Origin of the sequence: Hydrogenobaculum sp. Y04AAS1, assembly GCF_000020785.1 — a bacterium.
GTDB lineage: Bacteria > Aquificota > Aquificia > Aquificales > Aquificaceae > Hydrogenobaculum.
Genome location: NC_011126.1, coordinates 1,366,474 through 1,422,211, shown reverse-complemented (window position 1 = coordinate 1,422,211; position 55,738 = coordinate 1,366,474). Strand labels below are relative to the sequence as shown.

Below are 55,738 nucleotides of genomic sequence, written 5' to 3'. Positions count from 1 at the left end.
AAAGAGCACTACGATCTACATGTGGTGATGTCAAAAACCGCCAAGTACGTAATGGGTTATGAAACAGGAGTTGGTGAGGAGTTTTTTAAAAAAGAAGCCCATGTTTACGATTATACAGATTTTGCAGCTCCTATATCAAGCGGGTCTTTTTTATGCAAGTTTAAAGGGGTTTTGGTGGTGCCTTGTTCTATGGGGACTTTGGGAGCTGTGGCAAGCGGTGTTGCCCAAAATCTCATTCACAGAGTATGCGATACAGCCCTAAAAGAGAGAGTACCTCTTGTTATGCTTGTAAGAGAGATGCCTTACAACAGTATACACCTTGAGAACATGCTAAAACTAACAAACGCCGGTGCCATCATAATGAGCGCAAGCCCTGGTTTTTATCATAAGCCAAAAACCTTAGAAGAAAGTATAGACTTTGTAGTAGGAAAAGTTTTAGATACCCTAAGAATAGATCACAACATCTACAAAAGGTGGAAATCCTCATGAGGATAGTATTTTGCGGTACCTCTTCTTTTGCGGTGCCCTCTTTGGAGCTTTTAGCCAGTGAGTTTGAAATAGCCCTTGTAATCACCCAACCAGATAAACCAGCCGGAAGAGGTCAAAAACTCACGCCTCCTCCTGTAAAGCAAAAAGCCCTAGAGCTAAATCTAAACATCTCTCAGCCAGAAAAAATCTCTTTTTTAAAAGAAGAGCTTTTAAATATAAAACCAGATATCATGATAGTGGTGGCTTACGGGCAGATAATACCAAAATCAATGCTTGAAATACCAACGTTTAAATCGCTAAACCTTCACGGGTCAGTGCTTCCAAAGTATAGAGGTGCAGCCCCCATCCAACGGGCTTTGATGCAAGGAGAAAAAGAAACGGGAAATACAGTCATTCTGATGTCTTCTAAGATGGATGAAGGAGATATTTTATCTGTAGAATCTATACCTATAGAACAAGAGGATAACTACGAGAAACTTTCTAACAAACTATCTATAAAAGGTGCAAAGCTTTTAAAAGATACTATTTTAAGCTGGGTAAGTGGCAGCATAAAACCCATTCCTCAAAACCATCAAGAAGCCACATACGCTATGCCTATTTTAAAAGAGGAGTTAAGGATATGTTTTAAAACAAGTGCTTTTAGTATACACAACAAAATAAGAGGTGTATATCCAAACGCCTACGGCGTTTCAGGCGATCGCAATATCAAAATCCTAAAAACAAACATTGTAGAAAAAGATCTAAACCTAAAACCCGGTGAACTTTTTTACGATGGGAAATCTCTTTTTGTAGGTACTGGAGATTTACCTTTGGAGATTTTAGAGATTATGTCTTTAAAAGGAAAAAGAGTAAGCGGAAAAGAGTTTGCAATGGGTTATCTAAATCAAGTTAAAAAGTTTTATTAAAAATGGTTTTTGAGCTTTTCAAAGAAAATATAGAACTTTTTAATCTAATAAACCATCATCACGATAAATTTTTTGATAGATTTTTTTATACATACACATCTCTTGGTTCTGGTTGGGTGCTTTTACCTTTTTTAGCTTACATATATACATTTAGAAGATACAAGTTAAAAGTTTATCTTGTGACACTTATCATAGAGACAATCCTTGTGACGGCCTTAAAAAATATTTTTGATCAGCCAAGACCAGCAAGTGTTTTAAAACATGTTCATCTTCTTTATAAACTCTATTGGGGATCTTTTCCCTCTGGGGACACTGCGATGGCTTTTGTGATAGCCATGGTGGGTTCTTACAACGAAAAACCTCTTGTGAAAGCATTTTTCTTTTCTTACGCTTTTTTAATAATGTATGAAAGATCTTACGTAGGGGTTCATTTTCCTCTTGATACCATCACGGGTGCTTTGATAGGAGTATTTAGTTTTTATGTGGCAAAGGCTTTGGTGGATAGTTCTTTTAAAAGCTCAATATAAGTGGGGTTTGTCTGCAAGGTAGGTACTCTTTTAAAGTGTTCTATACCAAGTTCTTTAGCCATGTTTTTATAAAGGTAGTCCATCTCGTAAAGGGTTTCTGAATGCTCTGATACAAAGCTTATAGGCACAAGGCAAAGTTTTTTTATACCTTGCTTTGCCAAATTTTCTATGGTTTTATCGGTGGGGGGCTCTAACCACTTCACTGGTCCTACTTTGCTTTGATAAGAGATCATATATTTGTTTTTAAAGTTTTTCATAATAAGCTCAACAGATTTTTCTATCTGATCTTTGTAAGGATCTTTTTTGTCTATTATCTTTTGAGGCAGGCTATGGGCTGAAAAGAGTATAAAATATTCATCGTCTATACCGCTGTTTTTAATATTTTCTGTCCAGGCTTTTATAAAAAGCGGATGATCGTGATAATCTCTTATCTCTTTTACAGGTGTATCTTTTAAACTTGATTTTTTAAAAAGCCTATAAAACTCTTTAAAAGAAGAGCCTGTGGTGGTAGAACTATAATGTGGATAAAGGGGTAAAAGCACTATCTTTGAAGGTTTTACCTTTTCTAAGTTTGATATAGCCTCAGCGGTAAAAGGATGCCAATATCTCATCGCTATTTCAACGATATAATCTTGACCTAAAGCTTGTTGAAGGGCGTTTTTTTGGAGTATGGTTTGCTCTTTCTGAGGGGATTTACCGCCCATAATTTTATAATAATACTCTGTTTTTTTGGCTCTAAATGTAGATATTAAAAAAGCCACTGGTTTTTGAATGGATCTTGGGATTTGTACTATATCGTGATCGGAAAATAAATTGTACAAAAAAGGGCGAATGGCGGACATGGAATCTGGTCCGCCCATATTTAAAAGCACTACCGCAGTTTTTGACATCAGATAAAATCTAGGCCTCTTTTCTTAGCTTTAAAGCCATTTCCATCATATTTTTTAAGGCTGGTTTTACCTCTTCCCATCTTCTGGTTTTAAGACCGCAATCAGGGTTTACCCATAAAAGGGATTTATCTAAAACCTTCATAGCTCTTTTCATCACAATTTCCATCTCTTCTACGCTTGGAATAGTCGGCGAGTGAATATCGTACACACCTATACCTATTTGCCTATCCCACTTTCCAAATCTCTCAAAAGCCTCTAAAATCTCACCTTTACTTCTTGAAGCCTCTATGGATATCACATCAAAATCCATATCGTATATTTTGTCTATGATATCGTTAAACTCTGAGTAGCACATATGAGTGTGTATTTGGGTTTTTGGGTTTGCTTTTGAGCTCAGTCTAAAAGATTTTATAGCCCAATCAAAATAATCTTCCCAGTCTTTTTTCTTTATGGGTGTACCTTCTCTAAAAGCCGGTTCGTCTATTTGGATTATCTTTATACCGCTTTTTTCTAAATCTTTTACCTCGTCTAATATAGCTAAGGCTATCTGATAAGCCACCTCTTTTTTTGGTATATCCTCTCTATAAAAGCTCCAATTTAGTATAGTAACAGGGCCTGTTAGCATGCCTTTTACAGGTTTTTGGGTTTTTGACTGAGCATAGAGTATTTCATTTAGGGTCATCGGCTCATCTCTGTAAACATCGCCGTATATAATTGGTGGTCTATAGCCTCTTGAACCGTAAGAGATGATCCAGCCGTGCTCTGTGGTGGCAACACCTTTTAGCTTTTCGGCAAAAAACTCCACCATATCTGTACGCTCAAACTCCCCATGCACAAGTACATCAAGCCCTATTTCCTCTTGGAAGGCTATGACGTTGTCTATCTGGCTTTTAATAAAAGCCTCATACTCTTGCTTTGAAATTTTGCCAGATCTAAAAGCGCTTCTGGTTTTACGCACCTCTTCGGTTTGAGGGAAAGACCCTATGGTGGTGGTGGGGAAAATAGGCAAGTTTAGTATGCTTTGCTGGAGTTTTATACGCTCTTTGTAAGGAAGTTCTCTTTGAAAATCACTATCTTTTAGAGCTTTTATACGATCTATCACAACTTGATTTTTACCAAAGCTTCCTTCAAAAAGTTTGGCTGAAGCCTCTACTTCTTTTAGACTTTCTTTGTCCCCTAAGAAGGCGTTTTTGAGGGTTTTTAGTTCTTCAAGCTTTTGCTTGGCAAAGCTAAGTCTATCTTTTAGGTCTTTGTCCATCTTTGTTTCAAGCTCAACATTTACTGGAAGATGAAAAAGAGGAGAAGAGTTTGAAATAGATAAATTTGGTGCTATTTTTGAAAGCTCATCTATTAGCTTTAACTTATCTCTTAGGTTTGCTCTCCATACTTGACGGCCGTTTATAATACCAGCTATAAGCTCTTTGTCCTTTGGAAAACCGTATTTTCTAAGGTTTTCAAGGTTTTCAGCGTTTGAGCAAAGATCAAGCCCTATACGTTTTACAGGTAAATCTATAATATCTTTATAAGCACTAACACTGTCGTAATACGTGATTAGCTCTATATCTGATACTTGACTTAACTCTTCGTATATTTTTTTGACAGCGTTTAATTCATAGTCTTTTAAATCAAACACGAGGCCTGGGTCTTGTAAAGAAACTATGTTTACACCTTCTGTTTTTAGGTTTTTAAGAATATCTTTATACACTTCCAAAAGAGGTTCTAAAAAGTAATAAAGGGTTTTCTCATTTTCTATTTTTGAGGTTTCCAAAACACTAAAACCATCTTTTGTGGTTTTTTTATAGGTTTTTGATAGTTTTAAAAATGTAAAGGGGGCTATGAGGTATGGTTTTGGGTTTTGGACTTTGTCTTTGGCGTTTAAATAGCATCTTTTGGGTTTATTTTCTAAAAGCTTAAAATTGTTTGATTCTAACTCCGGGACTATATAATGATAGTTTGTGTTGAAATACTTTGTCATCTCCATGGCAGATTTGCCACGAGCCATTTCAAAATAGGTTTCAAGCCCTTTGTACTCACCAAAGCGAGATGGTATCATACCCACCATAACAGCGGTATCTAACATAAAATCGTAAAAAGAAAGCTCTCCCACAGGGATTTCATCAACGCTCTCTGAATAAGCTCTTATTCTTTGGGCTTCGATGTTTCTCATTTGTTCATAAAACTGTTCTTCTGTTATAGCTTTTTTCCAAAAGCTTTCAAGGGCATTTTTAAACTCTCTTTTCTCACCTAATTTTGGATAACCATACGCCAGTGCTTTCATAAAACCTCCTAAATATTTAAATACATTATTATATCACATCAAAGGTTTTCCAACACCCTTTTGGCCTGTTCGTACTCTTCTTTTGATATTTCCCCTCTTAAATATTTGTCGTTTAGGGCTTTTAGCGTATTGGCTTTATGACTTCCAAACAATTTCCCCAATATCCCTAAAATCCCAAAAACAAGTATCACCAAAGACAAAAGCCATAATATCATTACAAGCATAATTTTATTATAATAAGTTTGATTGAACAATATATAATTTTAGTTTTCCAAAAGATTGGCACGAAGTTTGAGATCAGATTAATATGTTACTGCAAAATTGCAGTAAGTTGGATATCTTAAAATCGCTTAAAGAAGTTATAAATGACTTGTATTACTTGTAAGAGGATTTATTGGAAGTTAAATACTTATTTTTTGTCAAATCTTTAACCCAAGACAAAAGAAATATTCCCGATCTCTTGCTGGTGTTACAGCTAATTTAAGTTTTTTACTAACCTCTCCCAGATCTTTAAATTTTCGTGTGCATTAAAATCAAAATCACCACACACAAAATTTTTGCGTACCTTATAGCGTCCACAAACTGCTTTGTTTACGGTAAAACAATTATTAACGTAAGCAAAAAAATTTGTATACGTTAGACCGTACTCAAAAATTATCATATCTCAGCTTCTCCCACAATCTCCAATATTTTAATAAAAGCATACTTTGCAGGTTTATTCCCTTCCGCCATTTCATAAAGCTTTATTAATCCAGACTTTTCTAATATTTTTAAAATTTCATTAGAAGAGCTTTTTTTAGGAGCACCTATTGCCTCTTTAAATTTAGTAGTGGTAATTATTGGCTGTCTAAAAAATGCATCAAGGGCAGGAATAGCATATTGAGATTTAGTCGCTTGTATGAATCCATCTTTCATCTCATTGTAAAGATTCAAAAGCTTTTGAGCTTTATCAATATTTATTTTAGCCTGCTGGATGACTGCCGTCAAAAAGAAATCTATCCAACCGCTCCAATTATTATCTTTAGTTATCATTAGCAATCTATCATAATACTCAGTTCTATTTTTTTCCAAATACTCACTCAAATAAAAACTTGGCCTTGATATTAGGCTTTTCCAATACAAAAATAAAGGAATTATAAGACGCCCAACCCTACCATTACCATCTTCAAAAGGGTGAAGGATTTCAAACTGAGCATGCAATAAACCAAGCTGGACTATTTTATCAGGATAATCATCAGATTTTAAAAACTTTTCCCAGTATTCAAGATGCTCTGGCAAAATAATAGGGTCTGGTGGTACATATCTTGCATTTTCCATAGAGCTACCGGGAGAGCCAATCCAATTTTGAGATTTCCTAAACTCACCGAGCAATCTATACTTTCCTCTTACATCAGTTAATAAAATCTTTTGAAGTTCTTTAATTAAAGACAAAGTTAAATCTCTATACTCAATTGCCTGAGAGCCATATATTAAAGCCTTTTTATAATTTAAAACTTCTTTTAAATCTTCTCTTAAAGATTGAGAGATGTTTTTAGGAGTTATGCCAGCCTCTTCTTTTAAAACATCTTCAAAAGTTGTTTGAGTTCCTTCAATCTTGCTTGATAATACAGCTTCATTAGTAGCCAATGGAGCAAGTAAAATATCTGGATTTGGCAATGCTCTTAATATTCCATCAAAAAGAGCTATTCCTCTGTGTGCTTCTCCTATATTTTTTATAAATGGCTCTAATCGCAAATCTTTTGGTGGAAACTCTATAGGTATATATGACTTAACTCTACTCATTTTGCCATATTTCTGCAGGGGTGTCCATTCTGCCTCTTAATACATCAGCTGCTTTAAAAAGATGATCTTCAAGCTGTCTTAATGTGATTTTTTCACTAATGCTCATACCAATGAATTATAGCACACTTGCTTAAAAGGAGCATAAATCATCATATCTTCTCTAAGCTAATCATAGAAGTGTTATAATAAAACTATGGATATAAAAGATGCTAAAAAACTAATTGCCTTGGCAAGGGAAAGCATAAAGACGGAGTTTGAAAACAAAGAGCCCTTCGTAGAAGAGGATATAAAAACAAAGTTTTCAAAACCCCAAGGGGTTTTCACCACACTAAATACATACAAAGATCATCAGCTTAGAGGATGTATAGGTTTTGTAGAGGCAAGGTATCCGCTTTGGCTTGGAGTTATATACACAGCTAGGTTGGCAGCTTTTAAAGACCCAAGGTTTGAACCTTTAAAAAAAGAAGAACTTGAAAACATAGTGATAGAGCTTAGTATTTTAAGTACACCAAAGCGTATAATACCTGATCCAAAATATATATGCATAGGAAGAGATGGGCTTATAGTAAAATATGGCAACATATCAGGGCTTTTGCTACCTCAAGTTGCCACAGAATACAACATGAACTGGGAAACGTTTTTACAACACACGTGTTTAAAGGCTGGTCTTCCAAGAGATTGCTATAAAAACCCTCAGGTAGAAGTTTATTCTTTTTCTGCTGAAGTTTACAAAGAACTAAGCCCAGGTGGGGATGTGGTAAAAGAAGAATCTTTTTCATGTGGGACATAGAGTGCTGTAAGCACATTTTAGCTCTATATCTCACAAACAAAGTTCCCAAGAGGTAAGAAATGCTTTTAGAGCGTTTAAAAAAAGAGCAAATAGAATGCTCAAAAAAGATAATAAAAAAAGATGGTTTCAAGGATTTTAATACAATAGGTGGTATAGATTTAACGTTTATAAAAAATAAGGATAAAACTATAGGCATAGGGGCTTTGGTAATCCTTGATAAAGATAAAAATAAAATCTATGAACACATTTATAAAGATTATGTGGATTTTCCTTATATACCTGGGTTTCTTAGCTATAGAGAGTTTCCTATTATGGAAAAGCTTGTAAACACTTCAAAAGTATTGCCAGACATCTATATGATAGACGGCAACGGTATGCTTCATCCAAGATTTTGCGGACTTGCCTCACACTTTGGTGTAAAACTAGATAAAATCTCTTTTGGTGTAGCTAAAAAACTCCTTATAGGTGATATAGACAAAGAGAACAACATAATATTAAACAACATCATTGTAGGAAAAGCCCTAAAAACGAAGAAAAACGTAAAACCAATCTACGTATCAATAGGGCATAAAATATCCCTTGAAAGCGCTGTAAATATAACCCTTCACTTTTCAAAGTACAGGATACCAGAACCCACAAGACTTGCTCACAACCTTTTAAAAGAGATAAGAAAAGAGGTAGAGACTTGATTTTTAAAAACGCACTATTTTTTTCCGTTGCAGTTTTTATAAGTAGAATCCTTGGATATATAAGAGATGCTGTTTTTGCATATTATTTTGGTGTTTCTTATCTATCCGATGCTTTTTTTATAGCTTGGAGACTGCCAAATACATTGAGAAGGCTTTTAGGAGAAGGGGGTCTAAACGCCTCTTTTGTGCCTATATATGGAGAGCTTTACAAAAAAGACAAAGAACTTTCAAACAGATTTTTTTCAGGGGTGTTTTGGTATTTAGCTTTTATAAACATGATTATAATAACCTTTGTTATACTTTTTGCTCCTTATGTGGTAAAGATAATAGCCCCAGGTATCACAAATCCATTGGCTTTAGAAAAGGCCTCTTTGTTTATAAGGTTTTTGATAGTAAATCAGATGTTTTTTAGCATAAACGCCCTTTTGATGGGTGCTTTGAATGTAAAAGGTATATTTTTTAGAAGCGCTTTTACTCAAGCGATATTTAATATTAGTATGATATTTTTCATCATAATTCTTCAAGATAAAATTGGCATATTTTCAGCCATAATAGGTGCTTTGGTGGGAGGAGTATCCCAAGTGGTATTTTTATTTTCAAAAGCTCTAAAACTTGATATAAAACTAAGCTTTTGTTTTGAATGGAATGATCATATAAAAACGTTTTTTAAAAGACTAATACCTGCATTGCTGGGGTTTGGGGTAGCACAGCTTTCTTTTTTTGTGGATACGTTTTTGGCTTCTATGCTTGGAAAAGGGGTAATATCTTACATGTATTATGCCAACAGACTTTTTCAACTTCCTATAGGACTTATGTCAGTAGGACTTGCCAATGCTCTTTTATCATCTTTAAGTGTAGGTGAGGATAAAACCAAAAGAACATCAGAAGCCATAGCTGTGATAAGCCTTCTTACGATACCAGCCTCTTTTGGGCTTTTCGTATTATCAAAGGATATAATAAATACGCTTTATCATCATGGGCTTTTTAATGAAAAAGACGCTTTAAACACCGCTCATGTGCTTGCTATATTATCTCTTGGTATTACATTTTTCTCTTGGCAAAAGATACTTTCAAGCGCTTTTTTTGCCAACAAAGATACGATGTCTCCAAGCCTATCTACGCTTATAGGCGTTTTAGTAGAAGGTATATCTGGTTATACGTTTGCTTTTTTACTGCATTTTTCTTTTATAGGGCTTGCTATGGGTACTGTGTTATCTGGCCTTAGTTCGTTTTTATTTTTAATGTGGCGTTCAAAAGGTGAATTTATAGATTTAAAAATGCTAACAAGCTCTTGTTTAAAAGCTCTTGTTGGGGCTTTGTTTATGTGTGTTTTCATACTATATTTTAAAAGGTTTGTACCTTATCCTTGGCTAAAGATAGCCATATTCATACCAGCTGGTGCTTTGGTGTATTTGATGTCTCTTTTTCTTTTGAGAGAACCATTTTTTATCTCTATTTTTAAAAGCTTAAAAAAGAGAGCTATTATATGATAAATTAATAATATGGAAAATGTATCTGTTTTAGCAGCTTTTTTAGCAGGTGTTATAAGTTTTTTGTCTCCTTGCGTGTTGCCCATAGTCCCAGCTTACTTATCGTATCTTTCTGGAAATAGCAGTGTAAGGGCAGATAAAAATTTTGATATTGATATACTTATAGCGTCTATATTTTTTGTGCTTGGTTTTACCGTAGTGTTCAGTATAATGGGGTTATCTGCATCTTTTATAGGTGGGCTTTTTAGAGATTACTCTTCTTATATCAGTAAAATAGGTGGGGCTTTTGTAGTGTTTTTTGGGCTTCATTTTTCTGGTGTTTTGATCAAAAAAGATTTTCTTAAATACCTTGGAGCTTTTGAAGGGTTTTTGTTTAGTTTTTATGCTTTTCATATGATAAACCTAAAAACATTTTTAGAGTTATCGGCGGTGGTAAGCATAGTCTTCGCCCTTTACATGCTAAACCTTCACAACGTTTTGTACCAACAGTTTAAGCTTACAGACGATTCAAAAATAAACATGAACACAAGAAAAGGGTTTTTAAAGTACGTTTTTGCTTTTACGGTGGGTCTTAGCTTTGCCTTCGGGTGGACTCCTTGTATAGGACCAGTGCTTGGTTCGATATTATTTTACGCTTCACAAGAAAGCACCCTTTACAAAGGTGCTTACCTTCTTTTTATATACTCTATGGGGCTTGGAGTGCCTTTCATCGCATCTGGGGCTTTGTTTGGGGCTTTCATAGGATTTTTAAAGCGCTTTAAAAGAGCTTTCGAACTGGTGGAAGTTGTAGGCGGTATACTCCTGGTACTAATGGGGATATTCTTAGTGCTTGGTAAAATTACGATGATATCATCTTTGATATAAAATCTATATCATATTATATATTGCATAATGATATCTTATATCAGATAAAAATATAAGATATTGATATATAATATTTAGATGCTTGAGATTGTTACATTTCCCAATGAAATTTTAAAGCGCAAGACAAACCCAGTTAAATCTATTGATGCCGAGATAAAAGAAATCATAAAAGAGATGAAAGAAACCATGTATAAAAACGATGGTATAGGCTTAGCTGCCAATCAGGTAAATATACCACTTAGTATAATGGTTATAGATACCACTTCAAGAGAAGATGACCAAGAGAAATTCAAAGACGTACTTATAAATCCAACGGTTTTAGCAAAAGAAGGTGAGATAAAGTTTAAAGAAGGATGTCTTTCTTTTCCGGGTTTGCAAGTAGAAGTTATAAGAGCTAAAGAAATCACTATAAAAGCCATAAACGAGTGCGAAGAAGAAGTGATATTAAACTTAAGTGGACTTCCGGCAATAGTATTTCAACACGAGTTTGACCATCTTAACGGTATAACATTTTTGGATAGATTAAGCGGTATCAAAAAACGTCTTGCCCTTGAAAAGTATCAGAAGATGCTAAAAGAAAAAGTAAGTGCATGAACGTTTATATCGAAAAGTTTTATAGCTTTGAAGTAGATTATAGAAATTACAGAGTCTTAGGATACGTAGATGTAAAATTAGAAAACGCTGTTAGATTAAAGTATATAAAAGTATTACAAAACAAACTAGACAACAGCGTATTCTTACAAATGCCTACCTGCAAAGACTCCAAAAAACCTTTTTTTGAGCTTTTAGACTCAAATATAACAGAATATATAAAACAAAACGTAATAAAAATGCTGAGTGAGAGCCTATGAGAAAGTATATCACCAACACACTAGCGATACTTACAATAAGTTTGGTGTTATGGCTATCAGAAGCCGTATACGGTCTTTTTTATGATCATAGTAAAGGTCCTGTCTTCTATACAATATTTGGTATCACATCTTTTGTTTTTGGGTTTTCAATAATAAAGCTCCTTTACGATGAGTTAGTGGAGGTTGTAAAAGAACTACGATCTGGCAAAGGCCTTTTTGATGTAATATACGATCTTTTATCATCTTTAAAGCTTGCATTCTTTTTAATGATTGCAATAGCCATATTTTCTATGCTTGGTTCTACATACGTAGAACAAGAACAGCCCTTTAGTTTTTACGCTTCCAAATATGGAGTAAATGAAGCCCATCTTATAATGACTCTTCATTTAAACAACGTATTTCACTCTTGGTATTATAGAATATTGCTTTATCTTTTTGGTATAAACCTAATACTTTGCTCAATAAAAAGATTACCACCAGTATGGAAACATACCTTTGGAAGCGAACGTATATTAAAACTCGATGAAAAAGCAGAAAAACATTTAAAACCTATAAGTGTAAAATCTCAAAAAGACCCAATAGAAATAGCAAAGTTCTTGAAATCAGAGGGCTTTAGAGTTTTTTATGAAGAAGAAAAAGATAAAAAATATATATATGCCGAAAAAGGAAAATGGTCAAGGCTTGGTGTCTACATAGTACACATAGGGCTTATAATACTTCTTGCAGGGACACTTATAGATTCTTACTTTGGTATAAGGGGTATTATGCAGGTCCCAGAAGGTGAAAAATCAAACTTGCTTATGAGTTTAGATTTGGCTTCAAACAAAGTTTACAAACTTCCGTTTTATGTGTATGAAAAAAGGTTTAAGATAATAACCTACGGCAAATCATCTCCAGAGTTTGCTTCTGCGGTAAAATCCTATGAAAGCTACATATACATAATAAAAGACAACAAGATAGTAAGCCAAGGGTCTTTGGCGGTAAATAAACCCTATAGCTACGACGGATACAACATATATCAAGCGTCCTATGGGCTTACAGGGTTTCCAAAAGAAATGGAGCTTATCGCCATAGACAAGAAAAAAGCAGCCTCTGGCAATCCTCAAAAAGCTTTGGCTGGTACTGTAAGATTTGTAAATTCTAAATTTGCAATGTTTGATGGCATCAGTCTTGAGATTTTAAAAAGCACATTAAACATAGAAAACCCCCAAGCTGGAGCTAACGGCGATTTGAAGCCTGCTGTTATGCTAAAAGCTAAATACAACGGTAAAAGTTATTTGATTCCAGTTATATACAGCCCAAAACTAACGCTTGTAGCTTACAACGAGATACCCGGCACAAAAAATTTTCCATACGTATTTTTTATGGATAGCTTTGTGCCCCAATATTTTTCAGGATTTCAAATATCAAAAAACCCAGGCACAGATATAATATGGCTTGGTTCTATTGTTACAATACTTGGTATGGTGCTAGCTTTCTATAAGGTAAATAGGAAAGTGTGGATAAGGTTGCAAGGAGACGAGATGAAAATGGCTCTTTACTCTCACAAGTTTAAAGAAGAGTTTCAGAAAACCTTCCTACAAAAACTAAAAACTGTGATATAATAATAAGATAAGGCCCGGTAGCTCAGTTGGTAGAGCATACGGCTGAAAACCGTAGTGTCGGCGGTTCGATTCCGCCCTGGGCCACTTTATGGCTAAAAGTTTAAAAGTTTACAGCTTTCTTTTAATACTGGTATATTTAAGCATAGCATTCTCAATACTATCTATAAGTTTAGTTAGTTTTAGCCCTATATTTTTTATAGGTATTGCTTTGGTTGTTATAGGCATTTTTCAGGATTTTAAAAACAAATATTTACCAAGAATCGTTGTAAATACAATTGCAGTTTCATCTGTGATTTTGGTTTTTGCAGTAAGCTTCAACATAACTGCACTTTTTGATTTTGCTAAAAACATAATAATAACGTTCTTAGGCATCAAATCCTTAGAGAAAAAGCAACCAAGAGACATATACCAAATACTTATATTGGAAACCATGGGTATGGGTATAGTAGGGGTTGCCACCACAGATATAAAGTTTTTAGCGATGCTAATAATTTGGGTTTTCTTGAGCATTTTTATATTCTTAACCACAAATATTTTTAAAAGCCTAAAAGACGAAATCTTAACAAAATATCATATAAAACTTATCAGCTACGCTGTAGGGTTTATATCTATAAGCACCGTAGTTATAGGATTTTTCATATTTCTTGCTATGCCAAGGATACAATCGCCTCTTTTAAACATAGGAATAGGGGGTATTTCAAATACAGTAGGATTTTCTAATACACTTTCTCCATCAAACGCCACCAATGTACTAGAAAACACCTCCACAGTTTTCAGAATATTTAACATAAAAGGAGATATAAATTTAAAGGATGCTTACTTCATAGGAGAAACCTTAGATTATTTCAACGGCATAAGTTGGACTCACAAACATAGAGCAAAGGGACCAAAGATTCTAAAAGGTAACCTTGTATCTTGCGATATCATGATAGAGCCAAGCTACGACAATATTCTTTTTGGTATCTTGTTTCCATACATGGTTAAAATCTATAAAAACCCTATAAAAGTTTATATAACAAGCGATAATACGATAAGAACAAATAAACCCATCACAAATAGAACTGTTTATAGGGTGTGGTCTTACGTAACAGATTCCTATAGACAAAACCTTGTAAATATGAACAGATTTTTACAACTGCCTCAAAACATAGACCCATCAATAGTAAAACTTGCACAATTCCTAAAAGCCCAAAACAAAAATCCCATAGAGGCTGTAGAAAACTATTTTAAGCAGGAAAACTTCAAATATTCTCTAAGTAACAAAGCTTCAAATAACTTTCTATACGATTTTTTATTTAAGTATAAGGCTGGAAACTGTGAAGCCTACGCTTCTTCAACTGCTCTTTTGCTTAGATTGATGGGTGTACCTTCAAGAGTGATAGTGGGTTTTCATGGGGCTATTTACAACAAAGATGGGCACTACTTTTTTGTAACAAACTCCTCAGCTCATTCATGGGTAGAAGCATACTACAACGGTAAATGGCAAACCGTGGATACAACCCCAACAGACTACACACAGACAATACCAAAATTAAGTAAAGCAAGGATGTTTCTTGATTATATAAACTACCTATGGGATATAAATGTAATATACTATTCTACCGCAAGGCAAAAGTATCTACTGGAAAGCACCGCTAAAAATATAAAAGCTATAGCTACTCATTATACAAAATATTTAGTTTATGCAGTGGTTGTTTTGATGGTTTTTTATATGGCTTTTAATAAAATATTACTAATGTTTAGCATAGATGCCATGTATAAAGATATATGCAAAAGGTTGAAACAGTCTAATATGAAATATTGCACACCAGAGAATGCACCAAGCTTCATAAAAGAAAACGGTTTTAAAGTCTTTTTTGATATTTATATAAAAGCTAAGTATTCAAAATACGGCATAGATAAAAAAGAGAAAAAAATGGCAAAAATATATTATAATAATACTATAAAGGCTATAAAAGAGTTTAACAGTTCTATTAATAGACAACTTAGCAAAGATACATAAGAGATCTATCATAAAAAATAATAAATAATTCTATATCTTTATATATAGAGTCTTAGGCTTTAAAAATTTTGGTGAAAAGAGGTTTATATGTTTGAGAAATTTACTGAAAGGGCTAGACAGATTATATTACAAGCAAGAGAAGAAGCTTTAGAGTTTGGTCATGGTTACCTTGGTACAGAGCACTTACTTTTGGCTCTTTTAAAAGAAGACGATATACCAACACTCGTGTTAGCTAAGTTTAACATTACACCTGAGAAGGTAAAAAAAGCCATTACAAGCCAAATGTCAAGGGGAAACCACACAGGAGAAGTATTGTTTGCTCCAGATGCCAAAAGGGTATTAGAGTTTGCCGTTGAGGAAGCAAGGATATTACATCATCAATTTGTTGGTACAGAACACATATTCATAGGTGTTGTAAGAGAAAAAACAGGTCTTGGTGGCAGAGTATTAAGAGGTTTGGGCCTTGATGAATACGCCGTAAGAAGAGAAACGCTTCAAATACTAGGAGAACTACCAACTCAAGAAACCACAAAATATGTGGCGACACCTACATTAGATAGACACAGCAGAGACATAACGTCTCTTGCTGCAGAAGGTAAGTTAGATCCAGTGGTGGGAAGAGAAAAAGAAATAGAGAGAACTATTCAGATATTGGCAAGAAGAAGAAAAAACAACCCTGTTTTGATAGGAGATCCTGGAGTAGGAAAAACCGCTATAGTAGAGGGCTTAGCACAGAGAATAGTAGCCAAGAGCGTACCAGAATCTTTGATAAACAAAAGAGTGGTAGTGCTTGATATAGCGTCTATAGTAGCTGGTACAAAGTATAGAGGTCAGTTTGAAGAAAAGCTAAAAACTATTATAAAAGAGTTAGAAAAAGCGGTTAATGTAATTCTATTCATAGACGAGCTTCATATGATTATAGGAGCTGGAGCAGCAGAGGGTTCTGTGGATGCCTCTAACATGCTAAAACCAGCTTTAGCAAGAGGTGAGATTCAAATAATAGGAGCTACTACGCTTGATGAATATAGAAAATACATAGAAAAAGACGGCGCTTTAGAAAGAAGATTTCAACCAGTGTTGGTAGAACCACCTTCTGTAGAAGAAAGTATCGAGATTTTAAAAGGATTAGCTCCAAGGTTTGAAAGCTTTCACAACGTTAAATACGAAGAAGAAGCTCTGAAGAAGGCAGTGGAGCTCTCTAACAAATACATAAACGACAGATACCTACCAGATAAAGCTATAGATGTAATGGATGAGGCTGGAGCTTTGGTAAAAATAAGAGGCTCCGAAATGCCAGAAGACCTTCAAAAAATGCTGGAGCAAATAAAAGAAATAGAACAAGCTAAAGATCAAGCTGCCGCTGAACAAGATTATGAAAAAGCTGCAAACCTAAGAGACGAAGAGATGAGATTAAGAGCTAAGTTTGAAACTGCAAGACTAAAATGGAAACAAGAACAAACCATAAATAGATCTTTAGTGACCGTAAAAGATGTTGCCTCTGTAGTAGCAAAATGGACTGGAGTACCGGTAGATAAACTCTATGAAGATGACCTATCAAAACTAATGCACATAGAAGAAAAACTAAAAGAGAGAGTAATAGGTCAAGAAGAAGCTATAAAAGCTGTAGCAAAAGCTATAAGGCGCTCACATGTAGGTTTAAAAGGTAAACACAAACCAATAGGGGTATTTATGTTCTTAGGTCCTACTGGTGTAGGTAAAACTGAAACTGCAAAAGCTTTGGCAGAATATCTTTTTGATACAGAAGATGCTCTCATAAGGTTTGATATGTCTGAATATATGGAGAAACACACGGTATCAAAGCTAATAGGTTCACCTCCTGGATACGTAGGCTATGGAGAAGGTGGCCAACTTACTGAAAAAGTAAGAAGAAGACCGTACTCTGTAATACTCTTTGACGAGATAGAAAAAGCTCATCCAGATGTATTCAATATATTCTTACAAATATTCGATGACGGAAGATTAACAGATGGCAGTGGAAGAGTGGTAGATTTCTCCAACACCATAATCATAATGACTTCGAACCTCGGAGCAAAATCTATAATGCAGAACACAACCTTGGGATTTGAAAGCAAACAAAACGAACTTGATAAAAAGAGTATGAAGAAAAACATAATAGAACAGGTGAAAAAACACTTCAACCCAGAATTTATCAACAGGTTAGATGAAATGATAGTGTTCGAACCTTTAGACGAAAAAGACTTAGAAAAGATATTGTATCTCCAAACCAAAGAGATAAACAAAAACCTACAAGATATAGGTCTTAGTGTAGAAATTACAAAAGGGTTTGCAGATTGGATAATCTCCAAAGAGTATAAGAAAGAATACGGGGCTAGAAGCTTAAGGAGAGCTATACAAAGACACATAGAAGATATGTTAGCAGAAAAGCTCATAAACAAAGAACTAAAAGATGTGGTAAAAGTAGTAATAGATGTGAAAAACGATACACCTTACATAAAGAGCAAGAAAAAGAATACCAGAGACAAGAAAGAGGTTGTAACCACCAAATGAAGTATGAAGACGAAGCTTTTTGTCTTATTTTCATTTATAGCTATAGCGGTTTTTATGACTGAGCAAGCGCTAGCTTTCGAACTTTATAGTAAAGATTTTAAAAACGGCGGTTATATTCCGCCGTTATTTTCTTGCCTTGGAAAAGACATATCTCCAGAATTACAATGGAAAAACCCTCCAAAAGATACAAAAAGCTTTGTGCTTATAATGGAAGATTTAGATGCACCTGGCGGTGTGTTTTACCATTGGAGCGTATACGATATACCACAAAGCGTTCATGAGTTAAAAGAAGGCACAAAAGAATATCTTCAAGGCCTAAACGATTTTGGTAATATAGGTTATGGGGGACCGTGTCCACCACCTGGAAAACCGCATAGGTACTACTTTAACCTTTACGCTTTAAATATAAGCTCTTTAGGATTACCAAAAGGAGCCACAATAAAAGCCATTCAAGAAAAGATAAGATCCCATATATTAGGAAGCGCTTTTCTTTTTGGGCTTTTCAAAAGATGAATCTAACGTAAGCTGTCTACAAGGCTTTTGATTTTTATAATATCTTCTCTAAAATTTTTAAGTTCGTTTGGGTTCCTAAGAAGATAGGAAGGATGGTAAGTAACAAATATTTTTGTCCCCGGTGCTAAAACAGGACTTTTTAAGTTTGCCGATATGAAACTCCCTCTTACCTTGGTGGGAGATATCTGTTTTATACCAGAAAGCCCAACTGCCGCAGTTCTTCCAAGGGCTATTACAAGCTTTGGTTTTATAAGCTTCATCTCTTCTTTTAGTATATAAGAGCACGTTATCATCTCTTGTTCTTCTGGGGTTCTATTGCCTGGGGGTCTACATTTCACAACATTTGTTATATAATAATCCCTTTGTCTTAAAAGCCCCACTCTTTCAAGTTCCTGAGTTAAAAGTTTGCCAGCTTTTCCAACAAACGGTTTACCTTCAACATCTTCATCAGCCCCAGGTCCTTCTCCCACAAACATTATACCAGTATCAGGGTTTCCATCACCAAATACTACTTGAGTCCTTTGCTCTGATAGTTTGCATTTCTTACAATCTTTACAAGTCTCATAAAAAGCTTTTAACTGCCGTAGCAGTTCTGACGTGGTAGACTTATGACTACCTAAAGTTTCTTGGATTTTATTGTAAACGTTTTTACCTACATCATTTTTTACACTTTTGCTTAATTTTTTATCAATATAAATTTTGCCAAAACCTATACTTTCATATATAAAAGCGCTGTTCACGTAGGTTTTAACCTCTCTATAAGTTTTGACCAGAAACCTTGTTTAGACTGTACATTTATGTCTAGAGGAATGTTTTTTAAGCTTTGGGTAAGCTCATCTGTCAGAGTCTTATCAAAAGGTTTTTGGTCTACTATTTTTCTTATAATATTTTTGTTGTAGGTTATATAACCTAAATATTTTAAATTTATATCTAAAAAGCGCTGAGACACGGTGTTTATACTGTTAAATATTTTTAAACCTTCTTCCTTTGAACTACATTTGTTTATCAAAATGTAAAAATCTTTTAACATCATAGATGTGTTTAACACCTTTATAAGAGCATACGCATCTGCTACAGCAGTAGGCTCTGGTGTAGATATAACAATCGGTATATCAGAAGACGATGTAATAATAAGCGTTTCGTTGTGAAGGCCTGGCGGTGTATCAAAAATAATGATATCAAAGTTATTCTCAGCATATTCGTGAATTCTATCAAGAATTTCTGTTATATCTTTTGAAGATAAGTTTACAAGCTCTTGAATACCGTTTCCACTGGATATAAAAGATACGTTGTTGTTTATTTTAAAAACTATCTCATCTATACTTGCTTTACCGTTTATAAAATCAGATAGGTTTTTCTCTGGAGTGAGCCCGAGCATAATATGTACGTTTGAAAGACCAAAATCTCCATCTATGATAAGCACCCTTTTACCAATGTTTCTTATTATCATAGCAAGATTTATGCTTATAAGAGTTTTGCCGACACCACCTTTGCCGCTTGCTACAGCTATATATCTTGTATTTGAACCTTTGTCTATAGCCCTTTTCAGGTGCGATAGTTGTCCTTCCATCATATCGTACCTCTTAATAAAATATTAGCTATATTGTCGTAGGTGGCAACCTCTATATCGTTTGGTACTTTCTGACCGAACGTCAAAAAAGATATGGGAAGATTCGTTTTAAAAGCTGCATTTACTATACATCCAGGATAAACTGTCTCATCAAGTTTTGTAAATATAATACTTTTTATGCCAAGCTCTCCAAACCTTTTAGCGCTGTCTAATATTATTCTTTCATCGGTAGTGGTACTAACCGTAAGAGCTATCTCCAAGGAAGGGACATTTTCCAAATAATGCTTTAGCTCTTTTAATCTTATAGAATCGTATTGACTTCTTCCAGCCGTATCTATAAATATAATGTCAAGGCTCGATAGCTCACCTATACATTCTCTAAGCTTTTGAGGCGTATCTGCCACTCTAAGAGGCATTTCTAAAAGATTTACATAAGACTGAAGCTGTTGCACAGCGCCTGTTCTATAACTATCAAGTGTTATAACACCAGTTTTAAAACCCTGCGTCTTATACATATATGCAAGCTTTGCTATGGTAGTGGTTTTACCAACGCCAGTAGGACCTACCAAAGCCAATATACTTAAAATGCTTTTACTAAAGTCTAAGGTTTTTAAAGAAATATTTTTAGATAAACCTTCTTTTAAAGATTCGTAATCATCTTCATATTTTAAATCAAGCCTATTTATATTTATATCAAAACCACAAGAATCTTCAAGGATTTTTTTAGCTATATCTTGCTCAACACCCATGCTTATGAGCCTAGTAGCAAGATTCATAGCCCTTAGTGAAAAGTCATCGTTTGATTGATATTGTGGCTTAGGAGTTTGCATTTGTTGAGGAGGCTCTTGTTTTACATTCTTAACAACATTTACCACGTCCTTTAAAGTAGTTTTTATTTGCTCTATCTCTGTATATAATTCTTTTTCTTTGTTAAAATGTGATTGGAAATCCTCGTCATCGGCTATGCCTATTGTAACCTCTAATTTGTTTGTAGAAAAAAATAACCATTTCTTGGTTTTTACTACTTTTGTGGACATAATGGTAGCTTTATCTCCATACATCGTTTTCGTTAGCTCTATAGCCTCTTGGAGTGAGTCTACCAAAATCTTTTTAATTTTCATCTACCACACCAAGCACCTTCATATTTACCTGTTTATCTATTTCATTATAAGCTATAATGTTTAATTGTGGCAAGTATCCTTCTAAAGCTTTTCTCACAAACCTTCTTATGTTAGGTGACGTAATAAGCACAGGTTGAGCCTGAAACTCTGCAAACTTTTTCATATTCTCTGATATATTTCTTTGAAGTCTGTTTATCAAAAGATCTAAAAATTCCTCCTCTTTGTTTTCTCTTATATAAGAGTTTAGTTTAGTTTCAACCCTAGGAGAAAACGCAATCACGTAAAGAGTGTTATCTTTCATAAAACGCTTTGTTATATGCTTTGAAAGCTTTTGCCTTACAAACTCTACTAAAAGCTCAATATCGTTAACTCTATCTATATAATCACCCACAGTTTCTATTATAGTTACCATGTCGTTGACCGGTACGTTTTCTTTTAAAAGGCTCTGGACAACCCTATGAAGCACAGAGTAAGATACTTTCTCAGGTATTATATCTTTTATAACCTTTTGATACTTTTGAGAAAGTTTTTCCACCAAATCTATAATCTCTGCTCTTCCTATTATTATGTAAAGGTTTCGTTTGATTACCTCAGAAAGATGCGTTATTATTACGGTGGATATGTCCACTACCATATACCCAAGCTTTGTAGCTTTTGTCTTTTGCTCTTGTGTTATCCAAAAAGCTGGAAGATGGAAAGAAGGATCTTTTGTGGGTTTTCCCTCTGTGAGTTTTTCTTTTACATTGCCAAGATCTATAGCCAACAAAAACCCCGGCATCACCTCGTAGGAATCTTCTTCCACACCCCTTACAAGTATTCTATATTGGTTCGGTGAAAGCTTCATATTGTCTCTTATATGCACCAGCGGTATAATTACACCGTACTCAGCAGCTATTTGCCTTCTTATAGTTTTAATACGAGAGGTTAGGTCTCCTCCTTGGGATTCATCCACAAATGGTATAAGCCCATAGCCTACTTCCAACGTTATTGGATCTGGTTGTGGTAAAAAGTCTTCTTCTCTTTGAGCTTGAGGAGCCATTTTTTGCGCTTTCTCTTGCTCTAAAGCCCTTTGTATTTCAACAGCTTTTTGAGTTTTAAGATTTTGTTGAATATAAAAATAAAGACCTCCAAGGATTATGGCCATTATAAAAAATGGTATTTTTGGTAAACCTGGCATTACACCTATAACAGCCAATGCTATAGCACCAAACAAAAGGACTTTTGGATCCTTGGTAAACTGCATATATATAGCGCTACTTAGCTCTTCTTCCTTTGTGGAGGATTTTGTAGTAAGTATACCAGCAGAAACAGATAGTATTAAAGCTGGCATCTGGGATACAAGACCTTCGCCTACAGTGAGTAGCGTATAATTTTTTATTGCTTCCTGAAAATCCATACCCTTTATCACTATACCTACTACTAAACCGCCAATTATACTTAAAAAGAGTATGATAATGGCCGCCATCACATCGCCTCTTATAAATTTAGAAGCACCGTCCATAGCACCATAAAATGCCGCTTCTTTTTCTAAGTCTTTTCTGCGTTGTTTTGCTTCTTGTTCGTTTATAAGCCCTGCGTTTAAGTCTGCATCTATACTCATCTGTTTACCGGGCATGGCATCTAGTGTAAACCTCGCTGCCACCTCCGATACTCTCTCAGCACCCTTTGTAATAACCACAAAGTTTATAACAATAAAAATAAGAAATATAATAAGTCCTACAACCACGTCGCCCCCCACTACAAACCTTCCAAAAGCTTCTATAATATGTCCCGCAGCAGAAGGACCTTCGTTTCCGTAAAGAAGTATTCTACGAGCTGCAGCTATGTTTAAAGATAGCCTAAGCAACGTCCCTATCAAAAGTATGGAAGGAAACGAAGAAAGCTCTAAAGGAGATCTTATATTTAGCACCAAAATAAGCACTACCAACGAAAAGCCTATGGCAAAAGCAAGGAGAATATCAAGCAAAAAAGCTGGCAGAGGTATAAGTATAGCAGCTAAGATAATACCAAAAAATACTATGACAAAACTTTGTTGCATTAGCCTATTTTAAACCCCACCACCAAACCTACCAAAAACACTACCATATTCAAATTCTTAAAATCTATAAACTTATGCAAAGAACTTTGTTCAAAAAACTCTGATTTGTGGTTTATTATCTGGCTTTTGGCAAAATCAAAAAAATTTTCTAAAATATGATAAAAAACGTTAGAATGAGCGCCGGGTAAAAAATATCCTACTATTATAAAAACTATAAGAATAAGGGCAAAAAGCGATGTAATCTTGTTTATTAGATATCCTATCACTACTCCCATTAGAAAAACACCTATAAGCGTTGTCATTTTATCTTACCAAAGCTTTCGCAGATATCTTTTAATACACATTCTTGGCATTTTGGATTTTTTGCAGTACAAACTTCTTTTGCATGCCTTAACAAAAGAAGATAAAACGTTGTCCAAAGCTCCTTATCTACAATAGATTTTAAATGCTCTGTGGTTTTATCTGGGTCTTTGTTTTTATCAAGACCAAGCCTTTGAACTATCCTATGCACATGTCTATCTACAGCTATAGCAGGTTTTTTAAAAGCGTTTGCTAGCACCATATTGGCGGTTTTTTTACCAACACCTGGAAGTTTTACAAGCTCATCTTCTTCGTCTGGGACCTTAGAATTGTATTTATCTACTAAAATAGTGGCTATTTCTTTTATAGCGATGGCTTTTTTGTTGTAAAAGCTTATAGATTTTATCGCTTCTTTTATCTCTTCCAACGGGGCTTCTTTCATAGCTTTTGGGTCTTTAAACTTAGAAAAGAAAGACTTTCTTATGCTATTTACCTTCTCGTCTTTTTCTTGAGCTGCTAATACTGTCTCTATTAAAAGCTCAAAAGGGCTATCAAACTCAAGGTCTATTTTGGGGTTTTTATATATTTTTGAAAGCCTCTGGTAAACCTCTTTTGCTAACGTTTTCTCATCCATATAAATTATTATACAGCGTTTATATGCTAAGTGTTATTTTTATACTTTAGCACCTCTTCTTTATCACTAAAATGATATTTCACACCTTTTATCTCCTGGTAATCCTCATGTCCTTTACCAGCTATTACCACCACATCACCATCAAGGGCTATATCAAGAGCCAAAGCTATGGCTTTTTTGCGGTCCTCTTCCACCATAGGCCCTTTAGATGGGTCTATACCCTCAAGTATATCTTTGATAATATCCATCGACTCTTCAAACCTTGGATTATCGGAGGTTATTATTGATATGTCAGAAAGTTCTGAAGCTATTTTGCCCATCTTTGGTCTTTTGGTTTTATCACGGTTTCCACCTGCACCAAAGACACATATAAGACGGTTTTTGGTTATTGCTTTTGCGGTTTTTAAAAGCTTTTCAAGGGCATCTGGTGTATGAGCATAATCTATTACCACCTTAACACCGTTTAACTCTATCGTTTCAAACCTTCCTGGTATTGAGCTTAAAGAAAGAATACCTCTTTGAATCTCCTCTATATCAAACCCCATATAAAAGCCAAGAAGTATACTTGCTCCCATGTTGTAAGCTTGAAAATCCCCTTTTAGGTTTGTCTTAATCTCATAATGTTTATTTTTATAGTAAAAGCCAAAAACCTTGTTTTCTTGATCAAAATAATCTATCTTTAGATGGGCGTTTTCCGAATACCCATAAGTTATAGCTTTGTCTTTAAACTCCTCATAAAGCATGCTACCGTAATCATCGTCTATATTTAAAACACAAACCTCATACTCATAATCTTTAAAAAGCCTTCTTTTGGCGTTGAAATAGTTTTCCATGGTCTTATGATAATCAAGATGATCTTGGGTAAGATTTGTAAAGACAGTGGCAAAAAACTTTGTAGGATAAACCCTGAGTTGATCCAAAGCGTGAGAAGATACTTCTGCCGCCACAAAATCAAGCCCTTTTTCTTTGGCTTTTGATAAAAGGCTAAACCACGTTTTCACACCTGGGGTCGTGTTTGGGGCCTCTATAACCTCATTTCCCAATTTATAATACATGGTACCAATGATACCACCTTTATATTTTTGAGACAAAATAGCGTGTATTATATGTGTGGTGCTTGTTTTGCCGTTGGTCCCTGTGACACCTATGACCTTCAGATGTTCATCTGGGTTGTCAAAATGAGCTTTTACACACTCTCCAAAAGCTTTTTTAGAATCTTCTACTACTATTATATTTTTAAAATCCTTAAAAGGTTTTTCTGCTACAACGTAAGGAGCTCCTTTTTCAATGGCTTCTTCTATAAAATCATGACCGTCTTTTGAAACTCCTCTTATAGCAAAAAATACCGTATTTTTATCTACCTCTTTAGAGTTGTCTGTAATATTATACTTCTTGCAGTCTAAATTCATTGTAAACATCAAAGCTTTTGGAAATGTGTTTTTGAGGTATAGGATAATCTACTTTTACAAAGTAAAGGCAATTTGTAGTGCACTTGGTTACACAAGAGGGTAAAAGCCCTTTTTCAAGTCTGTTTATACAAAAATCACACTTTACCACTTTTTCAGTTTCTGGGTTAAAGCTTATAGCCCCGTAAGGACAGGCTATTATACAAGCTTTACAGCCTATACAAAGGTTATCCCTCACAAACACAAGACCGTCATCTCTTTTTGTCATAGCTGAAGTGGGACAAGCGTATACACAAGGGGCTACATCGCAGTGAAAACAGTTCATAGGCATAAAGTAAGAAATCTGTTCTTCTTCGTAATGTTCAAATCTAAGTACCTTCATGGGTCTTGGTCCTTCTTGGAAAAGGCCCTTTTCTTGCTTGCAGGCCACTTCGCAAGACATACATCCTATACATCTATCTATATCCATAAGCATTACGTATTTTTCCATAGGAGATTATATTATAGCATCTTTTAAATAAAACAAGACTATTCATCAAATATTCATATATGTGTGCTTAAATTCTAAATAGGAGGTTTTAAACATGAAAAATCTTTTAAAAGCAGGTTTAATAGTGGGTATTTGGCTTTTAGGATTTAATACTTCATATGCTGATGATGGTATAATGCTAAACCAAGAAAAAGCCTATCTTTTGGAGGTTATACACGATAAAATAGACATGCTACAAAATATGGAGATATGTGTAGATCAAGCCCAGTCTTGGAAAGATTTAAAAGGCTGCAACCTATACGAGCTTTGGGGAGGATATATGCCACCAGCTTGTCCCTATCCAAATCCTTACTACTGCGGGCCGATGCCTTGGATGTTTGAAAGAAAGCATAAATAGTTAAGATATGGCGGAGAGGACAGGATTCGAACCTGCGGTACGGCTTTAACCGTACAACGCCTTAGCAGGGCGCCGCCTTCGACCACTCGGCCACCTCTCCTTACCTAAACATTATATCATAACAATCTAGTTAAGAGATTTCAATTTACAAGCTTTTTTATAGAATAAGCGCTAAAAACCAACAAAACAATGCTGTAGGAAGAAAGCACCAAAAGAGGTATACTTATATCAAGGCTGTTTTTATAAAGTAAAAGCCTTAAACCCTCTACAGAATAAGTAAGGGGATTTAACAGCGCCACCACTTTTAACCATCTTGGCATCAAAGATATAGGGTATAAAGCACTGCTGGAGAAAAAAATAGGCATCGTTATTATTTGAATTACGCTCATAAACCTCTCAACATTTTTAAATATCGAGGCTATTAGCATAGAAAAACTGGCAAAACATATACCAGATAGCATGATAACAACAATTGAAAGCAAAATTGTATAAATGTTTATATAGATGTTAACGTTTATGGCTTTTGAGAGTATCATTATTAAAAAAGCTTGCACTAAAGATCTAACACCAGAGAAAATAGCTTTGCCAGTGGTAATAGAAGAATAAGGTATAGGAGCACTTAAAAATCTCGTTATCTGACCTTGATCTTTGTCCCATATTAAAGATATACCATAAAAAAATGAAACAAACATCACAGATTGAGCCAAAATACCCGGTGTCATAAAAGAAAGGTAATCGCCTTTTATGGGAATGCTCTTTATATTTTTAAACACATTGCCAAAAAGCAGTATCCAAATAAGTGGTTGAAAAGCCCTCGTTATTATATCTACTTTTTGACGTATCATCTTTCTTAGTTCTATTTCAAGTATTACAAAGCTTCCTCTTATAAAAGCCAAAAACCACATCTAACTAAGCCTTTTGACTATATTCCTTGTTTTTCTTATAGATTTTATATCTTGGGTATCTTCTTCGATATTCTCACCGGTAAGCTGAATAAAGATCTCTTCCAAAGAGGCATTTTTGTCGCCAATGAGTTCTCTTAGCTCTTCTAATGTACCTTTTGCCACTATTTGCCCTTTTTTCATGATTGCTATTCTATCGCATATACGTTCAGCTTCGTTCATATCGTGGGTAGTGATTAAAACTGCCATATCTTGTTTTTTTGATTTTAAAAAACTCCATATACTAAGCTTAGAGTTTGGATCAAGACCTACGCTTGGCTCATCTAAAAGAAGCAGTTTTGGACTGTGCAAAAGCGCCATAGCAATCTCTAACTTCCTTATCATACCACCAGAAAACGTTTGAACCATAGAATCTTTTCTATCCCATAGATTAACGGCTTTTAGCATCTTTTCTACACTATCTTTAGAAACGCCGTAAAGCTTTCCTATAAGCCTTAGATTTTCGTAAGCGCTTAGGTTAGGTATTATAGAAATGTCTTGAGGCACATAGCCAATTTGGCTTTTTATCTTGATGGGATTTTCTTTTATAGATTTTCCTTGAATTTTTACTTCACCAGAAGTGGATGGTATTATACCGGCTATTATTTTTATAGTGGTGGTCTTCCCAGCACCGTTTGTACCAAGAAGACCAAAAATCTCGCCTTTTTTTACTTCAAAACTTATGCCTTTTAAAGCCTCAAGACCGTTGTAATTTTTCTTTAGGTCTTTTACTTCTAAAAAATACTCTTCCAAACGCTTTAGTCTTTAGCTGCTAAAGGTACCACCAATCCTGCCCAAATACCGTTTATAACAGCAGCCACCACCATGAGAAAACCAAATGTAACCGTAGAGTGTTCTTGCCCATGCCACAAAATAGCACCAGCCACTTCAGCCACTACTAAAACCAGCGTTGTGAGCCACAAAAGAGCAACTCCTTTCATGATGCAAACCTCCTATCCGTTTAAACTCTATTATAACTCAATTTAGCTTTTTGTAAAAAGTTTTTTAGTATATCAAACCCGTGCTCAGAAACTATGGACTCTGGATGAAACTGCACACCAAAAATAGGAAGGGTTTTATGTCTTATGCCCATTATATCACCATCTTCAGCCATAGCATCTACAACAAACTCATCTGTCAACGTACTTTTATCTATCACCAACGAATGATATCTTACCGCTTTAAAGGGATTTGGTAAACCTTTGTAAAGACCCTCGTTATCATGAGATATCATAGAGGTTTTTCCATGCATAAGTCTTTTGGCTTTTATTATATTAGCTCCAAAAGCATATCCTATACTTTGATGTCCCAAGCAAACCCCCAATATGGGAAATATATCTTTGTACATTTTTATCACACCTACAGATATACCCGCCTCTTTCGGAGAGCAAGGTCCTGGAGATATCACTATAGCGTCTATGTCCATATCTTTTATATCTTCTGGTTTTATCTCGTCGTTTTTCACAACTTCTACATCTTGACCCAATATATTAAAATACTGCACCAAGTTGTAAGTAAAAGAGTCATAATTATCTATCATCAAAAGCTTCATACTTAAAATATAGAATCTCTTACAAAGTTTTCAAGCTTAAAACAACATACCAAGTTTTATGCCAAGCCTATAGTTATCAGGGTTTATACCAGTGTTTTTGTACTCGGTGGCAAACTGATACTTTGCTTGAGCTCCTATGTATATATTTGGAGATATCTTAACATCAAGCTCTCCAGAGCCTTGCATAGTACCTACCATACCAGCGGACATCCCTTGGAGTTTTACATCTGCTGCTCCTATACCAGCACCAAAACCAGCAAAAAGATTTTGACCTATAGGATATAGGTATCTCATGTTAAGTTCTATATTTGAAAAATCAAGATGAGAACCATCTCCGTAAGCTCTACCTGTACCAAGCTGTAAAGAGGGTTTTAACTGTCCGTAAGCCACTTTAAAAAGCCTACAGTTCCAATCTATACCAACACCAAGATAAGGCCCATCAAAACTACTTATATGAGAACCCGTAAAATGCATATAATCAAGCTTCATATACGATGTAAAATCACCAAGATTCTGAGTGCTAACGTTATCACCATAATAAGGCTGTGCTATAGCCATACCGCCAAAAACCAACAAACCCATCAAGAACTTTCTCATAAAACACCTCCTATAAAAATTATATCGCTAGTTAAACGAAAAATTATAAAAGATTTAATTCTAATATATTGATATATAAATATAATTATAAAAAATTAACGTTATTAGAACAACTTAACACAAAAAAAAGAAAAAAACTTAATATTATTTGAAGTTTAGCTATAGGAGGATCTATGAGAAAAGCCAAAATACTTTTATCAGCCGTTTTTGCTACCAGTATAGCACACGGAGCATGGATATTTCCTCTTTTACCCACAGAGGGTATAGTATTAAAGCAATCAAAAACATCTTTCATAAGTTTAAACTTTTTGACACAAATATGGACACAATCTGATGGTCAAGTTTCTCAAAATACTAAAAGCGCCACAAACTTCTCTGTAAGGGATGCAAGAATTGGTATAGAAGGCCAAGTAAATAAGTATATTCAATTTGGTGCATTTTTTGATTTTGCAGACAACAACGCTTTGGGATTTGACGGTAGCGCAAGACCTCATCAAGGAACCGTACAAAGCTCTGTTTTACAAGATGCTTACATAGGCTTTACACCATCAAACGCTTTTAATATAACTTTTGGAGAGTTTAGAGATCCATTTTCAAGAATATCATTATCTGGTCTTTATACGCTTGTTATACCAAGTTATTACGGATACGGTATAGGACCTATAGATGATGTCATAAATCAAGACAACCCTAAAACTCCAGCACTTTCTTTCATAAACCCGTTCTTCCCACTTGGTTATGGTTCTTTACCTGGTATAAAAGGAGAGCCCGGTGTTACTTCAGCTTTTAGGGATATGGGAGTGTCAATCTGGGGTAATTTGGCAAAAGGTATGTTCAAGTACTATGCAATGGTAGGTCAAGGCAAATACGATTATCAAACGTCTTTGTCAAATCCTGGCAACGCTTATCAAACAGATAATCCCAATTTAAAATATTCTTTTAGATTTGTGTTTGTACCTACGTTTTTGGGCTTTTCGTCAGACCCAACATACATGATGAGAGATACTTATTTAGGGCATAAGAAAACCTTGCAAATAGGTATAGGTTATGAAACACAAAAAAGGGAGTGCAACGGTTTGCCTACTTCAAACTGCCAAGTGCCAAATCCTAATAACCCTTCTCAAAATATAATAATACCTGCTTCATCTGTCACATCAAAAGCTTACGATATTGATATATTTTATGAAAATAAATTTGGTAATTTTGCGCCGCAGTTTCAAGCCGGTTATATAGTAAATAAAGACTTAGGTTTTGGGGATAAATACGGTAACAAACCTGAATCAGATGGATATTATTTACAAACCCAGTGGCTTTACGATAGATTTGTAGGCATTGGTAAACCAGCATTGGCTCTGAGATATGAATCTTACACCAACAAAAATGTATATGCGGTTTCCTCAAGCGGTACGGTATCTCCTAATCCAAACAATATATTAAAAGCCCCAAACGGTTCTTATCAAGACGGCAAAATAGACAACCTATCTATATATTTAAACTATTATATAGCAAATCAATCTGCAAAAGTATCCTTAGGAGCCGACTTTGTAAATCCAAATACCGTGGTCAAAACAGCTGAATGTGTAGGAGGAAGCCCAATGAGCGGTGGATGTGGCAAAAGCTTTGTAGATTATACGTTACAACTTCAATTAGTCTATTGAGTTCATGGAAACTTCATTATTTTATAATATACTCAAATTTTAAGGAGGTTTTATGTTAAAGAAAGGTATTGTAGCTTTTATGATGATGAGCGCATTAGCTTTGGCAAATCCAGTGAAGATAGTGTTTGATGTGCATACTGGGAATGATGCAAAGTTTCAGTTTATCATGAACAACCTCAGAAATCTTACTCACAACACCGGCAACAATCCCAAAAATCTCCAGCTTTACCTTGTTTTTTATGGACCTGCTATAAAATACATGCTAAATAGCCTTGATAATACGCCTTTTGCTAAAGATACAAACCTGGCTAACAATCTCATTGATATGCAGATGCAACTTCAAGCCTATCAACAAGAAGGTGTAGTACATTTTAGAGTGTGTCATGAATCTTTAAACGCTTATCACATATCACCAAAAGATGTAGTAAGTTTTGCAAAAGTAATACCCGCTGGCATACTTGAGATCGCAAAGTTAGAACACGAAGGATACGCTTACATAAGACCATGAGAAAGGTTATACTGCTTTTAGCCATAATACCTTATATAGCTTTGGGTGCTTGGTACAATTTTAAAGAGGGTTTTAATATAGCAAAAGCCCAAGATAAACCCCTCATGGTTTATTTTTATCAAGATAACTGCGAGGACTGTAAGCACCTGGAGATGTTTACGCTGTCAAATCAAAATGTGTCAAAGTTTATGGACAATCACTTCATAGTATCAAGTGTAGACTTAAATTCAAACTTTGGCAAAGCCCTTGGTAGGAAATTGGGGGTCTTTGGAACCCCAACTTCTATATTCATAAATCCGAAGTCAAACACCATTATCTTTAAAACCTTTGGAGATATGAACCCAAAAGCATTTTTAAAAACCTTAAACTACATATGTTTAAATGCTAAAAAAGGAGGCCTTTCATGTTAAACAGAAGAGAGCTATTTAAACTTGGCACCGGTGCGTGGCTTGGACTAACATTTGCCCCGCTTCTTGAAGTACCTGTTTTATCTCTTGGTGCCCCAGCAACACCCCAAGAGGATAAAAAGGGTTTAGAGAAGATAGAGAAATCCCTTCAAAAGGTTTTTGGTAAAAGCCTAAAAGATGTAAAGCAAGACCCTAAGGTAAAATTGAGCGCTCCTACTATAGCAGAAAATGGACTTCATGTGCCAGTGTCTGTAGAAGCAGATTATCCCATAGAGGATATAAAATCTCTTCATATATTTGTAGATGAAAACCCAGATCCACATATATCTCATATAGAACTTACTCCTCTTAGTGGAAAAGCATTCTTTCAAGTACCCATAAGAATGGCTCAGAGTTCGTATGTAAGAGGTATTGCGCTTTTAAAAGACGGATCTTTGATAGGAGATTTTAAATTTACCAAAGTAACAGTAGGCGGCTGTGGATAGAAGGTCTTTTATAAAGCTTATAGCCATTGGATTTATCCCTTTTATCTCAAAAGCTTATAAATTAAGCACTTTAGAACCAAAGTCCGCTGTGAAATATCAATATCATCCCCACGATGGAGAGATGTGTTGTATGTGTAAATTTTTTATCCCGCCAGGTCATAATAATCCGCATCCTTGCCATATGGATATGATGGGAAGTATGGGTATGATGGGTGGTGGTATGATGAATGGAAGGTGTGAAGTGGTGGCTGGCAGAATAAGCCCAATGGGTTGGTGTGTCCTTTTTCAAAGAGCTTAATTAAAAAGGAGGTTTTATGAGCGTACCAGTTATAGTAAGAGTTATACCAAACAAGCCTAAAAAAGGTGATGTGGCAAAGTTGATGTTTTTAGTAAAGCATCCAATGGACCCAGGTACCATAAAAGATCCAAAAACTGGTAAACTTATACCAGCAAACTATATAACTACGATAGATATATCTTTAAATGGCCAAAAGATAGCTACTATAAAAAACGGTCCCGGTGTATCTTCAAATCCAATATTTGGTCTTGATTTTAAAGCTATTGAAGCTGGCACTGTAAAGATGGTATTTACCGATAACCACGGTAAAAGTTTTGAGCATGATTTTAATTTAGAGCTTTCTTGAAGGAGTTTATATGAACCTTACTAGAAGAGATTTTTTAGAACTTCTTAGTGTAGTAGGTGTAGGAATAGCTACAGACCCTATAAGTGCTGTAGCAAAAGTAAACAAGTTAACATACGATGATCTAATGAGCTTTAGGCCAGTTGGTAAAGCAAGTATTGTATTTACCACAGATACCCATGGTCATATGAAACCCCTTTATTTTAGAGAACCTGCAAACTTAGTAGGTCCTAAAAACTTAGCGGGTACTCCTGGGTTTATAGCAGGTTATGAGTTTCTAAAGTTTTACGGCTTAAAGCCAGATACGTTAGATTGTTATTTTGATACAAATGTACACTTTATAGAGCTTGCCCACAAATACGGCATAATGGGCGGGGTTTCTCATATAGCCCGTATAATAAAAGATATAGTCCATGAAAGAGGCAGAGAAAACACTCTTATATTGGACAACGGCGATACTCTTGCTACATCCGCTATTACACTTTTTACCAAAGGAAAATCCATGTTAGATTGGATGAATTTAGTGGGTTATGATCTTTTTGTAGGGCACTGGGACTTTACCCTTGGAAAAGAAGAGTTTCTAAAACGTATAAAAGAATTTAAAGGAGAGTTTATATCTCAAAACATACAAGATGAGTTTGGAGAGCTTCCTTTCAAACCATATGTAGTAAAAGAAATAGGTGGTGTTAAAATAGGCATAGTAGGAAACTCTTTCCCATATACCCCCATATCAAACCCAGCTAAGTTTGTAGAGGGTTGGACTTTTGGTATAAACATGGATTCTATGCAAAAATATGTAAATGAGTTAAGAGACAAACACAAAGTAGATGTAGTGATACTCCAATCTCACGACGGATTACCTCTTGATATAGCCCTTACCAAGTATGTACATGGTATAGACATTATAATAAGCGGACATACTCACGATATAACACCAAAAGTCCTAAGATACAACAACACGTATATAGTGGTGGCTGGATCTCACGGCAAGTTTGTAGGTAGGATTGACCTAAAAGCCTCAAAAGGAAAACTTCAAGATATATCCTTTAAACTTATACCAGTGGCTACAAATATTATAAAACCAGACGAAGATTCTGAAAAGCTCTTAAAAGAGGTATTTGCTCCATATGATGAAAAACTAAATACAAAAATAGGCACCACATCTTCACTGATATACAAAAGAGATACATTTTACAGTACTTTTGATGAGCTTGCCAACGATGCTATAATGGATTATTATCATGGTATTGACATAGTATTTTCACCGGGGTATAGATGGGGAGCTACGCTATTACCTGGTCAAGATATAACCATAAACGATGTATACGATTTTACCGCTATTACATATCCAAACGTTTATGTATTTAAATTAAAAGGCTCTCAAATAAAATCTCTCTTAGAGGATATGGCAGATAACGTATTCAATCCAAATCCCATATACCAACAAGGTGGAGATATGCCAAGACTATCAAAAAATGTATATTACGAGATAAAGATAAATGAACCTGAAGGCAAGAGATTTCAAGTGATCAAAATAAACGGCAAAGACTTAGAGCCAAACAAAGAGTATGTAGCTGCTACATACGGGGGTGAGCTTTACAAAATAGGTACTTTAGTTCAAGATGCAAAGCCAATACCTGCATATGAGCTTTTGATAAATTATATAAAATCCAAAAGACATATAGAGATAAACACAAACCCAAGAAATCTTTTCAAAGTATTAGACGAACCTTACAACTACACCACCACATAGGAGTGCTTATGAAAAAAATATTGTTTGGTGTTGGGCTCCTTATTGGCGTAGGATTAGCTTATGCAAACCCAATATACTTCAAAGAAGAGGCTCCGGCCTCTTATGTAAAAAATCTCAACAAAGATTTTAAGCTTTTGTATATTTTTGATATACAAAAAACGATGGAAGCCTACGATAAAAACTTCATACCATACAAAGTATATATCTACAATACGAAATATACAGACAAGCTGTTAGAAAAAAATCCCCTAATTGGTAATGCGTTGCCTTTTAGCGTGTTAACCTACAAAGAAAATGGCAAATCTTACATAGTAGTCCCAAATATTTATTATGTTGGGCTTTTAATAGGTTATGATACTAAAAGCCTAAAAACTTTGAAAGATATACAAAATAAGATATTAAAAGATCTAAAGTTTAACATATCAAAAACTTCTTCATATCAGAGCTTAGCGCTTTTTGTAAATATGCCCTACAATATGGATTTTAACGATGCTAAAACATTTATAAAAAGCTCTTTAGAATCAAACGATATGACAGTACCTCATCAATATCAAACAAAAAATGTAGATATACTATACTCTTGCAACGCCAAATGGGGAAGATATATATTGAGCGATTTCAAAGATATAGGAGCTTTTGCCCCTTGTAGGATCGTGATATACCAAAAAGAAGGCAAAACTTTTGTGTCTTATTTTAACCCCGAAGTCGTAAGCTCTCTTGATAAGAACTTAAAACCTTCTACACTAAAAGCTATAGATAAGTTAAACGGTATTTTAAAATCTTCTTTATCTGGGTTTTAAAAATGAAAGTATAGTATAACCCCGTCGTACAACACAAGAGCTATAGCACTAAGAAGTATAAGCTTATCGTTTAAAAGCTCTTCTGAGGGCTCTCCACTTTTTAAGTTATGGGTTATATGGTAATACCTAAATATGCCAAAAGTGGCTATTATAACGCTGTAAAAAAATATTTTACTAGGTATACTTAGAGTATACATAGTATATATGCCAAGGCCCAAAGTGGCCGATATTACCATGAGCTGGTCAAGATAATAAACGCTGTAATACTTTAAAACCTCTTTAAAGTCCTCGCTTTTTTCTTCCATTGTAAATAACTCATACCTTCTTTTACCAAAACCAAGGTAAAGGCTTATAAAAAACATATCTAAAAACAGATAAGGAGACACATCCACATATGCCGCAAAAGCACCTATGTATATCCTTATTAAAAATCCAAAGGCTATAAAAAACACATCAAAAAGCTGTTTTTTCTTAAAATAAAAGCTGTAAACAAAGCTATTTAATACATACACCATAGACATGGCAAAGGCAAGCATTGAGATTCTAATCACAAATATAGATCCTGTTATAAACAAAGATATTCCTATAAAAGATGCAAGCTTGATAGATATATCGCCCTTTGCTATGGGCCTATTTTTTTTCTTAGGGTGAAGCCTGTCTTTTGGCGCATCTATTATATCATTTAATATATATGTGGAAGATGCTATAAGGCAAAATCCTATAAAGACAAGGCTTGTATTTAAGAACAAAGTTTTATTAAACACTTCCCTTGCAAAGACGATAGGGATAAAAAGCATTAGATTTTTTGTATATTGTTTTACCCTTAAAAGCCTAAAAAATATCTTTAGTTTATTGTAATCCATTTAACCAAGATTGAAGATATTGTACCTCTTTATCTGCATGTATTTGATTGAGATATTCTATAGCTCCTTGGATATAGGCTCTAGCTTTTATGGGGTCTCCAGTATCCTTATAATAAAAACCAAGATACGCATACGCCATAGACTCCCAATAACTATCATCCGCTTCCAGAGCCTCTTGATAGCCTTCTGATAAAAGCGTCAAGGCGTCTTTATAATCTTTGTTTTCTCTTGCTATCTCGCCTAAAGAGAGCAAGGCTATAGCCCTTGCATCGTGGTTTTTTGATTTTTTGGCAAGTTTTTGAGCTTTTTCTAAAATAGATTTTGCCTTATCAAGATTTCCTATGTGATAATAAGCAAGACCTTTTAAAGCCATTATATCTGATTTTATAAAATCTGATTTAGCATGTTTTAAAGCCTCATCAAAATACTCTATAGCCTTTTGATAGTTGTTTTTAGCGCTTTCTAAAAAACCTTCCGATTCTAAAGCTATAGCAAGAGTATCACCAGTTGGGTTATATTTCATAGCGTTTTGGCAGTGCGTCGAGGCTTTGTTTATATCCCCGCTCATGGCAAAAACTTTACAAAGATGGCTTTCTGCCTCGGACATCATCGTTATATTTTTTGTATTGTCAAGAGAATTTTTCAAAAACACCACAGCATCTTGATAATCTCCGTTTATCTCACTCATGATTCCAAGACAAAGGCTAGCTGCTGGGTCTTTGGGATTTTTTATAAGTTCGTTATGACCCTCAAACACCGCCAATCTAAAATCACCCTGATATAGTTTTGACATACATTCGTTGTTGAAAGGTTTTTTAGAGCAAGAGCTAACTATAAAAGCCGAAATCAGAAATAAAAAAAATATATTTTTTTTCATAGAGATTTTATCTCTTGAATTATCTCTTGTTGAAGCTTCATGATGATAGAGCTTAGCTTTGCAGCGTCCTTTCTATCCACAGACATCTTAAAGCCAGCGTATAACTCATCTTGTTCTTCGTATATATTTACTAGATTAGCTTTACCCCTAACGATATCGCTATCTATATAAAGCTCAACATCAAAAACAATATCTTTGCTTGCCAAATCTTTCATCTTACCCAATATCATATCTTTGTTTTCATCTTTTTCTATTTTTATAGCAAAACCAGTTTCGCTAATATTTTTTAACGAGAGGTTTGAAAAACATTCGTCCAAGTCCTCAAGGCACAACTTTGCATAAGCTTTATGCTTATAATCAAACTCCACCCTTACGCTCGATCTTTTTAAAAAGGGCGGTACCTCTATTAAGGATTCTGCCATAAGCACAAGCTCATCTCTAGCACTTGAAAAAACGCTACATTTTATATAAAAAGAGAGTTCTCTACTTTGGTATGGTATAACAATTTTCACATACACTGGGTTTCCAGCTTGGAAAGCATACTTCATAGAGGTGTTTTTCCAATTAAAAGCCAAATAAACTTCGTTAGTTTTGGAAACATCAACCCAAGAAAGTGATATTTTTATATTTATAGGCACATCCCTATAAACTGTGTATATATTGTACTCTTTACCCTTTTGTAGTTTTGCAACAACCTCTTTTATATCTATTTCAAAAACGTTTGCCATTTAATTATTATATTATATCTTCAAATATTTGTAGCCTATTTATAGATTCTATCGTATCTTCGGCTTTTAATAAGATTGCGTTAAATATACCTTGAGATTTATCCACTTCAAACCTCGCCGGCACACCCTTCAGATATTTTGTAATAGCTGCGTACTCTGTACCTATTATACTATGCCAAGCTCCAGTCATTCCTATATCTGTTACATATGCCATACCAGATGGAAATAAAAAAGCGTCAGCGGTAGGCACATGCGTGTGTGTGCCGTATACAAATATCTTGTTGGCCACATCTTTAAACTCGTTTTCTATGTAAAGGGCAAAAGCGTATTTTTCGGCAGTGGCTTCTGCGTGAAAATCTATTATAGCTATGTCAAAATAATACTTAGAGAGTATATCTTTTGCCACAAAAAAAGGATTTTCTAACGCTGGATTTCCCATAAACACTCTACCCATAAGGTTTAACACAAGAATTTGTTTTTGGTTTTTATTAAAAATACCAAAACCTCTACCGGGCACCCCATCTGGGTAGTTTGCTGGTCTTAATATGTCTTCTTTTTGATCTATAAAGCTAAAAACCTCTTTATTGTCCCATATGTGATTTCCAGAGGTAAACACATCAATCCCAAGGGCTTTTAGCTCTTCATAAACCTTTAAAGTTATACCAAAACCACCAGCTGCATTTTCACAATTTAAAAGCACAAAATCTACTTCATATTCTTTCAAAACATGCGGCAATATTGATTTTAAAACCCTTCTGCCGGTTCTTCCTATCACATCCCCAATAGCCAATATATTCATCCCATAAAAATTATACAGGATATTACATGCGGATGGTGGGACTTGAACCCACACGGTTTTTCACCATAGGATCCTGAGTCCTACGCGTCTGCCAATTCCGCCACATCCGCTTTAGATATTTTATTATATCTAAGACAACTCTTCCAACAATTTTACATACTTTGATAGCATATTCTCTATGCTATACTCTTTTGAAGTAGCAATAGCATTTTGAATTATATGCTCTCTAACATTACTATCTAAATTTAGTACCTTTTCCATGGCTTTTGCCATGGCGTTTATATCCTTTGGAGGGATTAAAAATCCATTTATCCCGTCTTTCATATACTCTGATATACCACCCACATTTGTACTTATACAAACAAGCCCACTTGCCATAGCCTGTAAAAGCGCTCCTGCTATACCTTCTAACCTTGAGCCAAGCACAAAACTATCGCAAGCTCTCAAAATATATTCTACATCTTCTTTGTACCCAAGCCCTAAAAAATGTTTTATTCCAAAAGACGATGCTTCTTTTACAGCATCTTTATCTGTTAAAAGCCCCACAAACAAGAGCATGGTATTGTCTTTTTCTATTTGTTTGTAGGCTTTTAGTATATCGATATGACCTTTTATCTCAGGGTTGTAATTGGCCACATTCACAAATATATATTTGTCAAGCGGTAGATTGTATTTCTTGCGAAGGGCTATTTTCTCCTCATAGCTTGCTCTTTTAAACCTCGATAGATCAATCCCGCTTTGAATCAATCTAAGCCTATCTCTAAAAAAATCTTCTTCCAAAAGTTCTTGGTAAACCTTTTTAGATACTACCACTATTTTATCGGCAATAGAGTATTTAAAATATTTTGAAAGCGTGTTTGATTTTCTACCAGATCTTTTAAAAGCCACTATTTTAGGCTTTTTGGATAAAAAAGGATAGACCACCCTCACATAATCAAGGGCTTTTGGAGAGTTTGCAAGTATTACATCAAAATTATTTTTTGAAATGATATCATAAAGCCTTTTGTAGGTAAAAAAACTTATCCTTTTAAAAGGTGTTTCTTTTTCAAACTCATAATAAGGGACTTTATCTTTTATTTTTTCTTTAAAAGCCTCAAAATCAAAAGAAAGTGCAAAAGATATATCAAAACCAAGATTTTTAAGACCAACGGCTGTTATGTAAGCTTGTTCTTTGGTACCACCCCAGCCCACAGCATCCAAAACACTTAAGATTTTCATTGAAGATAGTTTTTTTCTTTTAACAAAAACACCACCAAAACACCAATTATATATATAGAAGATGCCATAGCCCCAGCTTTTGCCACAGAACCAAACAAGTATGTGATATAACCAGTTATGAATGGTCCAACAGCCGCCAAAGTCCTTCCTACGTTAAAACAAAAACCAGCCCCAGTGGCTCTTATAAAAGATGGATACGCCTGAGGGAAATATATAGAAAACCCGCTAAAAACACCGTTGTTAAAAAATCCAAGCAACGCAAGCGATATCAAAAGTTTATCAAAGCTTTTAGCATATAAAAACGTTGTAAGCCCCATCAAAAAACTTCCCATAAAAAACAAAATAAATGTATTTCTTATACCGATATGTTTTGTTATAACACCAAAAGATATATAACCAAACAAAGCACCTATGTTTAAAGCTATTGAGCCAAGCCCTACATAGTAGGCTATATCTTTTTTATGCAAAATATAAGATATCAAAGCTGGAGTCCAGTTTGTAACCCCCCAAAGCCCAAAGACCGCCACAAAAGCAAGCAAAGAACCTATGATAGTTTGATTTACATACTCTTTTCTAAAAAGAAGTTTTAGGCTTTTAATATAAGAAAATGTATTTTTATTTAAAATCCATTCTTGAGATTCTTTTACAAAAAGCCTAAAAACAAAAGCTAAAAAAGCAGGTAAAATACCTATTAAAAACATTACCCGCCAAGAGTGATAACGCCCCACAGTAAAATATATAATAGATGCCAGCAAAAACCCAAAAGCCCAAGCGCTTTGAAGAAGGCTTGAAGCAAAAACTCTATTTTTATTTTTAAATATCTCTGCCACCAGTGTAGCACCACCAGCCCATTCACCACCTATACCAATGGCCGTTATAAACCTAAAAAGCCCTAATTCCCATACATTTTGAGCCAAGGACGAAAGGCCGGTAAATATGGAATAAAGACCTATCGTTATAGCAAGAGCCCTTACTCTTCCTATCTTATCCGCCACATAGCCAAAACTAACCCCACCTATTGCCCAGCCTATTAGAAATATAGAAAATATCAGCCCTCCATAAAAGCCTACATTGGATTCTGTGTTTAAAATACCTTGGTTTTTTAGTAGCTCCTTTAAAGCGCTTACCATCACCAAAGCATATATGGTGGCATCCATGCTATCAAACACCCAACCTAAAAAAGCCCCTATAAAACCAACAAGTTCTTCTTTTTTCATATATCGTAAATCATATCAAAAAGCTCTTTAGCCATAGCCTCATCCATAGTTTTTAGCTTTTTGTAGCACTCCCGTGCTTTATCTATATCGTTTATTTTAACATAGGCAACGCCTAATTTAAATATAAGATCTTTGTCCTCTGGTTTTTGGGAGATCTCTTTCTCCAAATCCTCTATATACCTTTTTACCATTATATCGCCCATCTTACTAAACATACCCTTTTTCATCATACCAATAAAGATAATAACATATTGGCCGTTTGCAACGCATAAAAATAAACAAAAATTTGTGATAAAATAAAGTTAAATTTTATTTTAAGGAGGTTTTTATGAAAAAACTTTTATTGGCAATGGCACTTGTAAGTGGTGCGGCTTTTGCAAAACCAGAGATTGCGATCAAAGACCTTTGGGTTAGGCTTATGCCCCCTACTTCAAAAGTAAGCGCCGCTTACATGAAGATAGAAAATAAGGGAAGTTCTGAAGATGTGTTGTTGTGGGCAAAATCATCTGTATCAAGGATTACACAGCTTCATAAAACCATAACCAAAAACGGAATGATGAAGATGGTAAGAGTAAGAAAATTTGTGATAAAGCCGGGGCAAACAATTATCTTAAAACCCGGTAGTTATCACATCATGCTTATAGATTTAAAGCATCCTCTTAAAAAAGGAGAAAAAGTAACTCTTTGGCTTAAGTTTAAATATAGTGGTATGAAAAAAGTTATTGCACCTGTGGAAGATAGATAATTAAAGTTTTACATCTTTTATCCAGTCCCAGTTTTTTAGAGTCCATTCTACGGCATTTTTGATACCTTCTTCCAAGGATACCGTAGGGGACCATTCTAAAAGATTTTTAGCTTTTGTGATATCAGCCCAAGTGGCCATCATATCTGCTTTGTGAAATTCTTTATAATTTATCTTCGCTTTTTTGCCTAGATAACTTTCAATAAGTTCTATAGCATAGATAAGTTTATCTGGTTTGTTGTTGCCAAGGTTTATGATTTCATAGCCAAGTGGTTTTAGGGCTTTTATGGTACCTTTTGCTATGTCGTCTATATATGTAAAATCCCTTGATTGAGAACCATCTCCAAAAAGCTCTATAGGTTCTTCTTGGTATATCCATTTTATAAACCTAAATATAGACATATCTGGTCTTCCAGCAGGCCCATACACGGTAAAATATCTTAGTATAGACACATCTATCCCATAAAGATAGTGATAGCTATAAAGCATAGCTTCAGCACCTTTTTTAGAAGCAGCGTAAGGAGATATTGGGGTATTTACCGGAAGTTCTTCCACAAAAGGCATCTTTTGACCAGCATACAAAGAAGATGTAGAAGCTTGGACAAACTTCCTTGTACCAAAGTTTTTTGCCAACTCTAAAAGGTTTAAAACACCAAGCGTATTGGTAGAAAGGTACACAAATGGATTTTCCAAAGAGTATCTTACACCAGCCCTTGCTGCTTCATTTATTATGGCGTCTATATGGTTATCTTGAAATATCACCTCAAGAGCTTGTTTGTTTTCTATATCTATAGGATAAAATTTGAAGTTTTCATGGCTTTTAAGAGTATCAAGCCTCCAAAGTTTTACTTTTACATCGTAATAATCATTTATATTGTCAACGCCTACAATGTTATAGCCTTCTTCTAAAAGAAGCGTAGATACTTTCCAACCTATAAAACCGGCAGCCCCTGTCACAAGTATGGTTTTCATAAGAGTATTCTATCATAAATCTTTTAAGAACATATCTCCCAATATTTCACCGCTCACTATGATATCATCGGCTATGTTTCTTCTTCTAAAAGTCTTTGCATTTTCTATTTTTAAAAGCTGAAGATTTATCTTTATATCTTTGTTTAAACCTCTTGCTACTACAGCAGTTAATATAGATCTTGCATCTATAGACTCGGCATCAAGATCATGAAAAAGCTCTGGGAATATGTTTATTTGTCTAGCAAATTCTATTTTTACATCCTTTAGCACCTGCTCTTTAACAAAGTCCCCCTTTTTATATATAAATCCGCCTTCTAAGTTTAAATCTTGATTGCTTATAACCACCACTAAAGGCTTGTCTTTTTTATGCTTTAACTTTTCTATCATATAAGAGCTTGTCTCCGTCCATCCAGCTATTATTACATGGTCTTTTAAATCCGCCATTATTATACCTCCTGTTTTTAACAAATTTATATATCTTATAAGCCCAGAGCTCACAAAAGCGGTGATAATGGAAAAAGAAAACCAACCGATAAGTGCTATAAGTATTGCAACGATTCTTCCCACGGTGGTAATAGGCGTTATGTCTCCATATCCTACCGTGGTAGCAGTTATCATAGCAAGGTAAAAAGCATCAAAAATATTGTGCATATGAGGGTTGTGGGCATTTTTCTCTACAGAGAATAAAATTATGATCAAAGATGCAAGACTTATGAAAATGAATACCAAAATACCAAGTATCTCATTTATAATATCCGTAATATGTGTAAATAAAGTCTTATACAAATCTTTATACTGTATTGAGATTTTAAAAAACCTAGCCACCAGCACAACAATCCTAACAAGTCTCAAAGGATGGAATATTGGAAATATCGATATAAAATCTATTATAGATGATGGTTTTGACATCCATAAAAGCTTTGGTTTTAACGCTTTTAAAAAAGCGATAAAAATACCTTCATCTTTATTTTTTAAAAAGTCTTTTGTAAAATTGCTAGAAAGCCAAAGCTTTGATATATATTCAAAAGCTATTACGAAAGATGCGGCAAAATCAAACACAAAAGCCATAGAGTAAAGATCTTCATGTAAAGCGTGAAACTCGTTGAGAAGCCCAAGTACTATAGATAAAAGCACTACAAATATGCTTATAGGTTGGTAAGTTTTATAGGCAGTAGAAGATGGAACTTCAAACATCCTGAAAACAAAACGCTTTATAGTTTTTAATCTCATAGAGGTTTTAGAAATTCTTTTACAATGGTTCTATCTTTATCTTTAAATCTCACATTTGCTACGCCGTTTGATATGTTTAAAACTACGCCCTCTCCGAAAACCTCGTGAAATACACTATCTCCAACTTTTATATCTACTTTTGATACTTTATTTTTTGAGCTTTTATAAGATATAGGCTCGTAATGGGTTAGGGTTCTTACTTTTTGATCTTTAAGGGTATCTTTAGGCAAAAACGATGTGTCCAGCAAGGTTTTGTCCATAATGTTTATAAAATCGCTAACTTTACCAGCAGCAGTATAACTTAAAAACAAATACTTTTTTGCCCTTGTAATACCAACGTATAAAAGTCTTCTTTCTTCTTCCATATCAAGCACATCGCTAAAAGCTGAAGAATGAGGAAGTATACCATTTTCAAGCCTTGGCATAAAAACAGCTTCAAACTCCAAACCTTTTGCCTTGTGAACGGTCATAATTTTAACGGCTTTTGAGTTGTCTTTTTCATCTTCTTCCATTAAAGAAATCTCTTGTAAAAGCTCTTTTAACCTTTCTTTTTGATTTTCTTGATGTTTTTGGGCTTCTATTTCAAAAAATCTTAAAAGCTCCTTTACGTTATCGATGCGCTCTTGATAATCTTCTTTGTACTCTTGCTCCAAATACTCAAAATATCTTATGTCGTTTATAAGCTTTTCCACATAAAAAGATATATTTCTATCTTTAGCTTGTCCCTTTTCCAAGTTATAAACCAATCTTTCCATAGCCTTTATAAAGTCGTTTTCTTCAAAAAGCTTATTACCTAAAACATACTTTGTAGCTTGGATTAGGTCTATAGATTTTTGCTTAGAGAGGTTTATAATTTTCTCTACCGTTTTTTCTCCTATGCCTCTTTTGGGATTTGTTATAGCTCTTTGAAAAGATATGCTATCTTTTGGATTTATAGCAAGGTGCAAGTATGCTAGTATATCTTTTATCTCTTTTCTTTGAAAAAATCTCAAAGCACCTATTATCTTATGAGGGATCTTTGCTTTTACAAGAGCTTGTTCTAAAAAGTTTGTTATATAGTTTACTCTCACAAGGATAGCTATTTCTTCCAATGGTACGCTTTTGCTAAGTTCCTCTATTTTCTTAGCTATCCACTCTGCTTCCTTTTCTTCGTTTGGATGAAACGTTATAACAGGTTTTGGATAAGTTTGATTTTCTTTTTTATGACTTTTTAAAATAGGTACCAGCTCTTTCCATTTGGCTTTTGAATTTTTTAAAACATCATTGGCTAAAGATAATATCTCGCTTGATGATCTATAGTTTATGTTTAATTTTATTATTTCTGGGTTGTAATCTTCTATAAAGCTTATTATGTTGTCTGGGTGAGCCATACGCCATTCGTAAATGCATTGGTTTGGGTCTCCTATCACGCATATGTTGTCTTTTTTTGATATGTGTTTTATTATCTCGTACTGAGCGGTGTTGGTATCTTGGAACTCGTCCACTATGATATAATCAAAAAAATTCTGATAGTAGTTTCTAAAAGCCCCATCTTTTTGGAGCATATCCTTAAAAGCTCCCATAAGATATGAAAATGTAACAGCGCTTGTCTCTATCATAGCGTTTAAAAATATATCCTTAAGTTCCAACACTTTTCTATCAAACTTGTTGTCTTCGTCTAAAAATCTTATACCTTCTATAGCTTGGTTTACAGCTATGTAAAGCTTTTTAGCTTCATCTTTTTTTATATCTTGATCTTTTAATATGCTCTTGAAAAGCCTTACTGAATCTTCTTCATCAAGCACTCTAAAATCGTTTGAAAGCCCAAATATTGCATGATGTTTTCTTATAATTCTTGAAGCCACAGAATGAAACGTACCAATCCATTCTATGTTTATATTTTTACCCAATACACTAGCGTATTTTTGTATCCTTTCTTTTATCTCGTTGGCGGCTTTGTTGGTAAAGGTTATCATCAAAAGCCTACTTCCTCTTATCTTATACTCTTGGTTAAATATAAGATAAAGGGCTTTGTGTATTATCGTTTTAGTCTTACCAGAACCAGCCCCGGCCACCACCAAAATGGGTTTTCCGTTTGATAAAACCACCCTCCGCTGCTCTTCATTTAGTCCTTCTAAAAGATCTTTTAGCAATCTTTCATTCATCAAAAGACCCTTGTAGGCGGTCTTGTATATATAGGTTCTACAAAAAATATATCGCTTGGATTTTCCTCTTTAAAAGCCTCATAACCAAGATAAGAAAACATATGTTCATACTCTTCTATATCTTTTGATGGGACATCTGGAAGCTCTTTATACTCTTCTATATCAGATACTCTATATCCTTTCTCATAATAAGCACCAACATAGGCGTTTGAAACTTTTCTATAAAGAAACAAGCTATCTTTTGAAAACATTGTTTTTGCCACTGCATCTATGTTTATAAAAGAGTATATCGGTTTTTCAAGGGCTACACATATGGCCTTTGTAAAGTTTATACCTATTCTAAGCGGAGTAGCATAACCTATACCTATACATACAAAAAAAGCATCTATCTCTGCTGGTTTTATATCAAAAGTATTAAACAAAAACGGCAATAAGCTCAACGTTTTTTCGTTGGTTTTTTTATAAAAGCTTAATACTGGTTTTGAGTCTTTCAATAAACAAAAAGATACATTGCTACTAGAAGTATCCAAACTTAAGGTTAGCATACATTTGATATACGCTCATAGTGATGGAAATGTTGCTCCCAAGCGTAGGATACATCCAAAAGTGTCTGCTCGTCAAAAGCTCTTCCTATGATTTGTACACCTATGGGCAGTCCATCTTTTGTAAACCCAGATGGTATAGATATCGCTGGGAGCTCTGCCAAATTTACAGAAACTGTAAATATATCAGAAAGATACATCGATATTGGGTCGTTTAGTTTCTCGCCAAACTTAAAAGGTGGTGTAGGAGAAGTGGGGCTTAATATAACATCCACATCCTTTAGGGCTTCTTGAAATTCTCTTTTTATTAGATTTTTAACTGCAATAGCTTTACCATAATATGCTTCGTAATAACCAGAAGAAAGCACATAAGTCCCAAGCATGATACGGCGTTTGACCTCAGGGCCAAAACCTTCATCTCTTGTTTTTGCATAAAGTTCAAAGAGATCTTGAAAATCTTTCGCCCTATAGCCATATCTCACCCCGTCAAACCTAGCTAAGTTTGAAGAGGCTTCAGCTGGTGCTATTATATAATAAACTGGGATAGCGTACTCTATATGTGGCAAAGATATTTCTTTTATGGTGGCTTTGTTTTCTTCTAAAAACTTTACAAAGTTTTTAAAAGATTCTTCTACTTCTTTGCCTATCTTGTAAGCCATAAACTCTTTCGGAATACCAACTCTTAACTCTGTCCTTGGTTTTAGGTTTTTAGAAAAAGAAGGAACTTCTACATTGACACTGGTGCTATCTTTTGGATCGTAACCAGATATCACTTCTAAAAGAAGAGCTACATCTTTTGTGTATCTACCAAAAGGCCCTATCTGGTCCAAAGAAGAAGCAAAAGCCACAAGACCGTACCTTGATACTCTACCGTAGGTGGGCTTTAAACCTATAACACCACAAAAAGAAGCTGGCTGTCTTATAGACCCGCCCGTATCAGAACCAAGAGAGAGTGGCACCATGCTGGCACCTACCGAAGAAGCAGAGCCTCCAGAAGACCCCCCAGGTACATACTCTATATTCCAAGGGTTTTTTGTTTGAAAAAAAGCTGAATACTCTGTAGAAGAACCCATTGCAAATTCATCCATGTTGGTCTTACCTACTATAATAGCTCCCTCTTGTTTTAATCTTTTAATCACCGTAGCATCGTAGACAGATATATAGTTTTGGAGCATCCTTGAGGAACAAGTAGTGGGAAATCCATCAACGTTTATATTATCTTTTATAGCTATAGGTATACCAAACAACTTACCTTTTGGTGTTTGATTGTCTAAGGCTTTTGCCGTTTCATAAGCTTGGTCATATAGGTCCGTCACAAAAGCTTTTATCGTTGGTTCAAAGGCCTCTTTTCTTTTCTTAAAACTTTCCAATATCTCAGAGGGTTTTATCTTTTTTTCTAAAAGCCAAGAAACGCTATTTTTGTAAAGCATATTCAGTCTTCCCCTATATCATCCCTTTCTATAGTTATATCTTCTACAGGTGGCTCATATGTGTTGTTGGTCATTGATGTACCCATAGTCTCTTCGTATTCTTCGGCCCCTTTTGCGGTGAACCTTGTCCAGGGTATAGCTTTTAGTCTTTCATAAGGTATCAACTCTCCAGTCCATTCGCATATACCGTAAGTCCCATTTTCAATACGCTTTAGAGCCGCTTCTATTTCTTTGAGTACTTCCATATCCCTTTGAGAAAGAGACTCTAAAAGCTCTTCTGTATAGTTTATTTGGCCCAAATCCTCTAAATCTTGAGGCTCTTTTGCCTCTTCGGATACACGTTTCTGAACTTCTAATTTTTCGTTGTATCTGGCTACTATCTTTGCCCTTTCTTCCAAAAGCCTTTTCTTCAACTCTTCCAATTGCTTCTTAGTAAGATGTTTCATATAACCCCCTTTATTACCACTGAGATGTAATTTTAGATTTTTTGTTTAGGTACTTATCAACAGCCAAAGCCGCTTTTACCCCGTCGGCAGCCGCTATAACAGCTTGTTTTATGTTGGTGCATAATATATCACCGGCAGCAAATACTCCTGGTACAGAAGTCATCATCTCTTCGTTTATTTCAAGACAACCGTGCTCATTCATCTTAACTTGCCCCATGAGAAAATCCACAGAAGGTTTATTACCACCTATAAATATAAAAACACCATCTACTTCCAACGTGGTTTCCTCACCAGCGGATAGCTTTTTCACATGAAGCCCTTTTACAAGACTATCGCCAACAATTTTAACAGGTCTTGTATGAAGAAGTATCTCTACGTTTGGAAGGCTTAAAAAATGCTCGATCTCTTCTTGAGGTGCTCTAATCTTAGAAGAGGGTACTACAAAATAAACCTTTGAAGCAAAACGGGCGATAAACTCCGCCTCTTCTAGACCATAATCATCATCACCTACAACGGCCACCAGTCTATCTTTGAAAAAAGCCGCGTCACAAACACCGCAGTAAGATACTCCTTTGCCCAAAAACTCCTCTTCACCGGGAAACTTGTGGACCCTTTCCATAGCCCCGGAAGAGACTATGATAGCCCTTCCTTTGTATTCTTTTCCCTCTATTGTATAAACGCTTTTAATCTCATCTTCTAAAGATGTGGCTATAACTTTACCTCTTTGAAATTCTGCACCAAAGGCTTTAGCGTGATCTCTCATTAGTTTTAAAAGCTCAAAACCCGTCAAAGGACCTCTTATGCCGGGGTAGTTTTCTATTTTTTGAGTAACGCCCAAAGCTCCGTCAGCTTCAGCCCTATATAGCACCAACGTAGATAGACCAGCCCTAGCGGTATAAATAGCGGCGGAAGCACCAGCCGGACCTGCACCTATTATAATTACATCGTATACCTTATCTTGATTACCAAGCATCAATTCCATATCTTCACTCCTAAAAAGCTAAATAAATATTATATCTAAATTTAAAGCGCAAGATATAACAAATATATGTAAAATAATATAAAAGCAATGTATTTGTAGTGATAAAATGCATATTGACAAATCAAGTACAAAATATAAATTAACATTTACTTATTTCAAGCAAGAAATTTTAGGAGGTATTTATGCTTTTACCAAAGGAAAGGATACCGCAGGTAGCTTTGATGGAAATGAACGATATACACTTTGAAGAAATAGACCTTCTCAATGAGCTTTACGACGCGATAAAAAACAACGAACCCATAGAACGCATAGAAAAACTTTTTGAAGATTTTTTAGCAGATGTAGTTTATCATTTTGAATTTGAGAACAACGCCATGAAAGAGACAGGATTTTTTGCCTATCCTATGCACAGGCAAGAGCATGAAATGAGGATGTCTGAACTAAACAAATTAAAAGAGGATTTCTACGCCACTAAAAATAAAGAGCTAATAACAAACTACTTAGAACAAAAATTTGTACCTTGGCTTATAATACATGTACCAACGATGGATACTGTCACGGCTCAATATTTAGCAGATTATCTATAGATTTATCACGGAAAAAAGATTATATTAATATAATAAATTTTTTATCCTTTAAGGAGGTGTTTATGCTTTTAGACTTAGAAACAAGGGCACAGTTAAAGGACATATTTGAAAAGAACCTCAAGGAACCCGTAAAGCTAAAGCTATTCTCACAGGCTATAGGTTGTGAGAGTTGTGGCATAACAGAACAGTTGATGCAAGAAGTCAAAGAGGTAGGTGGAGATAAGCTCTCCTTGGAGATTGTTTCACCGCTTACCAACCAAGAACTAGCCTCTTCCTACGGTATAGAAAGAGTGCCAACGCTCGCAATAGAAGGTGAAAAAGATTATGGCATAAGATATATAGGTCTTCCAGCAGGTCTTGAGTTTAATACACTTATACATGGTATTATCCAGGTATCTCAAAGAGATCCTGGACTTAAAGAAAGAACCCTTGAGATATTAAAAGATGTAGATGTACCTATAGATATAATGGTGTTTGTAACCACCTCTTGTGGATATTGTCCTGCTGCTGCCATAACAGCTTTTAAATTTGCAATAGCCAACGACTATATCACATCAAAAGCTATAGATGCTTCAGAAAATATGGACCTATCGGAAAGATTTCAAGTGGTAGGAGTGCCAAAGATTGTGTTAAACAATGGACTTACAGAGTTTGTAGGTGCTCAGCCTGAAGAAGCTTTCTTAGGCTATATTACATCTGTAGCATCAAAGCTTAAAAGCCTAAACTAAAATATAAAAGCGGATAGCGATATCCGCTTTTTGCTATAATCAAAAGATGAAAGTTGGATTTGTAAGCATAATAGGAAAGCCAAACGCAGGGAAATCTTCTTTGCTAAACGCTATACTCGGTAAAAAAGTATCCATAGTATCTAACGTAGCTGGCACCACCCGTATAAGAGTTATGGGTGTAAAAAATTTAGAAGATGCTCAAATTATTTTTGTAGATACTCCTGGATTCATGAAAAGACCCAAGGACCTCATGGAAGAATACATGGTAAAAGCTGCCAAAGAATCTTTGGAAGATGTTGACGTGCTTTTGTTTGTATTTGATGTTAAAACTTGTATTACCGAAGAGGATTTAAATCTTTTTAAAATCCTAAAAAGAGATTACTCTGATAAAAAAATAATAGGTGTTTTAAACAAAATAGATGGTATATCAAAAGAACAGGTTTTAGAGCTTATAGAAGAGGTGTCAAAAACCTTTGCACTAGAAGAAATAGTCCCAGTGAGCGCTACCAAAAATCAAATATAGATGAGCTTTTAAAAACAATCGTAAAATACTTACCAGAACAAGAGATCAAGATGTTTGAACATGAAGAAGACGCTTCTTTGCCTTTAAGACTTCATGTGTCAGAGATTATAAGGGAAAAAGTCCTTCAAAGGACATATCAAGAAGTACCTCATTCTGTAATGGTAATAACAGATTCTATAGAACCTGCCAAAAACAACAAAGACATGATTGTAATAAAAGCTAGGATTTTAGTAGATAGAGAAAATCTAAAACCTATCATTATAGGTAAAAACGGTCAAAATCTTAAAAAAATAGGCATGGAAGCTAGAAAAGAACTTGAATTTTTACTTGGGAAAAGGGTATTCTTAGAGCTAACGGTAGAAGCTACAAACTGGCGAACAAAACCAGAGTATGTAAAGTATATGGGTTATATGGGTTAAGAAAGATGTTTTTTTGCGTAAAATATTCTTTCTAAGGTTGTATAAAAAGCCCCTATGCCTACTATCAAAAGCCCAAGTTTATAAAACCCAAGAAATGTAAATATTACTATTGTACCAAAACGCTCCGTCCTTTCAAAAAAACCCACCGGAATATCAACACCAAGACTATGAGAACGAGCTTTTGTATAGCTTACTGTAAAACTAAACACCAATGCTAAAAGCCCAAAAAATACACCTTCTATATCTTGAGTTTTTGAGAAAAAAAGTATAATAGCACCTATTGGTAAAGCATCTGATAATCTATCTATAGTGGAATCTAAGAAAGCACCAAAGGAAGAGCTTTTGTTTGTAAGCCTAGCAAGTGCTCCGTCCAAAGCATCAAACAGCCCACCTATTAGAAGAATCAAGCTTCCAATATGATTATACCCTTCATAAACAAAAAAAGAACCTATCGATATTTCAACAACCCCGGATAGAGAAATTGTGTTTGGGTCTATGTTTTTTTCTTTTAAAAAAACAAGAATTGGGTATACAGTCTTTTCAAAGATTGGTTTTAGGCTTTTAGCAAAATAGCTCATCCAAAAACTCGTTTAAATATATAATCCCTATGTTTTATAAATTCATAAGGGTCCATTATCTTATCTAGATCTTCTTTTGTAAGGTATTTGGAGGCTTCTTTGTCTTCTAAAAGAGCATCTTTAAACATAATCTCTTCATCCCAGCTTCTCATAGCACATCTTTTTACTATATCGTAAGCGCTGTCTCTATCTACACCTTTTTGCATAAGATAAACAAGAACTTTTGAAGAAAAGTAAAGACCTTTTGAAATATCCATATTTTTTAGCATTCTATCCGTATTTACCTTCAAGCCCTTCAATATGTATTCAAAAAGCCCAAACATATAATCAAGGCCTATAAAAGTATCTGGTATTATGATACGCTCCGCTGATGAATGAGATATATCTCTTTCGTGCCAAAGGGCTATATTTTCAAAAGCGGCTATCATGTTTGCTCTCATAACTCTTGCAAGTCCACATATTCTCTCGGCGTGTATTGGGTTTTTCTTATGGGGCATGGCAGAAGATCCCCTTTGAGATTCTGAAAAAGGCTCTTCCATTTCAAGGACTTCTGTTTTCTGGTAATGTCTTATCTCTGTGGCAAACTTTTCCAAAGAAGAGCCTATCAAAGAAAGTACACTCATAAGATAAGCGTGTCTATCCCTATGCACTATCTGAGTGGGAGCTGGTTCTGGTTCAAGCCCAAGCTTTTGAAGGGCTATTTTTTCTACCTCTGGGTCTACGTTTGAAAACGTACCTACTGCTCCGGAGATTTTCCCTTTTAATACATCTTTTTTTGCCACTTGAAGGCGCTCTTTTTGCCTTTTTAACTCATCGTACCAAGAGGCAAATTTAAGCCCTACGCTTATAGGTTCTGCATGCACCCCGTGGGTTCTTCCCATCATAACACTGTCTTTATATCTAAAAGCTTTTTCTTTTAAAAGCTCCAAAACTATATCAATATCAATTATTATGCTATCTATAGCATCTTTTAGTACTAAACTAAGAGCTGTATCTAAGATATCGGAAGATGTAAGCCCCATGTGAAAATACTTTGAATATTCACCAAGCTGCTCTCCTATGGCACTTACAAAAGCAAGCACATCGTGCTTATATATCCTCTCATACTCATCTATTTTCTTTTCTACACTTTCATCCACATATGCTTTACTATCTATAACTTTGTAAGCTTCTTTTGGTATTATACCAAGCTCTGCCATAGCATATAAAACAGATAACTCTACTTCAAGCCACTTCTTATACTTGTTTAAATTGGAGAATATTTCAGCCATTTCTTTTCTTGTATATCTTTCTATCATACAAAATATTTTAGCATTTAGAAGGTTTGTTTAATTTAGAAAATTAAATCTTTTATGCTTACTTCAAAAGGTTTATAATCTTTTGGTAGATTTATACCAAACCTTCTTAGTCTTTCTTTTACAAACACAAGCTGATATCTTCCATCGAGCCAATAAAGCCCAGCTACAGCATCGGGATTTTTAAACAAAGCATTATAACTCATCGCTAAAAAGGGCTTGTGAAAAGCTGGTATATAAGAGTTAGATACCACAATATCTGCATTGTTACAATTTAAAGTAAAACTAGCATACCTAAAATAATGAGCTACAGGACTAATATTTACACCGTCTTGGCATATTTTCGGATGGTTTTTACGGGTTAGCGCTATAGCTATTTTCTCTATTAACCTCGAGAGTATGACATGCTTTTCTATCTGAAAAGCTAAGCTTATATAGGGTATGATAACAAGAATTAGCAAAAGCCTCATTAGAAAAGTCTCTCTAAGCTTATATAAAAAGTCGTAGGATAGGCGTTTACGTTGTACAAACCACTTGGATTGCCGTTTTGATCATATACGATAATTGGCACCTTGTAAGAGCTGTTTAGTATGTTTTGAGCTTTTAGCGTTATGCTGTAATAAGGGTTTATATGGTAAGTGATGGCACTATCCCACATGTATGTGGAGGGCTCATTTATACCAAAATACCCATCAAAAGGACTTCTGTATACAAGTTCATTGTAAAAATATATATTTTTATACCTATCAAAAAGTTTTATAGAAAACCCTTCATTTGGCGAATGATATGATTTGTTAAGTTTATTAACGAAATAATCAAATTCTATCTTGTTAAAAGAATTTATAAAATAAGTGTTTGAAAGCCAAAATATGTTCATATATATAGGAGATGACATGTTGTAATAACCATAAGGATAGTTAAAGCTTGGTTCTATAGTATTTCTCATATCTATGTAGGCGTATAAGAATCTAATATTATCTCTTGAAAAATTATAATCTGTTTCAAAGCTTAAACCTTTATATTTTACATTGTTAAGATGATAAGGTCCGCTGTATAAAATATTTTGAAAAGAAGGAGGGGTATAAGTTTTGTAAATGAAACCTTTAAACGTTATATTATTTTTGGGTTTTGATATATAACCAATTCTTGCAGAATAATCAGAGTTTCCAAAATGCCCGTTGTAAGAGGACCTATCAAACTTTAAATCTCCAAGCAAAAGGTTTCTATCGTTTATATTAAACTGATCTTCTATGTAAGCAGTGTAATAGTTTCTATGAGTAGGTTTATTTAAAGAATTTATAGGTATATTGTTGTAACTTAGGTTATCTATATTAAAGTTTAAAAGCTGAAAACCAGAGCCTATTATAAGTTTATTCTTATCGGTGGTAAAGGTCTTTAGTATATCCCCAGAGTATTTGTATATATCTGCATTTAAATTGTAAAAAATGGGTATTTCTCCTTGATTTAAAGCATATGGTATGTAAAGAGGGAAATCAAATGAATTTTTATAATTATCTTTATGTTCCATGTCTAAAGCAAAGTGAATTTTTAGGCTTTTATCGAAATAATCTGTAAAGGATATATAGGCATCTTGGTCTTTGTCTATACCACCCACTGGATTTACAAATTCAGCCCCTACAAATACGTTTTGTTTTGATCTAACAGCGCTTATATCAATATGCCAGTTAGAAAAATGTGTGTATCCTTTGTGATTTAGGTTTAAAAAAGCGTATTGTTTAAAGGCGTTTCTTGAATGTTCTATATTGAGTACGTTAAACTTTTGGAAGGCCTCGTAGGCTTGATCGTACATAAAAGAATAAGAAAAGTTTTTATTTATAGGTTTTGCACTAGAAAACCCAACATTGTAGCCACCTCTTGAGTTAAGAGTGATTCTTAAAGATGATATATTCTCCCTCG

The 55,738-nt window shown here is 34.8% G+C and carries 62 protein-coding genes and 3 tRNA genes (2 of these 65 running past the window's edge); 28 read left to right on the top strand and 37 right to left on the bottom strand.

Annotation, left to right across the window (positions count from 1 at the left end):
• The 3 genes in view from HY04AAS1_RS07615 to HY04AAS1_RS07605 are tightly spaced (at most 2 nt apart) and all read left to right on the top strand, a layout consistent with a single transcriptional unit that may run on beyond the window.
• Positions 1-489 carry the 3' portion of a UbiX family flavin prenyltransferase gene (locus HY04AAS1_RS07615; protein WP_012514545.1) on the top strand. Its footprint begins 75 nt before the window's first position, so 489 of the gene's 564 nt are visible here — the last part of the coding sequence; its start codon lies beyond the left edge, outside the window; it ends in the stop codon at positions 487-489.
• Positions 486-1,394, top strand: a complete 909-nt coding sequence (gene fmt / locus HY04AAS1_RS07610) for a methionyl-tRNA formyltransferase (protein ID WP_012514544.1) — start codon at positions 486-488, stop codon at positions 1,392-1,394. The genes HY04AAS1_RS07615 and fmt overlap by 4 nt, the downstream gene beginning before the upstream one ends.
• A gap of 2 nt (positions 1,395-1,396) precedes the next feature.
• The gene (locus HY04AAS1_RS07605) at positions 1,397-1,921 is read left to right on the top strand and encodes a phosphatase PAP2 family protein (RefSeq protein ID WP_012514543.1); all 525 of its coding nucleotides are present in this window, start codon (positions 1,397-1,399) and stop codon (positions 1,919-1,921) included.
• On the opposite strand, the gene hemH is transcribed toward HY04AAS1_RS07605, so the two are convergent.
• From hemH to HY04AAS1_RS07580, 4 genes are all read right to left on the bottom strand, one after another.
• Complete coding sequence (gene hemH, locus HY04AAS1_RS07600; protein WP_012514542.1) at positions 1,873-2,811, bottom strand: ferrochelatase; 939 nt, start codon at positions 2,809-2,811, stop codon at positions 1,873-1,875. The genes HY04AAS1_RS07605 and hemH overlap by 49 nt on opposite strands.
• Positions 2,812-2,821: 10 nt before the next feature.
• A complete protein-coding gene (metE, locus tag HY04AAS1_RS07595) occupies positions 2,822-5,089 on the bottom strand; it encodes a 5-methyltetrahydropteroyltriglutamate--homocysteine S-methyltransferase (RefSeq protein ID WP_012514541.1) in 2,268 nt (755 codons plus the stop codon).
• Between the two features lie 38 nt (positions 5,090-5,127).
• Positions 5,128-5,313, bottom strand: coding sequence for an SHOCT domain-containing protein (locus tag HY04AAS1_RS07590; protein WP_012514540.1), 186 nt, complete (start codon positions 5,311-5,313; stop codon positions 5,128-5,130).
• A gap of 433 nt (positions 5,314-5,746) precedes the next feature.
• Positions 5,747-6,871 carry a Fic/DOC family N-terminal domain-containing protein gene (locus tag HY04AAS1_RS07580; protein ID WP_012514538.1) on the bottom strand — a complete coding sequence of 375 codons (1,125 nt, stop codon included), beginning with the start codon at positions 6,869-6,871 and terminating at the stop codon, positions 5,747-5,749.
• A 193-nt stretch (positions 6,872-7,064) separates the two neighbouring features.
• Between HY04AAS1_RS07580 and HY04AAS1_RS07575 the strand changes: the two genes are divergently transcribed.
• From HY04AAS1_RS07575 to HY04AAS1_RS07525, 11 genes are all read left to right on the top strand, one after another.
• Positions 7,065-7,661, top strand: a complete 597-nt coding sequence (locus HY04AAS1_RS07575) for a TIGR00296 family protein (RefSeq protein ID WP_012514537.1) — start codon at positions 7,065-7,067, stop codon at positions 7,659-7,661.
• A gap of 59 nt (positions 7,662-7,720) precedes the next feature.
• A complete protein-coding gene (locus tag HY04AAS1_RS07570) occupies positions 7,721-8,350 on the top strand; it encodes an endonuclease V (RefSeq protein WP_012514536.1) in 630 nt (209 codons plus the stop codon).
• Positions 8,347-9,840, top strand: coding sequence for a murein biosynthesis integral membrane protein MurJ (gene murJ / locus HY04AAS1_RS07565; protein WP_012514535.1), 1,494 nt, complete (start codon positions 8,347-8,349; stop codon positions 9,838-9,840). The genes HY04AAS1_RS07570 and murJ overlap by 4 nt, the downstream gene beginning before the upstream one ends.
• A 12-nt stretch (positions 9,841-9,852) precedes the next feature.
• Positions 9,853-10,704 (top strand): cytochrome c biogenesis protein CcdA, encoded by an 852-nt coding sequence (locus tag HY04AAS1_RS07560; protein WP_012514534.1) that lies wholly within the window; start codon positions 9,853-9,855, stop codon positions 10,702-10,704.
• A 78-nt stretch (positions 10,705-10,782) separates the two neighbouring features.
• The gene (gene def / locus HY04AAS1_RS07555) at positions 10,783-11,298 is read left to right on the top strand and encodes a peptide deformylase (protein ID WP_012514533.1); all 516 of its coding nucleotides are present in this window, start codon (positions 10,783-10,785) and stop codon (positions 11,296-11,298) included.
• Entirely contained in the window at positions 11,295-11,555 is a 261-nt protein-coding gene (locus HY04AAS1_RS07550; protein ID WP_012514532.1) for a hypothetical protein, read from the top strand. Before def ends, HY04AAS1_RS07550 begins: the two co-directional genes overlap by 4 nt.
• The gene (locus HY04AAS1_RS07545) at positions 11,552-13,159 is read left to right on the top strand and encodes a cytochrome c biogenesis protein ResB (RefSeq protein WP_012514531.1); all 1,608 of its coding nucleotides are present in this window, start codon (positions 11,552-11,554) and stop codon (positions 13,157-13,159) included. Before HY04AAS1_RS07550 ends, HY04AAS1_RS07545 begins: the two co-directional genes overlap by 4 nt.
• An 11-nt stretch (positions 13,160-13,170) precedes the next feature.
• Positions 13,171-13,243 (top strand) — tRNA-Phe (locus HY04AAS1_RS07540).
• 4 nt (positions 13,244-13,247) lie between these two features.
• Positions 13,248-15,161: a DUF3488 and transglutaminase-like domain-containing protein gene (locus tag HY04AAS1_RS07535; protein ID WP_012514530.1), complete on the top strand. Its 1,914-nt coding sequence runs from the start codon at positions 13,248-13,250 to the stop codon at positions 15,159-15,161.
• Between the two features lie 87 nt (positions 15,162-15,248).
• Positions 15,249-17,690 carry an ATP-dependent Clp protease ATP-binding subunit gene (locus HY04AAS1_RS07530; RefSeq protein ID WP_012514529.1) on the top strand — a complete coding sequence of 814 codons (2,442 nt, stop codon included), beginning with the start codon at positions 15,249-15,251 and terminating at the stop codon, positions 17,688-17,690.
• A 3-nt stretch (positions 17,691-17,693) separates the two neighbouring features.
• Positions 17,694-18,203, top strand: a complete 510-nt coding sequence (locus HY04AAS1_RS07525; protein WP_012514528.1) for a YbhB/YbcL family Raf kinase inhibitor-like protein — start codon at positions 17,694-17,696, stop codon at positions 18,201-18,203.
• A gap of 2 nt (positions 18,204-18,205) precedes the next feature.
• Here HY04AAS1_RS07525 and HY04AAS1_RS07520 read toward each other — a convergent pair whose 3' ends face one another.
• From HY04AAS1_RS07520 to HY04AAS1_RS07485, 8 genes are read right to left on the bottom strand one after another with little or no spacing between them, the layout of a single operon-like run.
• Positions 18,206-18,943, bottom strand: a complete 738-nt coding sequence (locus HY04AAS1_RS07520; RefSeq protein ID WP_012514527.1) for a uracil-DNA glycosylase — start codon at positions 18,941-18,943, stop codon at positions 18,206-18,208.
• Positions 18,940-19,776, bottom strand: coding sequence for a MinD/ParA family protein (locus HY04AAS1_RS07515; protein WP_012514526.1), 837 nt, complete (start codon positions 19,774-19,776; stop codon positions 18,940-18,942). Before HY04AAS1_RS07515 ends, HY04AAS1_RS07520 begins: the two co-directional genes overlap by 4 nt.
• The gene (locus tag HY04AAS1_RS07510) at positions 19,773-20,894 is read right to left on the bottom strand and encodes an AAA family ATPase (RefSeq protein WP_012514525.1); all 1,122 of its coding nucleotides are present in this window, start codon (positions 20,892-20,894) and stop codon (positions 19,773-19,775) included. Before HY04AAS1_RS07510 ends, HY04AAS1_RS07515 begins: the two co-directional genes overlap by 4 nt.
• The gene (gene flhA / locus HY04AAS1_RS07505; protein WP_012514524.1) at positions 20,884-22,932 is read right to left on the bottom strand and encodes a flagellar biosynthesis protein FlhA; all 2,049 of its coding nucleotides are present in this window, start codon (positions 22,930-22,932) and stop codon (positions 20,884-20,886) included. Before flhA ends, HY04AAS1_RS07510 begins: the two co-directional genes overlap by 11 nt.
• Positions 22,932-23,234 (bottom strand): hypothetical protein, encoded by a 303-nt coding sequence (locus HY04AAS1_RS07500; protein WP_012514523.1) that lies wholly within the window; start codon positions 23,232-23,234, stop codon positions 22,932-22,934. The genes flhA and HY04AAS1_RS07500 overlap by 1 nt, the downstream gene beginning before the upstream one ends.
• Positions 23,231-23,866, bottom strand: a complete 636-nt coding sequence (gene nth / locus HY04AAS1_RS07495; protein ID WP_012514522.1) for an endonuclease III — start codon at positions 23,864-23,866, stop codon at positions 23,231-23,233. Before nth ends, HY04AAS1_RS07500 begins: the two co-directional genes overlap by 4 nt.
• 26 nt (positions 23,867-23,892) lie before the next feature.
• Complete coding sequence (locus HY04AAS1_RS07490; protein ID WP_337954072.1) at positions 23,893-25,275, bottom strand: UDP-N-acetylmuramoyl-L-alanyl-D-glutamate--2,6-diaminopimelate ligase; 1,383 nt, start codon at positions 25,273-25,275, stop codon at positions 23,893-23,895.
• Complete coding sequence (locus HY04AAS1_RS07485) at positions 25,250-25,747, bottom strand: 4Fe-4S dicluster domain-containing protein (RefSeq protein ID WP_012514520.1); 498 nt, start codon at positions 25,745-25,747, stop codon at positions 25,250-25,252. The genes HY04AAS1_RS07490 and HY04AAS1_RS07485 overlap by 26 nt, the downstream gene beginning before the upstream one ends.
• A gap of 109 nt (positions 25,748-25,856) precedes the next feature.
• Between HY04AAS1_RS07485 and HY04AAS1_RS07480 the strand changes: the two genes are divergently transcribed.
• Positions 25,857-26,159, top strand: coding sequence for a hypothetical protein (locus HY04AAS1_RS07480; RefSeq protein ID WP_012514519.1), 303 nt, complete (start codon positions 25,857-25,859; stop codon positions 26,157-26,159).
• An 8-nt stretch (positions 26,160-26,167) separates the two neighbouring features.
• On the opposite strand, the gene HY04AAS1_RS07475 is transcribed toward HY04AAS1_RS07480, so the two are convergent.
• From HY04AAS1_RS07475 to HY04AAS1_RS07450, 6 genes are all read right to left on the bottom strand, one after another.
• Positions 26,168-26,259 (bottom strand) — tRNA-Ser (locus tag HY04AAS1_RS07475).
• Between the two features lie 40 nt (positions 26,260-26,299).
• Positions 26,300-27,064, bottom strand: coding sequence for an ABC transporter permease (locus tag HY04AAS1_RS07470; RefSeq protein ID WP_012514518.1), 765 nt, complete (start codon positions 27,062-27,064; stop codon positions 26,300-26,302).
• A complete protein-coding gene (locus HY04AAS1_RS07465; RefSeq protein ID WP_012514517.1) occupies positions 27,065-27,853 on the bottom strand; it encodes an ATP-binding cassette domain-containing protein in 789 nt (262 codons plus the stop codon).
• Positions 27,854-27,858: 5 nt separating this feature from the next.
• Positions 27,859-28,041: a hypothetical protein gene (locus HY04AAS1_RS07460; protein WP_012514516.1), complete on the bottom strand. Its 183-nt coding sequence runs from the start codon at positions 28,039-28,041 to the stop codon at positions 27,859-27,861.
• Positions 28,042-28,061: 20 nt separating this feature from the next.
• Complete coding sequence (locus tag HY04AAS1_RS07455) at positions 28,062-28,652, bottom strand: aminodeoxychorismate/anthranilate synthase component II (RefSeq protein WP_012514515.1); 591 nt, start codon at positions 28,650-28,652, stop codon at positions 28,062-28,064.
• A 36-nt stretch (positions 28,653-28,688) separates the two neighbouring features.
• Positions 28,689-29,249: a hypothetical protein gene (locus HY04AAS1_RS07450; protein WP_012514514.1), complete on the bottom strand. Its 561-nt coding sequence runs from the start codon at positions 29,247-29,249 to the stop codon at positions 28,689-28,691.
• A gap of 173 nt (positions 29,250-29,422) precedes the next feature.
• Between HY04AAS1_RS07450 and HY04AAS1_RS07445 the strand changes: the two genes are divergently transcribed.
• From HY04AAS1_RS07445 to HY04AAS1_RS07410, 8 genes are read left to right on the top strand one after another with little or no spacing between them, the layout of a single operon-like run.
• Positions 29,423-30,907, top strand: coding sequence for a porin (locus tag HY04AAS1_RS07445; RefSeq protein ID WP_012514513.1), 1,485 nt, complete (start codon positions 29,423-29,425; stop codon positions 30,905-30,907).
• A 52-nt stretch (positions 30,908-30,959) separates the two neighbouring features.
• A complete protein-coding gene (locus tag HY04AAS1_RS07440) occupies positions 30,960-31,415 on the top strand; it encodes a DsrE family protein (protein WP_012514512.1) in 456 nt (151 codons plus the stop codon).
• Entirely contained in the window at positions 31,412-31,825 is a 414-nt protein-coding gene (locus HY04AAS1_RS07435) for a thioredoxin fold domain-containing protein (RefSeq protein ID WP_012514511.1), read from the top strand. Before HY04AAS1_RS07440 ends, HY04AAS1_RS07435 begins: the two co-directional genes overlap by 4 nt.
• Positions 31,819-32,307: a thiosulfate oxidation carrier protein SoxY gene (locus HY04AAS1_RS07430; RefSeq protein ID WP_012514510.1), complete on the top strand. Its 489-nt coding sequence runs from the start codon at positions 31,819-31,821 to the stop codon at positions 32,305-32,307. The genes HY04AAS1_RS07435 and HY04AAS1_RS07430 overlap by 7 nt, the downstream gene beginning before the upstream one ends.
• Positions 32,300-32,605, top strand: a complete 306-nt coding sequence (locus HY04AAS1_RS07425) for a hypothetical protein (protein WP_012514509.1) — start codon at positions 32,300-32,302, stop codon at positions 32,603-32,605. Before HY04AAS1_RS07430 ends, HY04AAS1_RS07425 begins: the two co-directional genes overlap by 8 nt.
• Positions 32,606-32,621: 16 nt before the next feature.
• Positions 32,622-32,951, top strand: coding sequence for a thiosulfate oxidation carrier complex protein SoxZ (soxZ, locus tag HY04AAS1_RS07420; RefSeq protein ID WP_012514508.1), 330 nt, complete (start codon positions 32,622-32,624; stop codon positions 32,949-32,951).
• A 10-nt stretch (positions 32,952-32,961) separates the two neighbouring features.
• Positions 32,962-34,701, top strand: a complete 1,740-nt coding sequence (gene soxB, locus HY04AAS1_RS07415; protein ID WP_012514507.1) for a thiosulfohydrolase SoxB — start codon at positions 32,962-32,964, stop codon at positions 34,699-34,701.
• Positions 34,702-34,709: 8 nt separating this feature from the next.
• A complete protein-coding gene (locus HY04AAS1_RS07410; protein WP_012514506.1) occupies positions 34,710-35,501 on the top strand; it encodes a DUF302 domain-containing protein in 792 nt (263 codons plus the stop codon).
• Here the strand turns inward: HY04AAS1_RS07410 and HY04AAS1_RS07405 are convergent.
• From HY04AAS1_RS07405 to HY04AAS1_RS07370, 8 genes are all read right to left on the bottom strand, one after another.
• Entirely contained in the window at positions 35,498-36,364 is an 867-nt protein-coding gene (locus HY04AAS1_RS07405; protein WP_012514505.1) for a UbiA prenyltransferase family protein, read from the bottom strand. The two genes, HY04AAS1_RS07410 and HY04AAS1_RS07405, sit on opposite strands and share 4 nt — an antisense overlap.
• Positions 36,351-37,241: a tetratricopeptide repeat protein gene (locus tag HY04AAS1_RS07400; RefSeq protein WP_012514504.1), complete on the bottom strand. Its 891-nt coding sequence runs from the start codon at positions 37,239-37,241 to the stop codon at positions 36,351-36,353. Before HY04AAS1_RS07400 ends, HY04AAS1_RS07405 begins: the two co-directional genes overlap by 14 nt.
• Complete coding sequence (locus HY04AAS1_RS07395; protein WP_012514503.1) at positions 37,238-37,969, bottom strand: hypothetical protein; 732 nt, start codon at positions 37,967-37,969, stop codon at positions 37,238-37,240. Before HY04AAS1_RS07395 ends, HY04AAS1_RS07400 begins: the two co-directional genes overlap by 4 nt.
• Positions 37,970-37,976: 7 nt before the next feature.
• Entirely contained in the window at positions 37,977-38,768 is a 792-nt protein-coding gene (locus tag HY04AAS1_RS07390; protein WP_012514502.1) for a TIGR00282 family metallophosphoesterase, read from the bottom strand.
• Between the two features lie 27 nt (positions 38,769-38,795).
• A tRNA-Leu gene (locus HY04AAS1_RS07385) sits at positions 38,796-38,878 on the bottom strand.
• Between the two features lie 19 nt (positions 38,879-38,897).
• On the bottom strand, positions 38,898-39,986 hold the full coding sequence (locus tag HY04AAS1_RS07380) for a glycosyltransferase family 4 protein (RefSeq protein ID WP_012514501.1): 1,089 nt from the start codon (positions 39,984-39,986) through the stop codon (positions 38,898-38,900).
• On the bottom strand, positions 39,983-41,203 hold the full coding sequence (locus HY04AAS1_RS07375) for an MFS transporter (RefSeq protein WP_012514500.1): 1,221 nt from the start codon (positions 41,201-41,203) through the stop codon (positions 39,983-39,985). Before HY04AAS1_RS07375 ends, HY04AAS1_RS07380 begins: the two co-directional genes overlap by 4 nt.
• Positions 41,200-41,433 carry a tetratricopeptide repeat protein gene (locus HY04AAS1_RS07370; RefSeq protein WP_012514499.1) on the bottom strand — a complete coding sequence of 78 codons (234 nt, stop codon included), beginning with the start codon at positions 41,431-41,433 and terminating at the stop codon, positions 41,200-41,202. The genes HY04AAS1_RS07375 and HY04AAS1_RS07370 overlap by 4 nt, the downstream gene beginning before the upstream one ends.
• A 98-nt stretch (positions 41,434-41,531) precedes the next feature.
• Here HY04AAS1_RS07370 and HY04AAS1_RS07365 point away from each other — a divergent pair, with 98 nt between their 5' ends.
• Positions 41,532-41,948 (top strand): copper chaperone PCu(A)C, encoded by a 417-nt coding sequence (locus tag HY04AAS1_RS07365; RefSeq protein WP_012514498.1) that lies wholly within the window; start codon positions 41,532-41,534, stop codon positions 41,946-41,948.
• Here HY04AAS1_RS07365 and HY04AAS1_RS07360 read toward each other — a convergent pair whose 3' ends face one another.
• Genes HY04AAS1_RS07360 through trxB form a run of 7 tightly spaced genes read right to left on the bottom strand, consistent with a single transcriptional unit; the run spans position 41,949 to position 49,691 of the window.
• Positions 41,949-42,917, bottom strand: coding sequence for a GDP-mannose 4,6-dehydratase (locus HY04AAS1_RS07360; protein ID WP_012514497.1), 969 nt, complete (start codon positions 42,915-42,917; stop codon positions 41,949-41,951).
• Between the two features lie 12 nt (positions 42,918-42,929).
• Complete coding sequence (locus tag HY04AAS1_RS07355; RefSeq protein ID WP_012514496.1) at positions 42,930-44,147, bottom strand: ion channel; 1,218 nt, start codon at positions 44,145-44,147, stop codon at positions 42,930-42,932.
• Positions 44,144-46,291: a 3'-5' exonuclease gene (locus HY04AAS1_RS07350; RefSeq protein WP_012514495.1), complete on the bottom strand. Its 2,148-nt coding sequence runs from the start codon at positions 46,289-46,291 to the stop codon at positions 44,144-44,146. The genes HY04AAS1_RS07355 and HY04AAS1_RS07350 overlap by 4 nt, the downstream gene beginning before the upstream one ends.
• Positions 46,291-46,836 (bottom strand): hypothetical protein, encoded by a 546-nt coding sequence (locus tag HY04AAS1_RS07345; protein ID WP_012514494.1) that lies wholly within the window; start codon positions 46,834-46,836, stop codon positions 46,291-46,293. Before HY04AAS1_RS07345 ends, HY04AAS1_RS07350 begins: the two co-directional genes overlap by 1 nt.
• Positions 46,830-48,263: an Asp-tRNA(Asn)/Glu-tRNA(Gln) amidotransferase subunit GatA gene (gene gatA, locus HY04AAS1_RS07340; protein WP_012514493.1), complete on the bottom strand. Its 1,434-nt coding sequence runs from the start codon at positions 48,261-48,263 to the stop codon at positions 46,830-46,832. The genes HY04AAS1_RS07345 and gatA overlap by 7 nt, the downstream gene beginning before the upstream one ends.
• Positions 48,264-48,265: 2 nt before the next feature.
• Positions 48,266-48,709, bottom strand: coding sequence for a TraR/DksA family transcriptional regulator (locus tag HY04AAS1_RS07335; protein WP_012514492.1), 444 nt, complete (start codon positions 48,707-48,709; stop codon positions 48,266-48,268).
• 13 nt (positions 48,710-48,722) lie between these two features.
• Positions 48,723-49,691: a thioredoxin-disulfide reductase gene (trxB, locus tag HY04AAS1_RS07330; RefSeq protein ID WP_012514491.1), complete on the bottom strand. Its 969-nt coding sequence runs from the start codon at positions 49,689-49,691 to the stop codon at positions 48,723-48,725.
• Between the two features lie 182 nt (positions 49,692-49,873).
• Here trxB and HY04AAS1_RS07325 point away from each other — a divergent pair, with 182 nt between their 5' ends.
• From HY04AAS1_RS07325 to HY04AAS1_RS08575, 4 genes are all read left to right on the top strand, one after another.
• Complete coding sequence (locus HY04AAS1_RS07325; protein ID WP_012514490.1) at positions 49,874-50,278, top strand: hemerythrin family protein; 405 nt, start codon at positions 49,874-49,876, stop codon at positions 50,276-50,278.
• Between the two features lie 62 nt (positions 50,279-50,340).
• Positions 50,341-51,006, top strand: a complete 666-nt coding sequence (locus HY04AAS1_RS07320) for a thioredoxin family protein (RefSeq protein WP_012514489.1) — start codon at positions 50,341-50,343, stop codon at positions 51,004-51,006.
• 46 nt (positions 51,007-51,052) lie between these two features.
• Positions 51,053-51,529, top strand: coding sequence for a GTPase Era (era, locus tag HY04AAS1_RS08580; RefSeq protein WP_337954071.1), 477 nt, complete (start codon positions 51,053-51,055; stop codon positions 51,527-51,529).
• A gap of 50 nt (positions 51,530-51,579) precedes the next feature.
• Positions 51,580-51,948, top strand: a complete 369-nt coding sequence (locus tag HY04AAS1_RS08575; protein ID WP_337954070.1) for a KH domain-containing protein — start codon at positions 51,580-51,582, stop codon at positions 51,946-51,948.
• Here the strand turns inward: HY04AAS1_RS08575 and HY04AAS1_RS07310 are convergent.
• The 4 genes in view from HY04AAS1_RS07310 to HY04AAS1_RS07295 are tightly spaced (at most 35 nt apart) and all read right to left on the bottom strand, a layout consistent with a single transcriptional unit that may run on beyond the window.
• Positions 51,945-52,526, bottom strand: a complete 582-nt coding sequence (locus HY04AAS1_RS07310) for a CDP-alcohol phosphatidyltransferase family protein (RefSeq protein ID WP_012514488.1) — start codon at positions 52,524-52,526, stop codon at positions 51,945-51,947. The genes HY04AAS1_RS08575 and HY04AAS1_RS07310 overlap by 4 nt on opposite strands.
• Complete coding sequence (purB, locus tag HY04AAS1_RS07305) at positions 52,523-53,824, bottom strand: adenylosuccinate lyase (RefSeq protein WP_012514487.1); 1,302 nt, start codon at positions 53,822-53,824, stop codon at positions 52,523-52,525. The genes HY04AAS1_RS07310 and purB overlap by 4 nt, the downstream gene beginning before the upstream one ends.
• Before the next feature lie 35 nt (positions 53,825-53,859).
• Positions 53,860-54,291 carry a hypothetical protein gene (locus tag HY04AAS1_RS07300; protein WP_012514486.1) on the bottom strand — a complete coding sequence of 144 codons (432 nt, stop codon included), beginning with the start codon at positions 54,289-54,291 and terminating at the stop codon, positions 53,860-53,862.
• Positions 54,291-55,738 carry the 3' portion of a TonB-dependent receptor plug domain-containing protein gene (locus tag HY04AAS1_RS07295; RefSeq protein ID WP_012514485.1) on the bottom strand. 481 nt of this gene lie beyond the right edge of the window, so the window shows 1,448 of its 1,929 coding nt (coding positions 482-1,929); its start codon lies off the right edge, out of view; its stop codon occupies positions 54,291-54,293. The genes HY04AAS1_RS07300 and HY04AAS1_RS07295 overlap by 1 nt, the downstream gene beginning before the upstream one ends.

Excerpts from the sequence above, each read along its gene's own strand:
- HY04AAS1_RS07360 (WP_012514497.1), bottom strand. The coding sequence starts at position 42,917 with ATGAAAACCATACTTGTGACAGGGGCTGCCGGTTTTATAGGTTGGAAA.
- era (WP_337954071.1), top strand. The coding sequence starts at position 51,053 with ATGAAAGTTGGATTTGTAAGCATAATAGGAAAGCCAAACGCAGGGAAA.
- HY04AAS1_RS07310 (WP_012514488.1), bottom strand. The coding sequence starts at position 52,526 with ATGAGCTATTTTGCTAAAAGCCTAAAACCAATCTTTGAAAAGACTGTA.
- soxZ (WP_012514508.1), top strand. The coding sequence starts at position 32,622 with ATGAGCGTACCAGTTATAGTAAGAGTTATACCAAACAAGCCTAAAAAA.
- HY04AAS1_RS07535 (WP_012514530.1), top strand. The coding sequence starts at position 13,248 with ATGGCTAAAAGTTTAAAAGTTTACAGCTTTCTTTTAATACTGGTATAT.
- HY04AAS1_RS07590 (WP_012514540.1), bottom strand. The coding sequence starts at position 5,313 with ATGCTTGTAATGATATTATGGCTTTTGTCTTTGGTGATACTTGTTTTT.
- trxB (WP_012514491.1), bottom strand. The coding sequence starts at position 49,691 with ATGGAATTGATGCTTGGTAATCAAGATAAGGTATACGATGTAATTATA.
- hemH (WP_012514542.1), bottom strand. The coding sequence starts at position 2,811 with ATGTCAAAAACTGCGGTAGTGCTTTTAAATATGGGCGGACCAGATTCC.
- HY04AAS1_RS07525 (WP_012514528.1), top strand. The coding sequence starts at position 17,694 with ATGAAGACGAAGCTTTTTGTCTTATTTTCATTTATAGCTATAGCGGTT.
- HY04AAS1_RS07605 (WP_012514543.1), top strand. The coding sequence starts at position 1,397 with ATGGTTTTTGAGCTTTTCAAAGAAAATATAGAACTTTTTAATCTAATA.
- purB (WP_012514487.1), bottom strand. The coding sequence starts at position 53,824 with ATGATAGAAAGATATACAAGAAAAGAAATGGCTGAAATATTCTCCAAT.
- HY04AAS1_RS07365 (WP_012514498.1), top strand. The coding sequence starts at position 41,532 with ATGAAAAAACTTTTATTGGCAATGGCACTTGTAAGTGGTGCGGCTTTT.
- HY04AAS1_RS07460 (WP_012514516.1), bottom strand. The coding sequence starts at position 28,041 with ATGAAAGGAGTTGCTCTTTTGTGGCTCACAACGCTGGTTTTAGTAGTG.
- HY04AAS1_RS07500 (WP_012514523.1), bottom strand. The coding sequence starts at position 23,234 with ATGACAACGCTTATAGGTGTTTTTCTAATGGGAGTAGTGATAGGATAT.
- soxB (WP_012514507.1), top strand. The coding sequence starts at position 32,962 with ATGAACCTTACTAGAAGAGATTTTTTAGAACTTCTTAGTGTAGTAGGT.
- gatA (WP_012514493.1), bottom strand. The coding sequence starts at position 48,263 with ATGCTTTACAAAAATAGCGTTTCTTGGCTTTTAGAAAAAAAGATAAAA.
- metE (WP_012514541.1), bottom strand. The coding sequence starts at position 5,089 with ATGAAAGCACTGGCGTATGGTTATCCAAAATTAGGTGAGAAAAGAGAG.
- HY04AAS1_RS07435 (WP_012514511.1), top strand. The coding sequence starts at position 31,412 with ATGAGAAAGGTTATACTGCTTTTAGCCATAATACCTTATATAGCTTTG.
- HY04AAS1_RS07400 (WP_012514504.1), bottom strand. The coding sequence starts at position 37,241 with ATGAAAAAAAATATATTTTTTTTATTTCTGATTTCGGCTTTTATAGTT.
- HY04AAS1_RS08575 (WP_337954070.1), top strand. The coding sequence starts at position 51,580 with ATGTTTGAACATGAAGAAGACGCTTCTTTGCCTTTAAGACTTCATGTG.
- HY04AAS1_RS07410 (WP_012514506.1), top strand. The coding sequence starts at position 34,710 with ATGAAAAAAATATTGTTTGGTGTTGGGCTCCTTATTGGCGTAGGATTA.
- fmt (WP_012514544.1), top strand. The coding sequence starts at position 486 with ATGAGGATAGTATTTTGCGGTACCTCTTCTTTTGCGGTGCCCTCTTTG.
- HY04AAS1_RS07445 (WP_012514513.1), top strand. The coding sequence starts at position 29,423 with ATGAGAAAAGCCAAAATACTTTTATCAGCCGTTTTTGCTACCAGTATA.
- HY04AAS1_RS07470 (WP_012514518.1), bottom strand. The coding sequence starts at position 27,064 with ATGTGGTTTTTGGCTTTTATAAGAGGAAGCTTTGTAATACTTGAAATA.
- HY04AAS1_RS07575 (WP_012514537.1), top strand. The coding sequence starts at position 7,065 with ATGGATATAAAAGATGCTAAAAAACTAATTGCCTTGGCAAGGGAAAGC.
- HY04AAS1_RS07325 (WP_012514490.1), top strand. The coding sequence starts at position 49,874 with ATGCTTTTACCAAAGGAAAGGATACCGCAGGTAGCTTTGATGGAAATG.
- HY04AAS1_RS07490 (WP_337954072.1), bottom strand. The coding sequence starts at position 25,275 with ATGAATTTAGACTGCAAGAAGTATAATATTACAGACAACTCTAAAGAG.
- HY04AAS1_RS07370 (WP_012514499.1), bottom strand. The coding sequence starts at position 41,433 with ATGATGAAAAAGGGTATGTTTAGTAAGATGGGCGATATAATGGTAAAA.
- HY04AAS1_RS07530 (WP_012514529.1), top strand. The coding sequence starts at position 15,249 with ATGTTTGAGAAATTTACTGAAAGGGCTAGACAGATTATATTACAAGCA.
- HY04AAS1_RS07345 (WP_012514494.1), bottom strand. The coding sequence starts at position 46,836 with ATGCTAACCTTAAGTTTGGATACTTCTAGTAGCAATGTATCTTTTTGT.
- flhA (WP_012514524.1), bottom strand. The coding sequence starts at position 22,932 with ATGCAACAAAGTTTTGTCATAGTATTTTTTGGTATTATCTTAGCTGCT.
- HY04AAS1_RS07545 (WP_012514531.1), top strand. The coding sequence starts at position 11,552 with ATGAGAAAGTATATCACCAACACACTAGCGATACTTACAATAAGTTTG.
- HY04AAS1_RS07335 (WP_012514492.1), bottom strand. The coding sequence starts at position 48,709 with ATGAAACATCTTACTAAGAAGCAATTGGAAGAGTTGAAGAAAAGGCTT.
- HY04AAS1_RS07455 (WP_012514515.1), bottom strand. The coding sequence starts at position 28,652 with ATGAAGCTTTTGATGATAGATAATTATGACTCTTTTACTTACAACTTG.
- def (WP_012514533.1), top strand. The coding sequence starts at position 10,783 with ATGCTTGAGATTGTTACATTTCCCAATGAAATTTTAAAGCGCAAGACA.
- HY04AAS1_RS07350 (WP_012514495.1), bottom strand. The coding sequence starts at position 46,291 with ATGAATGAAAGATTGCTAAAAGATCTTTTAGAAGGACTAAATGAAGAG.
- HY04AAS1_RS07480 (WP_012514519.1), top strand. The coding sequence starts at position 25,857 with ATGAAAAATCTTTTAAAAGCAGGTTTAATAGTGGGTATTTGGCTTTTA.
- HY04AAS1_RS07375 (WP_012514500.1), bottom strand. The coding sequence starts at position 41,203 with ATGAAAAAAGAAGAACTTGTTGGTTTTATAGGGGCTTTTTTAGGTTGG.
- HY04AAS1_RS07440 (WP_012514512.1), top strand. The coding sequence starts at position 30,960 with ATGTTAAAGAAAGGTATTGTAGCTTTTATGATGATGAGCGCATTAGCT.
- HY04AAS1_RS07510 (WP_012514525.1), bottom strand. The coding sequence starts at position 20,894 with ATGAAAATTAAAAAGATTTTGGTAGACTCACTCCAAGAGGCTATAGAG.
- HY04AAS1_RS07580 (WP_012514538.1), bottom strand. The coding sequence starts at position 6,871 with ATGAGTAGAGTTAAGTCATATATACCTATAGAGTTTCCACCAAAAGAT.
- HY04AAS1_RS07450 (WP_012514514.1), bottom strand. The coding sequence starts at position 29,249 with ATGAGAAAGTTCTTGATGGGTTTGTTGGTTTTTGGCGGTATGGCTATA.
- HY04AAS1_RS07550 (WP_012514532.1), top strand. The coding sequence starts at position 11,295 with ATGAACGTTTATATCGAAAAGTTTTATAGCTTTGAAGTAGATTATAGA.
- HY04AAS1_RS07380 (WP_012514501.1), bottom strand. The coding sequence starts at position 39,986 with ATGAAAATCTTAAGTGTTTTGGATGCTGTGGGCTGGGGTGGTACCAAA.
- HY04AAS1_RS07560 (WP_012514534.1), top strand. The coding sequence starts at position 9,853 with ATGGAAAATGTATCTGTTTTAGCAGCTTTTTTAGCAGGTGTTATAAGT.
- HY04AAS1_RS07390 (WP_012514502.1), bottom strand. The coding sequence starts at position 38,768 with ATGAATATATTGGCTATTGGGGATGTGATAGGAAGAACCGGCAGAAGG.
- HY04AAS1_RS07515 (WP_012514526.1), bottom strand. The coding sequence starts at position 19,776 with ATGATGGAAGGACAACTATCGCACCTGAAAAGGGCTATAGACAAAGGT.
- nth (WP_012514522.1), bottom strand. The coding sequence starts at position 23,866 with ATGGATGAGAAAACGTTAGCAAAAGAGGTTTACCAGAGGCTTTCAAAA.
- HY04AAS1_RS07395 (WP_012514503.1), bottom strand. The coding sequence starts at position 37,969 with ATGGCAAACGTTTTTGAAATAGATATAAAAGAGGTTGTTGCAAAACTA.
- HY04AAS1_RS07570 (WP_012514536.1), top strand. The coding sequence starts at position 7,721 with ATGCTTTTAGAGCGTTTAAAAAAAGAGCAAATAGAATGCTCAAAAAAG.
- HY04AAS1_RS07320 (WP_012514489.1), top strand. The coding sequence starts at position 50,341 with ATGCTTTTAGACTTAGAAACAAGGGCACAGTTAAAGGACATATTTGAA.
- HY04AAS1_RS07355 (WP_012514496.1), bottom strand. The coding sequence starts at position 44,147 with ATGAGATTAAAAACTATAAAGCGTTTTGTTTTCAGGATGTTTGAAGTT.
- HY04AAS1_RS07430 (WP_012514510.1), top strand. The coding sequence starts at position 31,819 with ATGTTAAACAGAAGAGAGCTATTTAAACTTGGCACCGGTGCGTGGCTT.
- HY04AAS1_RS07405 (WP_012514505.1), bottom strand. The coding sequence starts at position 36,364 with ATGGATTACAATAAACTAAAGATATTTTTTAGGCTTTTAAGGGTAAAA.
- HY04AAS1_RS07485 (WP_012514520.1), bottom strand. The coding sequence starts at position 25,747 with ATGCTTATGGATATAGATAGATGTATAGGATGTATGTCTTGCGAAGTG.
- HY04AAS1_RS07300 (WP_012514486.1), bottom strand. The coding sequence starts at position 54,291 with ATGAGGCTTTTGCTAATTCTTGTTATCATACCCTATATAAGCTTAGCT.